Source organism: Vibrio sp. D417a (assembly GCF_030248595.1).
GTDB lineage: Bacteria > Pseudomonadota > Gammaproteobacteria > Enterobacterales > Vibrionaceae > Vibrio > Vibrio alginolyticus.
Genome location: NZ_JAHGAM010000007.1, coordinates 1 through 57,671, shown reverse-complemented (window position 1 = coordinate 57,671; position 57,671 = coordinate 1). Strand labels below are relative to the sequence as shown.

The 57,671-nt window shown below is 44.8% G+C and carries 48 protein-coding genes; 22 read left to right on the top strand and 26 right to left on the bottom strand.

What is annotated here, in order from left to right:
* Nucleotides 1-416: 416 nt before the first annotated feature.
* The 3 genes from KI742_RS08180 to KI742_RS08170 form a co-directional block, all read right to left on the bottom strand.
* The gene (locus KI742_RS08180; protein ID WP_017635848.1) at nt 417-1,781 is read right to left on the bottom strand and encodes a YjiH family protein; all 1,365 of its coding nucleotides are present in this window, start codon (nt 1,779-1,781) and stop codon (nt 417-419) included.
* A 455-nt stretch (nt 1,782-2,236) separates the two neighbouring features.
* Entirely contained in the window at nt 2,237-2,908 is a 672-nt protein-coding gene (locus KI742_RS08175) for a YoaK family protein (RefSeq protein WP_005375484.1), read from the bottom strand.
* A gap of 153 nt (nt 2,909-3,061) precedes the next feature.
* Nucleotides 3,062-3,463, bottom strand: a complete 402-nt coding sequence (locus KI742_RS08170; protein WP_025768472.1) for a GFA family protein — start codon at nt 3,461-3,463, stop codon at nt 3,062-3,064.
* 200 nt (nt 3,464-3,663) lie between these two features.
* On the opposite strand from KI742_RS08170, the gene KI742_RS08165 reads away from it, so the two are divergent.
* Complete coding sequence (locus KI742_RS08165) at nt 3,664-4,293, top strand: hypothetical protein (protein ID WP_054865857.1); 630 nt, start codon at nt 3,664-3,666, stop codon at nt 4,291-4,293.
* Between the two features lie 124 nt (nt 4,294-4,417).
* Nucleotides 4,418-5,701 carry a peptidoglycan DD-metalloendopeptidase family protein gene (locus KI742_RS08160; protein ID WP_025768471.1) on the top strand — a complete coding sequence of 428 codons (1,284 nt, stop codon included), beginning with the start codon at nt 4,418-4,420 and terminating at the stop codon, nt 5,699-5,701.
* Nucleotides 5,702-5,807: 106 nt separating this feature from the next.
* Here the strand turns inward: KI742_RS08160 and KI742_RS08155 are convergent, their stop codons facing one another.
* Nucleotides 5,808-7,628 carry a bifunctional diguanylate cyclase/phosphodiesterase gene (locus tag KI742_RS08155; protein ID WP_005375494.1) on the bottom strand — a complete coding sequence of 607 codons (1,821 nt, stop codon included), beginning with the start codon at nt 7,626-7,628 and terminating at the stop codon, nt 5,808-5,810.
* Nucleotides 7,629-7,811: 183 nt separating this feature from the next.
* Nucleotides 7,812-8,699 carry a LysR family transcriptional regulator gene (locus KI742_RS08150; protein ID WP_025768470.1) on the bottom strand — a complete coding sequence of 296 codons (888 nt, stop codon included), beginning with the start codon at nt 8,697-8,699 and terminating at the stop codon, nt 7,812-7,814.
* A gap of 105 nt (nt 8,700-8,804) precedes the next feature.
* Here KI742_RS08150 and KI742_RS08145 point away from each other — a divergent pair, with 105 nt between their 5' ends.
* The 3 genes from KI742_RS08145 (at nt 8,805) to KI742_RS08135 (ending at nt 10,790) form a co-directional block, all read left to right on the top strand.
* Nucleotides 8,805-9,998 carry a multidrug effflux MFS transporter gene (locus tag KI742_RS08145; RefSeq protein ID WP_285385725.1) on the top strand — a complete coding sequence of 398 codons (1,194 nt, stop codon included), beginning with the start codon at nt 8,805-8,807 and terminating at the stop codon, nt 9,996-9,998.
* Nucleotides 9,999-10,174: 176 nt separating this feature from the next.
* Nucleotides 10,175-10,522, top strand: coding sequence for a hypothetical protein (locus tag KI742_RS08140; protein WP_005375501.1), 348 nt, complete (start codon nt 10,175-10,177; stop codon nt 10,520-10,522).
* A gap of 133 nt (nt 10,523-10,655) precedes the next feature.
* Nucleotides 10,656-10,790, top strand: a complete 135-nt coding sequence (locus KI742_RS08135) for a hypothetical protein (protein WP_017635854.1) — start codon at nt 10,656-10,658, stop codon at nt 10,788-10,790.
* A 126-nt stretch (nt 10,791-10,916) separates the two neighbouring features.
* Here KI742_RS08135 and KI742_RS08130 read toward each other — a convergent pair whose 3' ends face one another.
* From KI742_RS08130 to KI742_RS08120, 3 genes are all read right to left on the bottom strand, one after another.
* Nucleotides 10,917-11,531, bottom strand: a complete 615-nt coding sequence (locus KI742_RS08130) for a glutaredoxin domain-containing protein (RefSeq protein WP_005385185.1) — start codon at nt 11,529-11,531, stop codon at nt 10,917-10,919.
* Between the two features lie 43 nt (nt 11,532-11,574).
* The gene (locus tag KI742_RS08125; protein WP_005375542.1) at nt 11,575-12,432 is read right to left on the bottom strand and encodes a DMT family transporter; all 858 of its coding nucleotides are present in this window, start codon (nt 12,430-12,432) and stop codon (nt 11,575-11,577) included.
* A gap of 464 nt (nt 12,433-12,896) precedes the next feature.
* Nucleotides 12,897-13,868, bottom strand: coding sequence for a porin (locus tag KI742_RS08120; RefSeq protein ID WP_005375535.1), 972 nt, complete (start codon nt 13,866-13,868; stop codon nt 12,897-12,899).
* A gap of 609 nt (nt 13,869-14,477) precedes the next feature.
* On the opposite strand from KI742_RS08120, the gene KI742_RS08115 reads away from it, so the two are divergent.
* Nucleotides 14,478-15,536, top strand: coding sequence for a porin (locus KI742_RS08115; RefSeq protein ID WP_042521502.1), 1,059 nt, complete (start codon nt 14,478-14,480; stop codon nt 15,534-15,536).
* Between the two features lie 220 nt (nt 15,537-15,756).
* On the top strand, nt 15,757-16,371 hold the full coding sequence (locus KI742_RS08110) for a fumarylacetoacetate hydrolase family protein (protein WP_017635857.1): 615 nt from the start codon (nt 15,757-15,759) through the stop codon (nt 16,369-16,371).
* Here KI742_RS08110 and KI742_RS08105 read toward each other — a convergent pair.
* From KI742_RS08105 to KI742_RS08095, 3 genes are all read right to left on the bottom strand, one after another.
* Entirely contained in the window at nt 16,368-16,679 is a 312-nt protein-coding gene (locus KI742_RS08105) for an AzlD domain-containing protein (protein WP_005385193.1), read from the bottom strand. The two genes, KI742_RS08110 and KI742_RS08105, sit on opposite strands and share 4 nt — an antisense overlap.
* The gene (locus KI742_RS08100) at nt 16,679-17,389 is read right to left on the bottom strand and encodes an AzlC family ABC transporter permease (protein ID WP_005375526.1); all 711 of its coding nucleotides are present in this window, start codon (nt 17,387-17,389) and stop codon (nt 16,679-16,681) included. Before KI742_RS08100 ends, KI742_RS08105 begins: the two co-directional genes overlap by 1 nt.
* A 79-nt stretch (nt 17,390-17,468) precedes the next feature.
* Entirely contained in the window at nt 17,469-18,296 is an 828-nt protein-coding gene (locus KI742_RS08095) for an AraC family transcriptional regulator (RefSeq protein WP_054574396.1), read from the bottom strand.
* A 229-nt stretch (nt 18,297-18,525) separates the two neighbouring features.
* On the opposite strand from KI742_RS08095, the gene KI742_RS08090 reads away from it, so the two are divergent.
* Together KI742_RS08090 and KI742_RS08085 are read left to right on the top strand one after the other, a co-directional pair.
* The gene (locus tag KI742_RS08090) at nt 18,526-19,158 is read left to right on the top strand and encodes a LysE family translocator (RefSeq protein WP_285385723.1); all 633 of its coding nucleotides are present in this window, start codon (nt 18,526-18,528) and stop codon (nt 19,156-19,158) included.
* Between the two features lie 79 nt (nt 19,159-19,237).
* Nucleotides 19,238-19,660 (top strand): GNAT family N-acetyltransferase, encoded by a 423-nt coding sequence (locus KI742_RS08085; protein WP_285385721.1) that lies wholly within the window; start codon nt 19,238-19,240, stop codon nt 19,658-19,660.
* A gap of 98 nt (nt 19,661-19,758) precedes the next feature.
* On the opposite strand, the gene KI742_RS08080 is transcribed toward KI742_RS08085, so the two are convergent.
* Nucleotides 19,759-21,453 (bottom strand): phospho-sugar mutase, encoded by a 1,695-nt coding sequence (locus KI742_RS08080; protein WP_017635860.1) that lies wholly within the window; start codon nt 21,451-21,453, stop codon nt 19,759-19,761.
* A 330-nt stretch (nt 21,454-21,783) separates the two neighbouring features.
* On the opposite strand from KI742_RS08080, the gene coxB reads away from it, so the two are divergent.
* From coxB to KI742_RS08060, 4 genes are read left to right on the top strand one after another with little or no spacing between them, the layout of a single operon-like run.
* Nucleotides 21,784-22,947 (top strand): cytochrome c oxidase subunit II, encoded by a 1,164-nt coding sequence (coxB, locus tag KI742_RS08075; protein ID WP_017821602.1) that lies wholly within the window; start codon nt 21,784-21,786, stop codon nt 22,945-22,947.
* The gene (gene ctaD, locus KI742_RS08070) at nt 22,944-24,575 is read left to right on the top strand and encodes a cytochrome c oxidase subunit I (protein ID WP_005375510.1); all 1,632 of its coding nucleotides are present in this window, start codon (nt 22,944-22,946) and stop codon (nt 24,573-24,575) included. Before coxB ends, ctaD begins: the two co-directional genes overlap by 4 nt.
* A 20-nt stretch (nt 24,576-24,595) precedes the next feature.
* Nucleotides 24,596-25,135 carry a cytochrome c oxidase assembly protein gene (locus KI742_RS08065; RefSeq protein WP_005385211.1) on the top strand — a complete coding sequence of 180 codons (540 nt, stop codon included), beginning with the start codon at nt 24,596-24,598 and terminating at the stop codon, nt 25,133-25,135.
* 51 nt (nt 25,136-25,186) lie between these two features.
* Nucleotides 25,187-26,071 carry a cytochrome c oxidase subunit 3 gene (locus KI742_RS08060; protein WP_005385214.1) on the top strand — a complete coding sequence of 295 codons (885 nt, stop codon included), beginning with the start codon at nt 25,187-25,189 and terminating at the stop codon, nt 26,069-26,071.
* 24 nt (nt 26,072-26,095) lie between these two features.
* Here KI742_RS08060 and KI742_RS08055 read toward each other — a convergent pair whose 3' ends face one another.
* Complete coding sequence (locus KI742_RS08055) at nt 26,096-26,332, bottom strand: DUF2909 domain-containing protein (protein ID WP_005375504.1); 237 nt, start codon at nt 26,330-26,332, stop codon at nt 26,096-26,098.
* Here KI742_RS08055 and KI742_RS08050 point away from each other — a divergent pair.
* From KI742_RS08050 to cyoE, 4 genes are read left to right on the top strand one after another with little or no spacing between them, the layout of a single operon-like run.
* On the top strand, nt 26,331-27,122 hold the full coding sequence (locus tag KI742_RS08050; protein ID WP_031777208.1) for an SURF1 family protein: 792 nt from the start codon (nt 26,331-26,333) through the stop codon (nt 27,120-27,122). The genes KI742_RS08055 and KI742_RS08050 overlap by 2 nt on opposite strands.
* Nucleotides 27,112-27,648, top strand: coding sequence for a hypothetical protein (locus tag KI742_RS08045; RefSeq protein ID WP_017635864.1), 537 nt, complete (start codon nt 27,112-27,114; stop codon nt 27,646-27,648). Before KI742_RS08050 ends, KI742_RS08045 begins: the two co-directional genes overlap by 11 nt.
* Before the next feature lie 11 nt (nt 27,649-27,659).
* Complete coding sequence (locus tag KI742_RS08040; protein WP_033906821.1) at nt 27,660-28,679, top strand: heme A synthase; 1,020 nt, start codon at nt 27,660-27,662, stop codon at nt 28,677-28,679.
* Nucleotides 28,672-29,571, top strand: a complete 900-nt coding sequence (cyoE, locus tag KI742_RS08035) for a heme o synthase (protein ID WP_005375639.1) — start codon at nt 28,672-28,674, stop codon at nt 29,569-29,571. Before KI742_RS08040 ends, cyoE begins: the two co-directional genes overlap by 8 nt.
* 82 nt (nt 29,572-29,653) lie before the next feature.
* Here cyoE and KI742_RS08030 read toward each other — a convergent pair whose 3' ends face one another.
* Nucleotides 29,654-30,127, bottom strand: a complete 474-nt coding sequence (locus KI742_RS08030) for an FKBP-type peptidyl-prolyl cis-trans isomerase (protein ID WP_005375638.1) — start codon at nt 30,125-30,127, stop codon at nt 29,654-29,656.
* A 13-nt stretch (nt 30,128-30,140) separates the two neighbouring features.
* Nucleotides 30,141-30,773: a thiol:disulfide interchange protein DsbA/DsbL gene (locus KI742_RS08025; protein WP_005375635.1), complete on the bottom strand. Its 633-nt coding sequence runs from the start codon at nt 30,771-30,773 to the stop codon at nt 30,141-30,143.
* 282 nt (nt 30,774-31,055) lie between these two features.
* Here KI742_RS08025 and KI742_RS08020 point away from each other — a divergent pair, with 282 nt between their 5' ends.
* Nucleotides 31,056-31,682 (top strand): OmpA family protein, encoded by a 627-nt coding sequence (locus tag KI742_RS08020; RefSeq protein ID WP_225477758.1) that lies wholly within the window; start codon nt 31,056-31,058, stop codon nt 31,680-31,682.
* Nucleotides 31,683-31,873: 191 nt separating this feature from the next.
* On the opposite strand, the gene KI742_RS08015 is transcribed toward KI742_RS08020, so the two are convergent.
* The 4 genes from KI742_RS08015 to KI742_RS08000 all read right to left on the bottom strand — a co-directional run bounded on the left by KI742_RS08015 (nt 31,874) and on the right by KI742_RS08000 (nt 33,718).
* Nucleotides 31,874-32,233, bottom strand: a complete 360-nt coding sequence (locus tag KI742_RS08015) for a glutaredoxin (protein WP_005375631.1) — start codon at nt 32,231-32,233, stop codon at nt 31,874-31,876.
* 111 nt (nt 32,234-32,344) lie between these two features.
* Nucleotides 32,345-32,887, bottom strand: coding sequence for a hypothetical protein (locus KI742_RS08010; protein ID WP_225477756.1), 543 nt, complete (start codon nt 32,885-32,887; stop codon nt 32,345-32,347).
* Nucleotides 32,874-33,419 carry a YaeQ family protein gene (locus KI742_RS08005; RefSeq protein ID WP_064376786.1) on the bottom strand — a complete coding sequence of 182 codons (546 nt, stop codon included), beginning with the start codon at nt 33,417-33,419 and terminating at the stop codon, nt 32,874-32,876. Before KI742_RS08005 ends, KI742_RS08010 begins: the two co-directional genes overlap by 14 nt.
* Nucleotides 33,420-33,508: 89 nt before the next feature.
* The gene (locus KI742_RS08000; RefSeq protein ID WP_005375625.1) at nt 33,509-33,718 is read right to left on the bottom strand and encodes a cold-shock protein; all 210 of its coding nucleotides are present in this window, start codon (nt 33,716-33,718) and stop codon (nt 33,509-33,511) included.
* A 365-nt stretch (nt 33,719-34,083) separates the two neighbouring features.
* Here KI742_RS08000 and KI742_RS07995 point away from each other — a divergent pair, with 365 nt between their 5' ends.
* From KI742_RS07995 to KI742_RS07985, 3 genes are all read left to right on the top strand, one after another.
* Nucleotides 34,084-34,371, top strand: coding sequence for an alternative ribosome-rescue factor A (locus KI742_RS07995; RefSeq protein ID WP_017821594.1), 288 nt, complete (start codon nt 34,084-34,086; stop codon nt 34,369-34,371).
* A gap of 221 nt (nt 34,372-34,592) precedes the next feature.
* Complete coding sequence (locus KI742_RS07990; RefSeq protein ID WP_017635871.1) at nt 34,593-36,035, top strand: diguanylate cyclase domain-containing protein; 1,443 nt, start codon at nt 34,593-34,595, stop codon at nt 36,033-36,035.
* A 333-nt stretch (nt 36,036-36,368) separates the two neighbouring features.
* A complete protein-coding gene (locus KI742_RS07985) occupies nt 36,369-37,259 on the top strand; it encodes an RNA polymerase sigma factor RpoD/SigA (RefSeq protein ID WP_025768458.1) in 891 nt (296 codons plus the stop codon).
* Between the two features lie 26 nt (nt 37,260-37,285).
* On the opposite strand, the gene KI742_RS07980 is transcribed toward KI742_RS07985, so the two are convergent.
* The 7 genes from KI742_RS07980 to KI742_RS07950 all read right to left on the bottom strand — a co-directional run bounded on the left by KI742_RS07980 (nt 37,286) and on the right by KI742_RS07950 (nt 46,838).
* The gene (locus KI742_RS07980; protein ID WP_025768457.1) at nt 37,286-37,660 is read right to left on the bottom strand and encodes a hypothetical protein; all 375 of its coding nucleotides are present in this window, start codon (nt 37,658-37,660) and stop codon (nt 37,286-37,288) included.
* A gap of 105 nt (nt 37,661-37,765) precedes the next feature.
* Nucleotides 37,766-39,904 (bottom strand): ATP-binding cassette domain-containing protein, encoded by a 2,139-nt coding sequence (locus KI742_RS07975; protein ID WP_132936359.1) that lies wholly within the window; start codon nt 39,902-39,904, stop codon nt 37,766-37,768.
* Nucleotides 39,901-41,487, bottom strand: a complete 1,587-nt coding sequence (locus KI742_RS07970) for an ATP-binding cassette domain-containing protein (RefSeq protein ID WP_005453704.1) — start codon at nt 41,485-41,487, stop codon at nt 39,901-39,903. The genes KI742_RS07975 and KI742_RS07970 overlap by 4 nt, the downstream gene beginning before the upstream one ends.
* Nucleotides 41,477-42,901, bottom strand: coding sequence for a TolC family protein (locus KI742_RS07965; RefSeq protein ID WP_042521475.1), 1,425 nt, complete (start codon nt 42,899-42,901; stop codon nt 41,477-41,479). Before KI742_RS07965 ends, KI742_RS07970 begins: the two co-directional genes overlap by 11 nt.
* A complete protein-coding gene (locus KI742_RS07960) occupies nt 42,876-45,107 on the bottom strand; it encodes a response regulator (RefSeq protein WP_256902625.1) in 2,232 nt (743 codons plus the stop codon). Before KI742_RS07960 ends, KI742_RS07965 begins: the two co-directional genes overlap by 26 nt.
* Before the next feature lie 3 nt (nt 45,108-45,110).
* Nucleotides 45,111-46,460 (bottom strand): HlyD family type I secretion periplasmic adaptor subunit, encoded by a 1,350-nt coding sequence (locus KI742_RS07955; protein WP_285385713.1) that lies wholly within the window; start codon nt 46,458-46,460, stop codon nt 45,111-45,113.
* A 9-nt stretch (nt 46,461-46,469) separates the two neighbouring features.
* Complete coding sequence (locus KI742_RS07950; protein ID WP_213960804.1) at nt 46,470-46,838, bottom strand: hypothetical protein; 369 nt, start codon at nt 46,836-46,838, stop codon at nt 46,470-46,472.
* 182 nt (nt 46,839-47,020) lie between these two features.
* On the opposite strand from KI742_RS07950, the gene KI742_RS07945 reads away from it, so the two are divergent.
* On the top strand, nt 47,021-57,671 hold a 10,651-nt coding region (locus KI742_RS07945; protein WP_285445296.1), incomplete at its 3' end, for a tandem-95 repeat protein.

Genomic DNA, 57,671 nt, shown 5'->3' with positions numbered 1-57,671 from the left:
CGGTTGGTTCCACTTTGCTTTCGCCTCTTTTAAACCGAGCGAATTGGGCATAAAGAGAAACCTATTGTGTTTGGTTATATTTTTATCGACATCTTTGTCAAAAACATGAACTCATTTGTCGTCTTTTTTAACTAAATTTAAACAAACCGACAATTTACGTTAAAACTTGTGAGTGTGATCATATTTGCGATCTCAATTAATGAAATCGTCATAATGAAAAGAATTGCTTAACAAACAGTGGCATCAACTGGCTTTACAGGTGAGGTGATGAAAATTTTGTTGGTGCTGACAGGTGTTTTGTTGAAGTTTTGTCTTTGTAAATTATGAGCTTTTTACTAAAAGCCTAATGTGGACGGAGTTTTAGGTATAAAAAAGGCCCCGACGATGCGGAGCCTTTGTTAATTGACGTCTCGATTTTAGAAAATAAGATGAGCAACGCCAGCAATCACAGGTAACGTGATTAACGTACGTAAAATGAAAATTACGAAGAGCTCTACAATGTTTACTGGAATTTTGCTGCCTAACAGTAGGGCACCTACTTCCGACATGTAGATAAGCTGAGTTACTGACATTGCTGCAATAACAAAACGTGTCATTTCGTTATCGATTGAGGCCGCTAAAATTGCTGGAATAAACATATCTGCAAAGCCAACAACGATTGTCTGTGATGCTGCAACAGCTTCAGGGACTTGCAGTAGCTCTAGGTATGGGATAAACGGTTGACCCAGAATTGCAAATACAGGCGTGTATTCTGCAATCACCAATGCGACGGTACCAAGACCCATAACTACAGGTAGTACGCCAAATACCATGTCGACTGCGTTGTGTACGCCTTCTTTAAATACAGACTGAACCGATGTGACTTGACCAGCACGCTTAAGAGCTAGATCCATACCCCAAGAGAATGTGGTGTGGCCTTCTGGCACTGCATCTGCGTCTTTATCTGGGTTGCTGCCGTCAATGTAGCGATCTTTCTTCAGACTAAGCGGAGGCAGGCGAGGAATGATAATCGCTGCTACGATACCAGCTAGACAGATAGCGCCGTAGAAAGGTAAAAATAAGTGCTCTAGTTTTACCTGAGCGATAACAACTAAGCTAAACGTGATCGATACTGCTGAGAAAGTGGTCCCGACAACAGCCGCTTCACGCTGAGTATAGAACTTATTTTCGTATTGCTTGCTGGTTAGCAAGATACCAACACTTCCGTCGCCTAACCAAGATGCCATACAGTCAATTGCACTGCGGCCAGGTAGGTTGAATACCGGACGCATTATTTTACTGAGTAACGCACCAAATAGCTCCAGAAGACCGAAGTTCAAAAGAAGCGGAAGCAGTAAACCCGCGAAAATGAAAACGGCAAACAGAGTAGGTAGGAGACCAGTAAGAACAAGCCCGCCAGTGTTCTCTTCCCAAATTGCTTTTGGACCCACTTGGAAAAACGTCATTAACACGGCAGCGCCGCCGATTAAACGAACAACGAGCCAAAGTGGAGATGGGTTGAAGAGACCGTTTAAAAAACCATTACGTAAAATTGCAGCTGGCTTAAAAATTTTGCAAAGAACAGAAGCAACGGCCATGAAAGCGATGATACTGGTGACGATAGCAATCAAGGTATCGCCTAACACCGCTGGGATGACTTTTGCCATCACTGCAACGGGAATGGTTAGGCCGCCATCGTAAGAGATCGGAGCCATAAAGAGTAGAAGACCAATTAGGGAAGGGATGAAAAACATCCAAAAGTTGCCCTTAGGAGCTTCAGTAGCATTAGTGGTGTTATGCATAGTTGTCTCGTGTTACTACTAGTCAATACTTGCCATTTCCATGACATAAATATTCACTAAACATCCGTATTTAATCACAGTTTTGCGGAGGGTACCCGCAAACTGCATCCATTGCAATACTATTCATTAAATACATCTAGTTATTCAGCCGATTTGTCGGGTAATTGGTCAAATAACCTCTAAGTGTATGCGAATATGTTGCTTGTGTTAGAAAATTGTAGCACGAGAGGCGAATTGCGCAGTGAATTATGGGGCGCATTGTGACTGGAATAATAAAATGGTAAACAAATGTGATTTTGATCTAACTAACTTCTTTGCCAGAAATTCAGTTAGCCTTATCTATTTTAAGGTTTTTAGTGGTGTCAAAATACCGTTCAGCGTTTCTTGTACCGTTGCAGTGTGAACCTATTGAGCCAAATCCGATTGAAGCATGTCGCTTCAATCGGATCGAAATTTTATGCTTTTTGTTGACGGCTAAGTATGTATAGGTAACTCCAGTAAATCAGAGCTGTAGAAAAAGCCAATATTGCTGGGAAAACCAGCGTATATAAACCATATACCGTAAATAGAGCCGCTCCCGCGACGCCGCCAAACAAAAAGCCAAAGAAAATGAATAGGAATAATTTTGCTTTACGTCGGTCAAATTGACGACCTCTCAAGCTCTCTCCAATCATAATCCCTAGATCGGTGATGATTCCGGTCATATGTGTGGTTCTGACTACTGCGCCGCTAAACGTGGTGATCATGGCGTTTTGTAATCCACATGCTGCTGATGCTAGATATTGGCCGTACAAATCCCCTTGCACCAAAAAGCCCAAGCTGAGTAAGAGCAAGCTCCCTTCTATGCACAGTGCAACACCATATCTTCGCCCTAGTTTTAACGCACTGCTTTCAATAAAAAAGCCGCTAAAGGCAGCGCCAATCAAAAAGCTAAATACGATGAAGAGCAGGTGAATGGAGCTATCCACACCTGTTAGCAAGCTGTTCCCTAGCTGAGTTACGGTTCCCGAAAGATGAGTTATCGCTTGGTGTTGAAAGCCGAGAAGACCAACGGCGTTGACGCAGCCCGCGAGAAGAGCTAGTAGAAACGCGCCATATTCCACCCAACGAGGAAGTCTGGAAATCACAATAAACCCCCACCAAATATTAGGAGCCGATTATAGCGCTCACACCGAGTTACGAAACCCTTTACAGTAAAACTCGATTGATCATTCTCAAAAAAATCTCACTTATAGGGCGGTTGTCCGAGCCAAAGTAAATACGTGAACGCGGATTGCTCGCTAGCAGATGTGTTCCGTTGTGCATTCGAAACTCACCCACCCGTGTTTCATTTGTTCATAGACTGAAACGGTAGGTTGGTGGAACTCTTTATCGGTAAATAGACCGACGGGAATGATCATGATTTCTGGGTATGCAGCAACGAACAACCTCATTGTCGTGCCGCAGGATGGACAAAAGTCATACTGAACCTCACTGCCATCATCGCCAATTCGGGTATAGCTAGTGACTTCACCGTTTAAAGTGACATGCTCTTTTTCAAAGCGAGCTTGTACCCCAAAAACACTGCCAGTTCGTTTTTGGCATTCGAAGCAATGGCAGACAGACGTGTGGGTGGGCTCTCCCTTACAACGGATCTCAACTAAACCGCAGGCGCACTCGCATGTATGAATGGTTTTTGTCATCGTGATTACCTATTTGTCCCAATACACCAATAGACCTAGAGCACAGAGCTTGTGTCACTAGCTCGTTATGAGCTCTGGACTTGAAACTATTTGGATACAATCAGTTTAGTTTAATTTTGAAACACTTGAAGAGGTGAAATCATTTGGGTATACAATGGTATACTCGCTTTTCGTTTATACCTTGAAACAAGGAAGTCTTCATGACTCACAAAAAAATCCTGCCGATACCACTTATTCTACTTATTCCAATCGTTTTATTAGTTGTGGTTGTGATCGCAGGTGTTTATCGTTTTAGTTTGTCTGATGACGAGATCATGGCTAAGTTTCCTCAAACAGAAGTAGAAACTAACGTTATTGTGCAAGAGACGCTTGGGATCACTGCACGTAACCCTTGGACGATCCAAGTACCCGAGCAGGGTGCGGTCACTTTTCTTGATGAGTGGGATAAAGAAAACGGCTATTTGATCGGTGACTATGATTCAGGTACGACAAAAGGTCAGGTACTTGTTCCAACTGCGTCGATTAGCCAGCGTGAGATTGAAGGTGTTTCATGGGTTGTTGCACCGATGATTGTAACGACACAAGGTAGCGGTTCGTTTAACTATGTTGGCTTGTTCAAGTTTGACCCCGTGCCGAGCCGAGTTGTCCTTTTAGACAGTATTTTTGTTGGTGACCGCGTGAAATTTACTCAGCTCGAATGGAAAAGTGATACAACTATCACGCTTTCATATTTAGCGCACGGTGATGATCAAGCAATGGCAGACACGCCAAATCAATTCAATTCATCCACATTACAGCGTGTAGGGAATAACTTACATATGCAACAGTGATGAATTTTTTTTGAGTTCTGTAAAAATTCAGTATTTTCTGCGCTAGATCTCGAAATTTCCTAGTGATTTCTTATTCGGGAATGCATAAGCTATGAGCCTTGTTTGAAAGGAGATAGTAATTCCCGTGTCTACAAATGAAATTACAAGACGGTTGCCGAATCTGACAAGTCGTAGAGCGCTGCTGTTATACTCCTTGCCAGTTTTAGTTGCGATTGGTGTTTCTCACTCTCTCAAAGAGTCATCTTTAACCAAAACCATCGCATTGAACCTACCTGAATCTCAGGTCGTTGAAAAAATTCTTGATGCGACAACTGCCGAAGTTGTCACTCCCCCGAACTTCGAATATCAAATCCAAGCAGGTGACAACCTAAGCACTATTTTTAGTCAGCTCGGTTTCGGTTACAGCTCGTTAATGAAAGTAATGGAAACGGATTTGAACTACTTGGCACTTGATACACTTAAGCCGGGCAATACGCTCCGTTTCTGGCGTGATGATGCGACAGGCGAGTTAGCGAAAATGGAACTGCAATTTTCTATTGCAGATAAAGTGGTCTACAAGCTGAATAGTGATGGTAGCTATGACTTTACTGATATTTCCATTCCTGGCGTGTGGAGCCAAGAACCTTTAGTTGGCGTTATTCAAGGCAGTTTTTCTTCTTCTGCGAGTCGTTTAGGTTTAACGTCGGCGGAAGTGAGTCAAGTCGTAAGCTTACTCAAAGAACAACTTAACTTTGGACGTGATCTTCGTGCAGGTGATCGATTTGAAGTTGTTCGTCGCTCACAAAGCATCAATGGTGTACCAACAGGTAAGAACGAAATTGAGGCGATTAAGATTTATAATCGCGGCCGCGAGATCACCGCTTACCTTCATACTGATGGTCAATTCTACAATGCCAAAGGTGAAAGCTTACAGCGCGCATTCCAGCGTTACCCTGTAAGTAGCCGTTGGCGTATCAGTTCTGGCTTTAATCCTAATCGTTTACATCCAGTAACGGGGCGTGTTGCGCCGCACAACGGCACTGACTTTGCTGTACCAACCGGTACACCAGTCGTTTCTACTGGTGATGGTACAGTGATCATGACTCGTAAACACCCTTATGCGGGTAACTACGTGGTTGTTGAGCACGGCAGCAAATACAAAACCCGTTACTTACACCTAAGTAAGATTTTGGTGAAGAAAGGGCAAAAGGTTTCTCGAGGCCAGCGTATCGGTCTTTCTGGTAAAACAGGTCGAGTGACTGGGCCACACCTTCACTATGAGTTGATTGAATACGGCCGTCCAGTTAACGCTATGCGAGCAAATATCCCAATGGCGAGTTCTGTTCCTAAGAAAGAGATGGCTACTTTTGTCGCGAACAGAGATGAAATGGATAGACTATTACGCGATAAAGAGAAAGCAGTGCTGTAATAAAGTACTTCGCTTAAAAAACAAAAAGAGACTAAGCATAGCTTGGTCTCTTTTACTTTGTGCATTAACTAGATTTGAATTCTATGACAGCAGTCTGTTCAGTACGTTAGGCACTCCGCACTTCACGTTCATTTATCAGGTGTACGATCTCTTCAACACTGTGTGGACGAGAGTAAAAATAACCTTGGATGTAGTGGCAGCCCATTTCAATTAACTTTTGTAGTGCTCTATCGTCTTCTACGCCTTCGGCAATCAAATCCACATCAAGCAGCTCTGCCAATTGCGCTATCAAAAACACTACTTGTTCAGAGGTTGTATTTGAGAGCATGTTCTGCACAAAGGTAGCATCGATTTTGATGCTATCAATTGGATAATTGTGTATATAGTTCAAGCTTGAGTATCCCGTACCAAAATCATCCAGTGCGACTTTAAAACCCAAGTATCGCAACGAGTTAAGTACCATCTGTTCACGGCCACTTTGTGAGAGTAAGACGGTCTCGGTGAGCTCTATAACAAAGTCTTTTGCTTCGTGCTGATACTTTTCAACCATGTTGGTTAAGTGATTAATATAACGGTTGGAATCAACCAGCTCATACGCTGAGCAATTGATGGAGAGTTTGACTTTATAGCCTAGGTTCGCTTCGAGTTCTTGCTTTGCGATACACGCGAGTTCAATAATCCGTTCACCTAACTCGATAATCAGGCCTGATTGTTCGGCAGCTTCAATGAACTCCGCTGGAGAGATATTTCCATAGATATTGCTATTCCAACGAGTCAAAATTTCAAAGTAATTCCAGCGGTCGCTCGTGATATCGACGATCGGTTGAACCACTACATACAACTCATCGCTGTCTTGTATATCAGTACTTAGCTGGATTCGCATTGCCTCAATAAGCTGCGTCCTACGGTGGTATAAAGCACTAAGGTGTGTGTCGTAATGCTGAATCCGTGTATCGCGGTGTTTTTTACAATCTTTGAGAGCGAGACTGGCATTCAAAATCAGCTCATCGCTGTTCAACATATGTACTGGGGCACGTGCAATACCAATACTAACGGTGAAAGAAATCCGGTTAGATTTGTCGCTGTAGCCGCTTTCAATTTTGTCGAGTACTTCCTGACACACGGCGACAGGATCTTCGTCGTACGTGATGAAGGCGAATTCATCTCCTGCAACACGGAACGCATTGTTTGGCGACGACAAGCTCTGTTGAATGGCGTTAGCTGTGAACTTAATGATTTGGTCGCCGATATAGTTTCCGTTGATATCATTGATCGATTTGAAATTATCGATATCAAGATACGCCAAACTGAATGGGCGAGTCGCCTGCTGCGTTAATGTCTCCAAGGTATCAGCTAAACAGCTACGGTTGAGCAGTCCAGTTAGGTTATCATGCGATACCTCATAGCTAAGCTGATTAAGAAGCTTATCTGAACGTTCACTGACCCACTTTTCACGTAAGCTATGAATAATGACATTGGCATAAAATCGGTGGAAGTCGAGGATATCTTGCGCTTCTTTCGCGTGGATGCTTCGGGTAAAGGTAGACAGTAAAATTCCCAGAACTTCGCCATTTTGTGTCTTCAATGGCAGGCCAATGTAAGCTTGAATGCCATCTTCTTGAAACATCTGATCTTCAGGAAAACGCTTGTATACCTGGTCTTGATAGAAAATATGTTCGCCAATGTCTTTCGCCACTTTTTCACAGGGGGTGCCTGAAAGGTGGTAGCTTAGGTTGTCTGTAATTTTTCCATTGCTGGCGAAGGAAATGGTATGAGCCGAATGCTGAAGATGCGCAACTTCTACAACGCAAGTGCAATGGCTCTGCAAGTGTTGATGAATATCTAGCGTGACTCGGTTTAGCTGAGCCGTGCCGTTTAGCTTCAATATCTCATCAATTTTGTGGAAACTGATTTGTACCTGACCCATTGAGCATTTCACCTAGCGTTGTTATTTACATATCGTGTAAGACACGACGAATTATTATTTGATATGCATCAAATAAACTATCGGTTACTAAGGCAGATTTTTCAAATTTTGTGAACGAACAAATCATTATTTTCATGTTTTTATGCTTGAACCTTTTAAAGCTATAGCGATAAAAACGCTAAGCTAGGCGCGCTTCTCCTCTTCTAATCGTGATTTGAGATAATCGAGGAATAGCTTAGTTCGGGTATGCTGATAATCCAGCTTTGGATAGTAGGCATATACAGTGGCTTTATCCGCTGTGATATCGGGCAGGATAGGGACTAACGCGCCGGATTTGAGATCATCTTTGATCATGACGTTGTTCGTCATCAAAATACCCATGCCTCTTTTGGCACCATGAAACAGCGCTTCTGGGTTGGTCGTGGCAAAGTTACCGGACAAGCTGATACGTTTGCCTCGATTTGTTTTGATTTCTCGTGAGGGTTTTTCTCCCCAAATCAGGACATTATGCTCTGTCAGATCCTCAACGCATTGTGGGGTGCCGTATTTTTTTAGGTAACTAGGCGCAGCGTAAAACTGGGCTTTATGTTCGAAAAGCGCAGTGGCTTTGAAACTCAGAGAGTTCAGTTGCTCTAATTCCCGGCTAATAAACAGGTCTAAGCTTAGCTCTGGCAATTGACCTGGTAGCGTTGTTGTTAATTGAAGTGTGATGTCTGGATATTTATCAAGAAAATCATCAAGATAATGAACTAGAAATTTAGAACCAACGGCCAACGTTGCCCCAATCTTTAATAGCCCCGCTGGTGATTGGTTGACTGAGCGAGTTTCATCTAATACCGATTGCCATGAATCAAGCTGACTTTTTGCTCGTTGATAAAACAGAGCACCAGCTTCAGTTTGGCTAATTGAGCGGGTCGTACGTTTGAGTAGTTGAACGCCAATTTTATCTTCTAGCCATTGAACTCGCTTACTGATAGCTGAGCTGGTGGTATTGAGTTTCCGCGCTGCGGCATTAAAGCTACCTTCTTCGACCACACGAATATAACTCTTCACGCTTTGAATCCAGTCCATTGTATCTCCTTGGGAATTAATTCCTTTCCAACTTAGCTGATTATCATCTTTGAGTATCAAATATACACTGTTTGCCATCAATCTGTCACAAAGTAGGAGGAACGTTTGCGTAAAACACCATTGTTATTAGCGATGATGATCATTGCCACAGGCCAAGTTGGCGTTAGTATTTATCTTCCTTCTTTGCCATTGATTGGTCATGACTTGAATTTGCCGCAACATTCGATTCAGAATCTCGTCACGCTATTTCTCGTTGGCTTCGGTATCTCTCAGCTTTTTTACGGCCCATTGTCTGATGCGATTGGTCGTCGGCCGGTGTTTATTCTGGGGCAAAGTGTATATTTAGTTGGTACGGTTATTTGCATCGCGTTTTCGGACAACATTGTTGCCCTTGAAGCGGGACGGTTACTGCAAGGCCTAGGAGCGGGCAGCGCTTCGGTACTTGGTCGGTTAGTACTGCGTGATAGTTATGACGGTATGCAATTAACCAAAGCGCTATCTTATATTTCAGTCACTGCTTCAGTGATGCCAATTATTGCTCCGCTGTTTGGTGGCTGGATTGCTTTTCACCTGAGTTGGCATGCTGTCTTCGTGTTTGTACTGATTTACTTAATGGCAATTTTTACACTTGGTTTATTGGTGCTGCCAGAAACGCTGCCTTATCCGAAGAGAAAATTTAAAGTAGGCGAAGTAAGCGCGAACTATTTGCGTCTGTTAACGAATACACAAGTGATTGGTAGTGCGAGCTACAACTGGCTTAGTTATTTATCGGCTCTGGTTACTCTCTCCTTGTATCCATTTTTAATGCAACAAGAGTTAGGATTAACGGCGGCAGATTACGGCTCTTTGATGATCATACCATCAGTTGGTTTGCTGACGGGTAGCTTAGTGCTGAACTTGATCAATGCTCGTTACAAAGCTCAGCAAATCTTGCTGATGAGTTTCGCGATTGTTGCTGTTGCTGGCTTCATGTTGTTGGTTACCCCCTTCAGTGTATTTTCATTGCTGACGGCATTCACGTGTTTAAGTTTTGCTCAAGGAATGTCATTCCCGGTATCGATCAGTTTGCTACTTTCACCACATAAGCAACAGGCAGGCGCGGTTTCTGCGCTATCTGGTTCTATTCAAATGTGTTTAGCAGGTTTGTTTGGTGGGTACTTAGTAGACTCATGGGTTACGAATCAGCAGCAGCTTGGGGTGTTTTATTTGTTTATTGCGTTACTTTCTTGCTTTGTTCTTGTACTAAGCCAATTTCGTAAAGTGCCAGAAGGGACGGTTCAAGCAGAAACTTCCATCTGAATATACTTGCAACCAGAAGGTCGGCTTTCTAAAATGCGCAGCTAAATTAAGTCTGGCTTGTTGTGTATACTGAATGACTTGGTTTGAAAGGAAGAGGGCGAACCTTGATACTTCTCTCAAGCTTGGAATACATTTCTGCCCAATGGCTATCCGATCTCTAATCGTTAGGTGAAAGAATGCAACAAAACGAATTTGAAACACTGGTAAAAGAAATTACTCAGCAAGAAAGCATGCCAAAGGCACTTGAAATCTTGAAGGCGTGTGAGGAAGAAGAAGTTGCACAAGCGGCGCAATCCCTAACGGGTCAGTTTGGCCTTGCAGAAGTTGATGGTGAGAAACGTATTTACCATATTACCACTCAAGAAGATGAGTCCGGAGAAGAGCAAGAATACGTAGAGCACGTCATGAATGAAGGCGATCACTTGATCAAGTTTGCTGCGTGGTTCTTTGAAACATTCTTTGAAATCAAACAGAAAGATACGTACGTCGCAGCGGGTAAAACATACCAACAACCTAAGCGATAGACGCTCATTTCAAGAAATCCACGAAAATCAAACTGAAAGTTAATTACAAAATAAATGTGACTGGAGTCTTGTTTTTATCTAATTGTGGTGTAAAATTACAACATAGTTAAGTCAATACATTCAGGAGAAGGTCATGGGTAACGAACTTGGTGGTGCTTATATTGGCCAGATGATTGCAAAAGACGCGATGCACAAAGCGCTTTACGGTAAAGCGAAGAAGAAAAAAGCTTCTGTTTTTGCTCGTGTTATTAAAAAACTGGCGAAATAATTTAAAAAGCCCTGATTGAAAAATCAGGGCTTTTTGCTTTTCTCTGTTTTGTTGTTAGTAAGTAGCCAACATATTGCACAACATGGCAAAACGCTACTCAAAGACTGATGACATTTAAATCTAGAATTACGCGGATTGGCTTGGTATCTCCACAACATTGTTAGGCACTTTATCTAGCCCCTTTGCTGATAACCACTTTTCTAAATCGTCAGCGCCTCCAATATATTTTCCATCTAACCAGATTTGCGGCACTGTTACCGGTGTTTTTTCGCCAATGATGGCTTTTACTTCAGGAATCATGCGGTATAAGGCGGCGCTGTCTTTAACTACATCATGGTACTCATACTGAACGCCAGCCTCGTCAAGTAATTGTTTGGCTTTGACACAGTAAGGGCAAGTTGCTTTACCATAAACAATGTTGCCTTTTAGCTCATCGCGTTTTACCCACTCAGCAATAACAGACTGTACAAGCACACCCCGATTCAATGCTTCTCCTTGGCTGATAACTTTCCCTTCGACAAGAAGAATGGGTGCATGCCAAGCACCAGCTTTTAATGGTTCCCACCAGTGCGATAACCAATCTTTTACTTCAAGTTCAACGGGCACATCGGCTAGTTCGTTTTCAAAAGTATCCTTTAAAATATCTTTGGTTAATGTACATTCACCACAAGGAATATTGACTTTGAATGGGCCCCAACTACCAGCCCAGCGATACAGTGTAATTTTGATTGGTTGACTCATATGGGTTCCTCATTTCCTTTCCTGAAAATATAGAACTTTTAAATTAGATTTTTCTTTCAACTAACTTTGTCTTTTTCGCTTCCCAATGCGTAATAAACGCAATAGATGCAATAATAATCGCAGCACCTAACCATAAACGACCAGGAGGCACCCAACCAAACACCAACCAACCAGCAACAACATTCAAAGGCAGTTTGGCGTGATCAAATGGTTGCACAAATGAGGCGTCTGCTACTGCATATGCTTTAACGATAGCCCATTGAGCGAGTGCTGTAAGTGCACCTGCGGCTAAAAGCACACCCCATATCGTCCACGTATCTGGCATAGTAAACGTCGGTATCGCTAACAAGATATTAAATGGCGTTATCAGCAGTAATAAATAGACAACCATGGTTGAAGGCGGATCGTTTACCGACATTTTTTTAACCATTAATGAATACGCTGCCCAGAAAAATGCGGCGCCAACAGGGAGCAGGGTCGCCCATGTAAATGAGTCTGCCCAAGGCTCAAGAATGATCATGGCACCAACAAACCCCGTCAATGTAGCGAGCCAGCGTGCAGTACCTACTTTCTCTTTGAGTAACAAGCCAGAACCAACTGTGGCAAATAACGGGGAGGTCATGAGAAGTGCAATACCTTGCCAAATTGGAACTGGGTAAGCGAGAGCCCATAACCAAAGTTGAATCCCGATAACAGAGAGAAAAATGCGGAATGCATGCCAGCCAAAGTGTTGGGTTCTTAAAGAACGTCTAATCCCAAGTGTACGTAGGTAGGGCAGAATAACAAATAAGGCGATTGCATATTGGAATAACGCAAATGTGGTGGAGGAGACACCAAAGTTGATGCTAGCAATTTGGGCGAAGCTGTTCACTATGGCGAATGCCAAGCCAGCTGTTAGCATCCAGGACGCACCTTGAACAGGATGATGATTCAATTGAAAAATTCCAGTTTGATAGAGGTGGCGGGATCATACGTCCTATTGTTTTTCGCGCCAATAAAAAAATGCCTCCCAGAGGGAGGCGACATTACCAATTCAAAGGACGTGCCTGTTATAACAGGTACAAAGAACGAGAAGCACAAACGCTGCCATGCATTTGCATAAATAATATTGCAGAACACGTGCCAACTTTTATATGTTTGATTTTAAATGGTTTTTTGGTTTTTCTATTTTGTCGATTAGATGAAATGCACTAACTTAGTGATCAATCGCATTAAAAGAGGGCAGAAGTAGGCGTCGTTACGCTCGTTTTTCATTGCTGAGCGATGCTTGGATAGTGTGAAAACTTATCGAGTTGTGTTGGGTTACATAAAAAATGGCCAGCAAAGGTGCTGGCCAAGTGGACTCGCTCTTAGGACAAGAGTGAATTAGAAATCGTAACGTACGCCTAGGCGCAGTGTATCTTCGCCTTCTGTTACTAGACCTGTTGTTGCATCTTTTGCTTCATCAAGTTGGTTGATGTAGTAAGACAGGTAAGTACGGAAGTTGCTGTTTAGTTTGTAGTAACCAACAAGCTCGATACCTTCAACTGTGTCGTACTTTGAACCGTTGTCTGGATCATTCTCTTGAGCTGTGTATAGAGCTGCAAGTGTCACTTTGCTTGCTACTTTGTAGCTTGCGACTAGCTCGTAAGCCGTAAAGTCTTCAGAGTCAGTCAGGGAACCTTGAGAATAAGTACCTGCTAGGTAAAGGTTGTCCATCGAGTAAGCGATACCACCTAGAATTTGATCTTCAGAGTTATCTTTATCTACATCGCCACCAGAGTATGCAAGACCAAAGTCGAGGCCCATTGGTAGTGAGTACATTCCAGAGATGCCGTATTTATCTTCGTTATCGCTAGAGTTTGCTTGGTAGGTTGCTTGAAGTTGTAGTGCATCAAACGCACCACGGTATGCGAAAACGCTGTCTTGCTTATCAGAAGACGAATCAATAACTTGCTGAACACCAGAGAATTCTGTGATATCCGTCATGTCAGAGATGATGACTGCAGCCATGTCTTGACGACCTACAGAGAAAGCACCGATATCAGAGTCGACGCCTGCATACATGTAGCGGTTTTTGAATTCACTCTTGCCCGTTTTTTGTTCGGCTTCGTAAACACCGAAAGCAGAAAGGCCGTTGCCGATGTCTGTTTTACCTTTTAGGTTAAGACGAGCACGGCTTTTATCTTCCATGGAACCTTCAACTTCAGCACCGTCTGAACCGATGAAGTCACCACGAAACTCAACGCGGCCGCCAACTTTTAATTCAGTACCGTCGTTTTTGTATACAGTTGCTGCGAATGATGGTGCTGATACCAATGCTGTAAGAATTGCAGTAGTTAGTGCTGCCTTTTTCATTTTCTTATTACCCTAGTTGTAATCGATGGGCTTTCTTGCCCGATGTGTTGATGACGCTAAGGTAAAGGCTGAAAATGAAAGATAGATTTCTGTTAAGTTATGATTTGATTGCACTTTTATTGCTGGCGAGAATAAGTGCCCCTTCTCATACCACTTATAAAAAGAAAGGTTTATCTTTTTTGAGGTTTTTTCCTCTCCGTTGAAGACTGTGTTTTTTTCAAAAAGTTCCTGAATTGTTTCTTGACCCTAAATGTAAGTAAACATTTCAATTTGGCAGGGAAGTTTGGCCTAAAAATAGCGAATCATCAGCTATTTGTGAGCTAACTCTCTCTAAAGCATTTCTTATTGTAAGGTTTTTATTTCTCGATTTCTTGAAGGCTAAGTAAACGATTGCTTTTTAGGTTTTGTCTGAGAACTTTTCACTCGGTTGTCAGGAACTAATCAAATAAAGTGTCGGCAGTTGTTACACAAAGGTAAAACTAATCTGGTGGAAACGATGCCTCGGATAGCCTTTGTATTCCTCTCTTTGTTCATCATTTCGTTTTTACGAAAGTGAACCAAAGCCGGGTCTAAAACTGACTAACCAACTAATAAGTAATGGATTTAGAAATGAATAAAAAATTATTAGCAGCGGCAATCGCGGCAGCAACCTTCGGTACTCAAGCAGTTGCAGTGGAACTATATAATAACGATGGCACAACATTTTCGATGGGCGGCCACGTTTCTGTTAATTTAAATGGATCAGAGCAAGGTGACACGGATGTGGGTACTAACTCTCCTCGTATCAATATCTCTGCGACACAGGATTTGGGTAATGGCTTCACCGCAGACGCACGTGGTGAATGGGCGCTAAACTACTTAGACGGTGGTGAAGAGTCGTTTAAAACTCGTCTAGGTTACTTAGGTATAACGCATGAGGTTTATGGTCGTGCAGTAGGTGGTACGCAATGGTCACCTTACTACGATGTCGCAGGTATTGCAGATATGCCAATCGCGTTTGCCAACGACTTCATCTATGACGATCATGGAAACCTTGGCACTGGCCGTGCGGATAAAATGCTTTCTTACCGTAATGCCATCGAGCTGGGTGAAGCGGGTGTGATCAACTTTGGTCTTGGTTGGCAGGGTGCAAACGATGATTACACGCGCAACGATGCTGGAGTTATAACTGGCGGTGCTAAATACGATGACCGTGTGCAAGCTGCGCTTTCTTACTCAATCATGGGCGCTAAAATCGGTTACTCTTACAATGGCGGCGATTTCCAGCACCCTGCATATGCAGGTAAGCACACGGCGGAATCACACGTTGTATCAGCATCTTACGGTGCGTACGGCCAAGGCCTATTCCTTGCTGCGGTTTATGGTTCAAACGAAAACATGAACTTCAGTGCAAAAGGCGACCGTTTAGAAGAAAGTGATGCATACGAAGCGATCATCGCATACGCTCTAGCAAACAGCCTAAACTTGAGTGTTAACTATGAGATGGTGGAAGGTAAAGAGTTTAAGAGCTCTAAAACAGAAACTGCTCGTGAAGAAATGGCACTACAAGCAGAATACAACTTCACGCCTAAATTTGTTGGTTACGCGGGTTACCAGTTTGACCTAAATGACGACAATGGTCGTGAAACTGATGACAAATGGGCGTTAGGTGCTCGTTACTACCTATAATAGGATTTAGCGAGAACTATTATTCAGCTCATTGATCTAAAGCCAGCCTCGTGCTGGCTTTTTTGTCTATTTGTTTTACAAATACTTTGCTGTTTCAATTAGATGATACAAAACTCAAAACGGGGTGAATGTCTTATTTTTTACACTAGAGGTTGCTATTTAGTGTCGTTAAGTCAATAGGTTAGATTATGATGGGATTTTTGTTTTGCAGGGAAGAATGATGAGTGTTATTCAAGTTGAAGAAAAGAAAGTAGAAGTGGGTAAAGTGCTTTGTGTTGGACGAAATTACGTTGAACATATTCATGAGCTTAATAATGCAATGCCTGAGCAAATGGTGGTATTTAATAAACCCGCAACTTCCGTATCAACAACTCTGCGTTCATTCCATCAAGAGCCCCTTCATTATGAGGCTGAAATCTGCTTTTTGATCAAGGATGGACGTTATTCAGCGGTTGGTTTGGGATTGGATCTGACCAAGCGTGGTTTGCAATCCTCGCTTAAAAATCAGGGGTTGCCGTGGGAGCGAGCTAAGGCATTTGATGGCTCTGCTGTGTTTAGTCGGTTTGTCTCTTTGGATAACATTGATATCAATGATCTTAACCTTGAGCTCTTAATCAACTGTGTTCGTGTACAAAAAGGTCACGTTAACCAAATGCTCTATCCGCCGCTAACTATCCTGGATGAATTAACCAGTTACACAACACTTCAAGATGGCGATGTAGTGATGACCGGTACACCAAAGGGCGTTGGTGAGGTACATGAAGGTGACATCTTCCTTGGTCGATTAAAGTGTGGCGATGTCACCTTGTTGGAGATTGAGTGGTTGGCGGATTAAAGCCAAATTCGTAGAACGAGAAATACCACCATACTGATAACCGTCGTTAAAAGAACATTTTTAGTAAAATACGCGATTAAAGCAGCTAGTACGGCAGCCAGTAAAAATGGGTTTTGCACATTGACGCTGAGCTCCCCATCTGGAATGAAAACGATAGGTGCCCAGATCGCAGTCAGTACTGCTGGGCTAGCGTAATTGAGTACTTTTTGAGTGCGCGTCCCTAATCGCAATGGTAGCTTGGGTTCTAAAAACAAGTAGCGGCTGGTGAAAACAAGTACCGTCATCAGTAAAATAGCCAACATGATCATTAGCGTTTCTCCTTTACTTGTTCCACAAAGTAACCAGTAAGCATGGCTAAAATGCTTGAAATCATCAAACTTCCCTCAATTTGATAATAGGTTAGGGCAACTGAGCTCACCAAAGCCACAATAACACTCGCGAGCACCGCTGCATTTTTAATGGTGGGTACTACTATCGCGATAAAAGTTGCGGCCACAGCAAATTCCAAACCCATTTCGTTCAGTTCAGGGATTAGACTTCCCGCAATAATGCCCGTCAATGTCGCGACATTCCAAAACAGGTAAAAACTCAGACCAGCCCCAAGTGCATACCAGCGATTAAATTGTTTATCGGAATGGTGGCCTACAATCGCAAACAGCTCGTCAGTAAGTAAGAAGCCGAGTGATAATCGCCATTTTAGAGGGAGCGGTGCAATTTTACTGCGCATCGATACACTGTAGAGGAAGTGTCGAGAGGTGATAAAAAACGTTGTCAGTAACATGGTCACTAGACCTGCTCCCGTTTTAATCATTCCCATCGCGACGAGCTGTGCAGAACCTGCGAACAAAATGGCGGATAGTGCTTGTCCTTCCAAAGGGTGAAGCCCAGTATCAATTGCGAATGAGCCTGCGAGTAAGCCCCAAGGGAGCACTGCGATACTCAAAGGCATCATCGCAAGTGTACCTTGCCAAAATAGCGTGGCTTTTGATTCTTTTTGTAACGGCAAAGTGTGGTCCATAGTTTCTTCTTATTTATTCCTAAATCAGATTACCAAGATAGCTCGGTAGTCGCATAACGCCTTGTACAATATTGCTGCTTTAGCTGTGACGGACGTATTGGCCGGGAGTGACGCCCATGGCTTTTTTAAAGTGTCGATGCAGATGGCTTTGATCATGGAAGCCACATTCTTGTGCCACGTCTGAAATTTTTTGTCCCATTTTTAATAGCTTCTTCGCCATACGTAAACGTTGCTGAATTTGATAGGCATGAGGCGGAAAGTCAAATTGCTTTTGAAACTCTCTCAGTAGATGAAAAGGGCTTAATCCAGACAGTTTCGCGAGTTCTTCTAGTGAGACGTCCGTTTGTGGAAAGTCTTCCAAAAATTCTCTGACGAGCTGCACTTGTCGCTGAGCTCTGGTTGACTCTTTCAGTGGTGCCCGATGAGTGCTGTGTTTACTGGCTAGCTTGATCAACGTGCCGTAAACCAAAGTTTCTCTCAATAAACGGTTGTCTGATTTTTCTAGTGTTTCAAATACCAGTCGTAACTGACTAGCCAGCTCAGGATCGTAAACCACAGGTTGAGGGAAATAGGGTAGAGCTACATTTGGTGAACCAAGCTCTTGTCCTAAAGTTTGAAACTGCTGAGGTACGGGGTACATTGCTTTGTATTCCCAGCCGCCTTCCGAGGCTGAATGCCCGTTGTGTACTTCATCTGCATTAACAAGGATGATGCTGTCCTGTGGCGCGATATGATTCCCGCCAGTCCTAAAAAATTGTTGTGCCCCTTTTTCGATGACACCAATAGTGTAACCTTCGTGGCTATGGCGTGAAAAATTCTGCTTCTCATACTTTGCATCGAGAAGCTCTAAACCTCCGAGCTCTTGAGCTATCTTGAAGGTAGCGATTTCCTTATTCTTTTCTTTCATCTTTATCCGGTCTGCTCAAGAAAATCATTTTAGAAGTGTAACGGATCCATCGTGCTTATTTTTGTACAAAATTGCTATTCGATTTTGATAAACAGGCGAATTGATTGCTATTTTTCGTCTGGGCAAACTATGATTTTTATTTTTTGATTTATCTTGGCTATTTTGGGCTGGATGATGTTATTTTGTTGGTATAACATTCGCCGCCTTGTTGTAGAAAAGCGGTTCCATCATGATTGATTTATCTGTACTTCCTGTTTATCTCACCGCAGTTGTCGCCTTATTGCTCTTACCAGGGCCTGATATGTTGCTGATAGCGAGCTCAAGTATGAGTTACGGTAAGAAGGTCGGTCTGTTTGCTAGCTTAGGCAATGCGACGTCTGGTGTTATTCTTACTTTGCTTGCTGCGATGGGCGTATCTACCCTGATTGCCATGAGCCCAATAGCCCTTAAAGTCCTTCATCTATTAGGTGGCGCTTACTTGTTAAAAATGGGTTGGGACTGCTTACGAGCTGAGGTATCTTCGGCTCCAGAGCTTGATGGTCAAAACAAAATGGCATCAACTTATTATCAGCGTGCTTTGATGAGTAATTTGCTTAACCCTAAAGCCTTGGTCTTTTTTGTGATGTTTTTGCCGCAGTTTGTCTCAAGCAATATCACTGCATCTTCCGGTGAGCAGATGCTAGCGCTAGGGTTATTGTTGAACGTTCTTGGCTTGTCATTCAATTTATTACTTGTTGGGTTAGCAGGCACATTGGGCAAAGGGCTGCTCGAGAACGAAAAATTCCGCACGTATCAACATAAACTAATGGGGTTAGTGTTTGTTATTCTGGCGTTGTGGATGCTGAGTAGTTTCGCCTTGTAAAGTTATCATATTCCATTAGAAAGCCAGCAATTGCTGGCTTTTTGTTTTAGGATATTGGTGTTTCCTAAGGAGAGGATATATGAAGCTTGAATTTTGTTTAAATCCAGATCAAACAGACCTTGATTTTGTTCGTGAAGGTATTCGATCTTATAACCGAGTGCATTTACCTGAAGGGGAAGTGCATGCTGTAGGCTGTTTCGCAAAAGATGAGAATGGCAAGATCATGGGTGGCTTGACTGGCGAAATGTTTAAAAATACGGTGTTTGTTGAGTTTTTGTGGGTAGACGCTGAAAGTCGAACCTCTGGTCTCGGTAGTCAATTAATGTTGATGCTAGAACAAAAAGTAAAGCCTCATGGGGTTACCCATGTTTATTTGGATACCTACAGCTTTCAAGCTCTTGAGTTCTATCTCAAATTGGGTTTTGAGAAAGTGGGGCAGTACTCAGGCTATCCTGCAGAGGGCATCCACAAGTACTTTCTACAAAAGGAAATTGTAGGCTAGGGAAAGCACGGGTTAGCTTGACTTGTTCTAGTGAAAATCAAAAAAGAGGCGCGAATTTGCGCCTCTTGTTGTATCAAATATCTATGTTTCTCTTTGACTTACAAACTTTGCTGGTGCGCGTCGATAAGTTCGTTCATCTTCGCTTCTGCTGCTTGCTGTGCTTGTTCATAGCTCATATCCGCAGGGAAGAGGTTGATGACTTCGTAGTAACATTTTAGTTTTGGCTCAGTACCAGAAGGACGAACAATCACGCGAGATTGATCTTCTAGGTGATAAATCAATACGTCACTTGCTGGTAAGTCAATGGATTCTTCAGAGCCGTCGTCAAACATGCGAACCGATGTTTTTAGATCTTCGGTTACTGCAACTTTTTTACCAGCAATCTCTGTTGGTGGATTGGCTCGGAGTTTGTCGCCGATTGGTGGAGAGTTCGGGTCGAGAGCGATGCTGCGTTGTGCGTTGAAGTAGAAACCGTGCTCGCGGTACAGCTCTTCCAGTTTATCCCACAGTGTTTTGCCTTGCGCTTTAAGCTTGCCTGTTAGCTGTGAAAACGCGACGATTGCAGATAAACCATCTTTATCCCACACCTTGTTACCCACGGTATAACCGAGCGCTTCCTCATAAGCAAACAAGAATGGGTTGGTTTCTGTCTCTTGTTCCATGGCAACGTTAGTAAGCCATTTAAAGCCAGTTAATGTTTGATAGTATTGTGCGCCATGCGCCTTAGCGATGCTGCTCAGCATTCTTGAGGATACGATGGTGTTGCCAACCAAAGCGTTAGGTTGCTGTTCCAACAAGTAATCGCCAAACAGTGAGCCCACCTGATCACCCGTTAGCATTTGATACTCGCCATCTGGGCGTTTAACTGCCACGGCAAAACGGTCCGCATCTGGGTCGTTCGCGCAAGCGATATCGGCATCTACGGACTTACCTAATGCCATCACCATATCCATTGCACCGGCTTCTTCAGGGTTTGGGAAGTTGACGGTTGGGAAGCTTCCATCAGGTTCGCGTTGTTCCTTAACACTTGCCACTTTTTGGAAGCCTGCGTCGGCAAGTAGCGTTTCCGCCATATTCGCGCCAACGCCATGCATCGCAGTGTAAGCGATAGAAATATCGGTGTTGTTGTCAGGAGTAAGCAGCGCGTTTTCATTCATTGTCTTACGGTAAGTTTGGTAGTAGTCGTCTTCCAACCAAACTAACAAACCGTGCTGTTTTGCATCATCGAGAGACATTAAAGGTAATGGCTTCGTTGTTGCGTCATCAATTTTCGCTGCGATTCCAGAGTCGTGCGGAGGAATAATCTGTGCGCCATTCTCCCAATATACTTTAAAGCCATTGTATTCTGGTGGATTGTGGCTGGCAGTAACAACAACAGCAGCCGCAGCATTCAATGTACGGACACCAAACGCAACAATTGGGGTTGCTGCAACGTCATACGTTAGGTAAACCTTGATACCAAGGGCCGTCAGTACGGATGCGGTATCATGCGCGAATTGTTTTGAATCGGGACGACCGTCGTAGCCAATAACGACACCACGACTCGCGGCATCTTTGACTTTCTCAAGCAAATAGTTCCCTAAACCAGTGGCGGTCTCTTGAATCACCAAGCGGTTCATTCGGTTTGGACCTGCGCCCACTTTGCCACGTAAGCCTGCAGTACCAAAGGCAAGGCGTGAGCCAAAGCGATCAGTAAGTTCTTGTTCATTGTTCGTATCGACGAGGTGTTGTAGCTCTTCACGAGTCTTAGGATCAGGGTCTCGTTCTAGCCATTGCGTAATTAGTGCTGTCATATCAGTCATTCCTTAGTAGGGGGAGCCTACTTTCTTGGACACTTCGTTTGGTAAGTATCTCAATGTTTTCTTTTAAATTAATGTAAATGGTTCTCAATTACATTTCAAAGAGGGCAATCGATAAACCGAATTAATTTTTCTTATCCGAACAAAATTTAATCATATTTAATTTCTTGAAGAACCTTGGAACTATAACTAGCCTTTTAACATAAATATAACAAACCGTGTCGAAATCGTAGTTTTTGTGATTTTTCGTAAAGTTGTTCGATATTTGCATCGGGACGCAAGGAAGCTCGCGTAGGCGTAGCGGCTGAGCAGAGGAGAGATCTTTTGAAAAGATTAACGACTACTCTAGCGTTATCACTGAATGTGATTTTAATCACATTTTCCTCTTTTGGTTGGTCAAAGGAAAATGACTACAACATGACAAAAGGGGTCACAGAGATAAGTGGGCAAGTGTATGAATTACATATGCTGATTTTCTATATCTGCTGTGTAATTGCTTTGATTGTTTTTGGTGTGATGTTCTATTCCATCTTCCGTCATCGTAAGTCAAAAGGAGCAGTTGCCGCACATTTCCATGAAAGTACAAAAGTGGAAATTATTTGGACGGTCATACCCATCATCATTCTTGTCGCTATGGCGATTCCCGCAACGAAAACTTTAGTCGCAATGGAAGACACAAGCCAATCGGATATCACGGTCAAGATCACAGGCTCGCAATGGAAATGGCATTACAGCTATTTTGGCGAAGATGTTGAGTTTTTTAGTTTGCTTGCCACCAGCCAAAAACAAATTGATGGAATCGAAGCTAAAGGCGCACATTACTTACTGGAAGTAGACAACCCTTTGGTGTTGCCTGTGAATCGCAAAGTGCGTTTTTTGATGACTTCTGATGATGTCATTCACTCTTGGTGGGTACCAGACTTTGCCGTCAAGAAAGACACCATTCCAGGTTTTATTAATGAAGCATGGACAAGAATTGATGAGCCAGGCGTATATCGCGGCCAATGTGCGGAGCTATGTGGTCGTGCACACGGATTTATGCCGGTGGTGGTGCATGCGATGGAAGAAGAGAAGTTCGATGAATGGCTAGCGAGTAAGAAGCAAGAACTCGCACTTCAAAAAGCGGCGGCACAAGAAGCGCTCTCTCAAGACTTATCTATGGATGAATTGATGTCGCAAGGCGAATCTATATACACGGCGCGCTGCGCTGTCTGTCATCAGGCAAATGGTGAGGGGATTCCGGGTGCATTTCCCGCGATTAAAGGCAGTCCTATTGCAACCGGAGATGTTACAGAGCACATAGATATTATTGTCAACGGTCGCCCGGGCACCGCAATGCAGGCTTTTTCTAATCAGTTAAGTGACAAAGAAATTGGCGCGGTTATCACATATCAACGAAATGCATGGGGCAACGATACTGGCGATACAGTGCAAGCATCCGATGTGAATGCCTTTAAAGCACAAGGCAGTGCTAAGGAGGAAATATGAGTAAGCCAATAGATAAGGCAGTGAAGTCTGCGCCAGCAGAAGCCAGTGCGAACAGTACCATTGCGATTGATGATGGTCACGAGCATCATGCACCCCAGGGCATCACTCGTTGGTTGTATTCTACAAGCCATAAAGACATAGGCACCCTCTACCTTTGGTTTAGCTTTGCGATGTTTCTAACAGGTGGTGCGATGGCTATGATCATTCGTGCCGAACTGTTCCAGCCAGGGCTACAGCTAGTCGATCCGCAGTTTTTTAATCAAATGACCACGGTACACGGTTTAGTGATGGTATTTGGTGCGGTGATGCCAGCATTTACGGGGCTTGCTAACTGGATGATCCCGATGATGATCGGCGCTCCAGATATGGCGCTGCCGCGCATGAACAACTTGAGCTTTTGGATCTTACCTTTTGCATTTCTCATCTTGTTGAGCTCGTTGTTTTTACCTGGCGGCGGTCCTGATTTTGGTTGGACGTTTTATGCTCCGCTGTCCACGACTTATGGCCCGGATAGCACTGCGCTGTTTGTATTCTCTGTGCATATCATGGGTATCAGCTCCATTATGGGCGCGATCAACGTTATCGTGACGATCGTAAATATGCGAGCTCCGGGAATGACTTGGTTCAAGTTACCAATGTTTGTTTGGACTTGGTTAATTACCGCTTTCTTGCTAATCGCGGTTATGCCGGTATTAGCGGGTGCGGTGACCATGGTTCTTACTGACAAATATTTCGGGACTAGCTTCTTTGACGCAGCTGGTGGTGGTGACCCGGTAATGTTCCAACACATCTTTTGGTTCTTTGGTCACCCAGAAGTGTACATCATGATTTTACCGTCGTTTGGAATCATCTCCGCCATTCTGCCTGCTTTCAGTGGTAAGAAGCTGTTTGGTTATCATTCGATGGTTTACGCGACGTGCAGCATTGCATTGTTATCTTTCCTTGTGTGGGCGCACCACATGTTTACCACGGGGATGCCAGTTTTTGCTGAGCTCTTCTTCATGTATTGCACTATGCTGATTGCGGTACCAACGGGGGTTAAAGTCTTTAACTGGGTTGCCACCATGTGGCGTGGAGCTCTGACCTTTGAAACGCCAATGTTGTTTGCCATTGCCTTTATTGTGCTGTTTACCATTGGTGGCTTCTCGGGACTGATGTTGGCGATTGTGCCGGCGGATTTCCAATATCATGACACTTACTTCGTGGTTGCCCATTTCCATTATGTGTTGGTATCTGGTGCGGTATTCTCGATCATGGCAGCAGCATACTACTGGCTACCTAAGTGGACGGGCAATATGTACGACCACAAGCTGAGTTTATGGCATTTCTGGTGCTCAATTATTTCCGTCAATGTCCTGTTTTTCCCAATGCACTTCCTAGGCTTAGCAGGCATGCCAAGGCGCATACCGGATTACGCCATTCAGTTTGCTGATGTTAATCAAATAGTATCAATTGGTGGGTTTGCATTTGGGTTGTCACAACTGATCTTCTTATGGTTGGTGATCAAGTGTATTCGTGGCGGGGAGAAGGCTTCTGCAAAACCGTGGGAACGTGCGGAAGGCTTAGAGTGGACAGTGCCAAGCCCTGCGCCGCATCATACGTTTACTACACCGCCTAAGATTGACTAGCAAAGAGTGGGGTGAGTGACATGAAACCGAATCCATCAAACAAGAAGCTCACCGTGAAGTTGCTTTTGGCGACCCTGTTAATGTTTGGCTTCGGCTATGCACTGGTCCCACTTTATGACGTGATGTGCGACGCACTGGGAATCAATGGAAAGACAAGTGAAGTAGCCGCCATTCAACCGACAGGTATGCAACCGGACATGAGCAGAACTGTTCGCGTGGAGTTTATGGCGCATGTCAGCCCAGATATGCCTTGGGAGTTTAGACCCAAAGTGATTTCGATGGATGTTCACCCAGGTGAAGTCGTACAAACCGAATACCTTGCATTTAATGAAAGCGGGCAGAAGTTGGTGGGGCAAGCCGTTCCTTCTGTTTCTCCCGGGACTGGAGCTGCTTACTTCAATAAGATTGAGTGTTTTTGTTTTAACCAGCAGCCTCTGGATGGTAAACAGCAAGCTCAAATGCCGTTGATTTTTTATATCGAACCGGACTTGCCGGAGTCTATACACACGTTAACGCTGTCTTACACACTCTATAAACTTCCCCCTCCTACAGGCTCTTAGCCACTCAGGGAGAGAGATACAGACCAAGGTTGGTCAGTAAGGAGAGAAATTATGAGTAACAAGCCAGGAACATATTATGTTCCCGCTCAAAGTAGCTGGCCGATCATCGGTGCATTTGCTCTGTTTTTGGTTGCTGTTGGCGCGGGCATGACCGTCCAGGGGACACAAAGTGACGGTGCAGTGGGAACCATTGGTGGCATTGTGCTAGCGGTGGGCTTCTTGTTCTTGCTTTACATGTTGGCTGGTTGGTTTAGTAATGTGATTACTGAATCACTGAGTGGAAAATACAGCTCGCAAATTACTCGTTCTTTTCGCCAAGGAATGAGCTGGTTTATCTTTTCTGAAGTGATGTTTTTTGGTGCCTTTTTTGGTGCCTTGTTTTACGCCAGAATGATTTCTGTGCCTTGGTTAGGTGGGGCAGATAATAACTTCATGACCAACGAAGTCCTGTGGCCAACCTTCGAAGCGATGTGGCCACTCACACTGACACCGGGGGGAGAAACAACACAAGCTATGCCGTGGCAGGGCATACCCCTTACCAATACTATCTTGCTGCTATTGTCGTCTATTACGCTACATATGGCGCATATAAGCCTTGAACAAGACAAAAGAACGGCACTGATTGTTTGGTTAGAGATAACCATCGTACTTGCTGGCTTTTTCCTATATTACCAAGCGGTTGAGTATGTTCATGCTTATCAAGACATAGGGCTCACGTTGCAGTCCGGTATTTACGGTAACACGTTCTTCATGTTGACGGGGTTCCACGGTTTACACGTTTGTCTTGGGACTATCTTCTTGATCGTGCTGCTGTTCAGAATCGCTAAAGATCACTTTTCGCCAAAGAACCATTTTGCCTTTCAAGCCGGCAGCTGGTATTGGCATTTCGTGGATGTGGTTTGGTTATGTCTGTTTGTGTTTGTTTACGTACTTTAGGCGCAGTGTGAACTCTTGGTTCGACTAATAAGGGCGAGGGTTTGGTGCTAGCCAACCCGAGCTGAGCGCAATAAGCAAAAGGACGACCACCAAAGCGGAGAACATGACTCGACGGCCTAAGTAATGACTCATGGGTTTGTCTCTTTTTTCAGGATTATCTGGGTCTTCACGAACCATTTCGATAAGCGCTTTTGCGAGGTTGAAGATAATGAAAAGCAGCAAAAGGACAAGCGTCAGTTTGAATAGAAATACGGTGGACATGGCACCTCCGGTTTCATCATTGTTGTTATCAAGACAATTATGGCTATCGAAACGGTTTTGGGTTGCAGTTGGTTTAACTGTGGTTGTGTTTTCTCTTTTGGTCAAACTGGGTTTTTGGCAGTTTGAGAGAGGGCAAGAAAAACAAGCATTGGAACAAGCCATTCTCGCGCGTGCGGATAGTGCGTACCAAGCACTAAGCGTCGTTCTTGAAGACAACGACTGGCGAGAGGAAAGTATCCTCGGGAAAAAAGTGGAAGTTAATGTTGTTCCTCAGGCGTTTCCCGTAATTTTGTTAGACAACCAAACGCATCAAGGCAGTGTGGGATATTTAGCATTTCAGATTGTATTGACGAGCGATGAGCCTAGTACCTATGCGTTATTGGAGCTTGGTTTTGTCGAGGGAAGAGCAGATCGCTCAATGTTACCAACGGTCACCAAACTCGATAATTCGATTTTCATCACAGGACGCCTGTACCGAAAATCTACTAATCCACTGAGCTCAGAGTTAATGCCGGAAGTTGGCGATGTTATTCGCGTGCAAAACCTAAACATCGCGCAATTGAATCAGCTACTGAATATTGAACTTATGCCCGCAGTCTTGCAGCCAGACAATTTAACTCGTTGGCCCTATGACTTTCCTTGGAATCCATTACCACTCAATAGTGCCAAACATTTTGGCTATTCGATTCAATGGTTTTCGATGGCAGGTGTTTTCTTAATACTGACTTTAATTGTTTTTGTTCGTTGGCAAAAAAAGTTGCGTCACATGGAGGTGAAGCATGACATCTAAAGTAACCAAAGGACGACTAATGTTGATTGCGCTGGTTTGTACGTTCGCGCTTCCCGCTGTCATTGCAAAAGTCATTCTCACACAAGGGTGGTATCAAAGCGGAGTGACCAATAGAGGCGAGTTAGTCGAACCATACACGACGTTAGAGCAGCTTGGTCAAGAGTCACCTCTCAAAGACCATGGTTGGCAACTCGCTTATGTATTGCCTAACGAATGCACTGAACAGTGTAAACAGCAGCTTTACCTGCTTCAGCAAAGTCATGTTGCTTTAGGTAAGTATCAAGAGCGAGTAGTGCCAGTCGTTTGGCAGACTGAGCATTCAGATCCCATGGAAGTATCGATGTTAGCGATGCAAATGAATGAATTGGTTACCGCAAAAGTGAAACCTGGGCAAATGTTGATCGTTGATCCTCTTGGGCAACTGGTGATGTCTTACTCGCCGAAACCAAATGAGGACTTAGTCCTATTGAATAAAGGTATGTTGGCGGACTTACGCAAGCTCTTAAAACTGTCACGAGTCGGTTAGAGGAAGTGCATATGAAATTAATTCAGTTGGTTAGATTCAGTTTGCTGCTAACTCTCGTGGTGATCATGTTAGGGGCATATACTCGCCTTTCAGATGCAGGGTTAGGTTGCCCGGATTGGCCTGGTTGTTATGGGCACTTTTCTGTGCCGCATCAAGAAGAAGACGTCATACGTGCTAACCTGAACTTCCCCGAGCGGGCAGTAGAGCATGAGAAAGCATGGCTTGAGATGATTCATCGCTATTTTGCGGGAACGTTAGGTTTAGTCATTTTTGCGATGGCAGCGATATCAATAAGGTCTGAGCGTGTAAATTCAACCATTCCGATGTTGCTAAGCGTATTGGTGATTGGGCAGGCACTTTTGGGAATGTGGACAGTTACTCTTAAATTAATGCCCGTCATCGTGATGCTTCACTTGCTCGGTGGTTTTGTTTTATTGGCGTTACAGGCGATTTTTTACTGCCAATTAAAAGCGCAAAACAATCTCTATTTCTCTCCATCTTCTAGCTCTCTGAGAGGCTTTTCATTGTTGGTTTTTCTGGTCGTTTTGGTGCAAGTGCTCCTTGGAGGGTGGACTTCGTCAAATTATGCTGCGCTGATGTGTACCACACTGCCGATTTGTGAGGGAGACTGGATGAGCCATCTCTCATGGAAAGAAGCGTTTTCTTTCTGGCAAACTGGATTCGAGAATTATGAATTTGGTGTTTTGGAGTATCCGGCAAGAATGACTATACACGTCACTCATCGTATAGGCGCTATTGTTACCGCCACCGTGGTATTGGCTTATAGTATTGGGCTTATGAGGCAAGATTCTCATCATTCACAGAGAATCGGAGGGTGGTTGTTATTCACTCTGGTGTGCCAAATTATGCTGGGTGTAAGCAACGTAGTATTTCAACTTCCTATCTATGTCGCGGTGGCGCACAACCTTGGTGCCGCTGTTATGTTGAGTCTCGTTTGTGTTAGCCAGTTTTACTTGTGGCAGGGTAAAACGGCTTGGAATTACACCGCGAAAGGAGTTCGCTATGAGTAAAGAAATCGCGCTGTCGTTAAATGGGCGAAAGCGACTAAGTTCCGTTTATTTGAAGTTAACGAAACCTAAAGTGGTGGCGTTAATGTTGGTGACGGCAGTAGTAGGGATGAGCTTAGCCCCGGTTGATGATTTCCCCTGGTTGCAGGCGGTAGTTGGCCTAACGGGGATTGGTCTGATGGCCGGGTCTGCGGCAGCGTTTAATCATCTAATTGACCGCCGAATTGATGCGAGAATGGCACGCACACACAAACGACCATTGCCATCGGGTGAGACTAAGCCATCATCGGTGATAGCCTTCGCTACAGTTTTAGGTGTCTTAGGGTTTGTACTTCTATATGCGATGGTCAACCCGCTGACGGCATGGTTGACTTTGATGAGTTTGCTCGGCTATGCGATGGTATACACAATGTACCTCAAACGTGCTACGCCCCAAAATATCGTCATTGCAGGGATTGCCGGTGCGATGCCGCCTCTTCTCGGTTGGACTGCTGTAACAGGGCAATTACATGCGAATGCTTGGCTGCTCGTGATGATCATTTTTATCTGGACGCCACCACATTTTTGGGCTCTCGCTATTCATCGTGTCGAGGATTACCGCAAGGTAGATATTCCCATGCTGCCAGTGACACACGGCATTGAGTACACCAAAACTTCTATTCTGTTGTATACGGTGCTATTGACTTTGGTTTGTGTTCTACCGGTTTTGGTTGGCATGGTCGGCGTGGTGTATCTTTTTGCCTCGCTACTACTCAATGTTGGCTTTATGTACCATGCATGGAAGCTAAAATATGCACCAGAGCCAAATACCGCGATGGAGACGTTTAAATTCTCTATCTATCATCTTTTGGCGTTGTTCATTGCATTGCTTTCGGATCACTATATTGGTTTTTAACCTCTCTTAAAACAGAAAACGCCGCGTGGTTCGCGGCGTTTTTGGTTTTGATACTTTGGCTTTAAGACAAAGCTTTCTAGATTTATTGAATTTCTAGCAGTTCAACATCAAAGATCAAAACACTTGCTGGTGGAATTGGGCCAGAGCCACTCTTACCATAGCCAAGCGTGCTTGGTACGAAAAGGCGGATTTTCTCACCTTCTACCATGTATTGTAGACCTTCTTGCCAGCCTTTAATGACTTGGTTAAGACCAAATGAAATCGGCTCACCACGATTAACAGAGCTATCGAATACCGTTCCATCAATCAAGGTGCCGTGGTAGTGTACTTTTACTTTACTTGTTGCAGTTGGGTGAACCTCACCTTCGCCTTTTTCAAGAACCATGTATTGAAGGCCACTTTCTGTTGTGATAACGCCTTCTTTTTTCGCATTTTCTAGTAAGAATGCTTGGCCTTTGGCAAAGTTTTCATCCGCTACTTTATGGTTTGTCCAAGTACGGTAAATGAAAAAGCCCGCCAAAATAAAAATAATAAGAGGAAACAAAAATTTAGACACGTAATCTCCTTGTCTATTTAGGTTGTTTTAGCAAAAAGTTGATGGTTTCTGCCATGGCTTCAACGCTGTCATGACCACCAGTAATCACTTGATATTTTCCGTTTACGATAAAGGCTGGAACGGAGTTAATTTGGCCGCGAGTCGTGATCGCTTCTGCCTTAGTGATGTACTCAAACAGCGTTTTTTGCTGTGCTTCATCTAAATGGTAAGGGCTGATAAGGTTGCGAGACTCAAAGGCTTTCTCTACGGCGATTTGGCGTTCCTCAGCCGTTGCATCGGCACCCATTTGCACAGCAGTAAAAAGATCCGCCATAAACGCTTTATCTGGTGTTGATTCAAGCTGCATTACGGCAGTATAGAAGATGATGGCGCTCACTTGTGCACTTTCATTGAACGTTACATGCATTTTTTCAACGCTTTGATCGGTCAATGATTCAATTTGAGGGACAAACTCTTCCATTGAGCGGCAGTGGCCACAAGTTAAAGAGAATGCTTCAGTCAGGGGAGCTAAATCATATTCTTCAAGGGATACTGGCAAAACTTCGTATTGTTTGCCTTGCTGAGGCTGACTCTTGCCGCTATCGCATGCCGACAAAGCCATTACGGCAACAACAACAGCAAAGCCTTTCGATATGGTTTTTAACATAGTAGTGCTCTAAATGAGAAATTTGCGTTAGTTTATCGGTTAACGATAGTGACTAAAACCATTAAATAACAATAAAGTGAGACCATTGGTAACAGACTTTGCCTGACGTATGGACTGTAAGGGTAGGGTATTTTAGTGTTGCGTTTTATTTGAGAGATGATTTTGCATTGACTCCAGTGGCATGAACGCTGCATAGACAAACCAGTCGGTGGACAAAAGCGCTAAAGATTCGGCGTGTTTTGTCGACACAATGAACAAGAGTTTTTCTACGTTGGTAATGGTATGAAGCATTGGTTTTTAATTGTTTGTGGCATTCTGGCCGGGTGCAGCAGCCTCGATCAAGATATGGTCCCTGGTGGGAACATTTTAGATACAGCTCCTAAATCAAACACTGAGCTGAGACACCCAGAGTGGGGATACCCGAGCGCATCCAATGTGGCTTCTTCCCCTCGTTCATATCAAACGGCGAGGGCGTCAGTAAAAAAGTCGCAAAACGTGACCTCTCTGGAAATGTTCCTGAGCAGGCATAACATTCCTCACGAGACGCTCAGTGGTGGTCACCTGATGATACGTTTGAAAGAGCAAGTGCATTTTCAAACGGGTTCTGCACGGTTATCTGCTCAATCTCAAGACTGGATTCGAAACATTGGTCACTATCTGGCTGGAAGAACTGATGTTGATGTCGTGATTGATGGTCATGCGGATAGCACGGGAGCTGAAAGCTTCAATGACACGCTATCTGAAAAGCGAGCTCGTGAAGTAGAAAAACAACTATTGGCGACGAGTATTCCACGTCAACGAGTGTTTTCTAGAGGCTTCGGAGAGTATGTACCGAAGTGCAGCAATGTGACAGCGAGTGGTAAAGCTTGCAATCGGCGCGTAGAGCTAACATTGATCGTGGATGAATAACGCAGACGTTAGGCGGTAATCTTCGTTGTGTTGTTCTCGCATACCCGTTATTTGCTTAGTGGAGTTTAAGTTCGGAGTTGAGCAAGAAGACTGAATAAGGAAAGCTCGCACGGCAACATTTAGCTAGAAAAAATAGAAAAGAGGCACCGTTAGGTGCCTCTTTTACATCCGCCAATGTTCATAGGGGGAACTTAGGCAAATTCTTTTTCAACGTAAGCGACGATGTCAGATGACTCGTATAACCACTGTGTCTCGCCATCTTTTTCGATACGAAGACAAGGGACTTTAACTCGCCCACCACCTTGCTCTAGTTCAGCTCGATGAGTCGGGTTATTTTTTGCATCACGTAGCTCAATGTTCACCGATTGACGCTTCATTGCACGGCGGACCTTTACGCAAAAAGGGCAGGCTTCAAATTGGTAAAGTGCGTATTGTTTCGCTTTTTCATCAATACGTTGCTGTTCTTCTGCGGTGCGCTTAATACCACGAGGTGAGAACACCGCGTTCAGCAATAAGATAACCTTGCCTAAAATCCAACGGATAAACTTCATAATGATCCCTTGATGTTCATTGGGTAATTGTCCTTTAAGAATGCAATCATGATGCTTGTTGCACTGAACGTGAAGTCTATCAGTTGTTTGAAATGGATAAAACCATGTATTTTATGCGGAAAATAGACGTTTAAACCAACCCCAAAAGCCACTTGCTGAAGCCGGACGGGCTTCTTTACCTTGATAAAAACTTTGCATGAGTTCGGTTCTGAATGCATCAACGTCCATGCGTTTTATGACAAGCTCATGCTGCAATGTATTTTGAGTCTGCTCGGCATGATCGTGCGCCAAGCTGAAATCCATATTTAAATAGCCTTGCGTGTATAACCAAAGGTGGGTGACTAAGATTAGGTCTTCAGCAGATTGGTTAGTAAACTTATCCGCGTGCTCATTACCCAAGGAGTCAGTCAGAACTTGCTGCATAAGCTGGGTAGAGTGAGCATGTTGCTCGTAGTTAGCACTTGCTTCAATATGTGATTTGGTCAAAAGGCCAAGCAGGTGAAGAGTAGGTGCTGTTGAGGGTTTGTTCTCACAAACTTTTGTAAATAGTTGTGACTGTTCTTTTAACCAACGTCGCTTTGCTGCTTTATGTTCTTTAACAAAGGGGATTTCTTCAAATCCCATCTCTTGACTCAGTTCACTAAGAGACGTCATGGTTTTTTAGTTCCTTCACCGTTACTTCGATATGTTGATCATTGATATCAACAAAAATTGAGCTGCCAGTAATCATAACAGAAAGGTTAGTACCTCGGTCAAGATGCTGACAAATCAAGTCGATAGCGTCATAGTCAAAGCTCTCTACGTTGACGGGAAGCATTGAGAACTTTCCTGACATTTTGTCCCACCAGACAGCCGCTTTGGTGTTATAAGTGTAAACTTTTACATGCTTTGCGAGGCGAGAAGCTTTCTTAATTCTGTCTGGTTCTGGTTCGCCAATTTCAATCCAGTGAGTAATGCTTTGATCATCGCCAACATGCCATAAATCAGGCTCTTCAATCGTAGAGAGTCCTTTTGTAAACTCCAGATTGCTTTGAGCATTTAAACAGTAAGCTAGAATGCGAGCCAACATTCGTTGCGGCTTTTCAGAAGGATGAAGGGCGATAGTTAGATTTTTAGAATCGTAATAGTCATTATTCATATCGGAAATGGCGATACGAAATTTGTAAATGGTTGGTTTAAGAGCCATAGATTTATATCGTTTTGTTGGCAAAATAAGTTTTAGGCAAAAAAATAGCCAGCTTTAAAAGCTGGCTATCGTATCAAATTCTTTAAGAATTAAAGTACTTTGATTTGCTCTGCTTGAGGGCCTTTTTGACCTTGAGAGATAACAAATTCTACTTTCTGGCCTTCAACTAGAGTACGGAAGCCGTCACCAGTGATTGCAGAGAAGTGAGCAAATACGTCAGGACCGTTTTCTTGTTGAATGAAACCGAAGCCTTTAGTTTCGTTGAACCACTTAACTGTGCCAGTAGCTGTGTTAGACATGTCTATTTCCTAAATATCTAAATAATGTAATCTTTCGCCTCAACGGCGCTTATAGCGTGGAAAAATAAATTGCTATTGCGTACCACAGGACGACGGGTTACAAGTAATCCAACGAAATGTGAAAACAAAGAACTTTCTTTCTAGCCGTGTTTGAGTCTAGGTTAATTCCACGAAGAGTCAACATATATTAGTGCTTTATGGACAAATATTTGTATTTAGTCACTATTTAACCAGCATGTTTTTGATTAAATTTCAAATAAATGACGGTGATGTGAAGTTTTTTAGCATAAAATTCAACTAAATCTATAAATTTGACTTATTTATATAATTATTGTCCAATCTGGTTCGACCATTAAGGAGGATTTATGGCAAAGCGTAAAATCAGTCCTCAACCGAGTGGCTCACAACATGAGACCGACTTCGGCAGAGGTGAAATCAAAGACAACGCGTTAAAAGCGGTTGTTACCAGTCAGCTGTTCCAAACACGAGTCGTTAAAGCGAAAAAAGGTAAAGGTAGCTTCAGCCGTAAAATGAAGCATAGAGGCAAAGAGCCCTATTCAAAGTTCTCCCCAAGGTGGATTTTGAATAGGGCTTTTTTATTGGTACTAGGTGTTTGCAAAACTGATGATATTCAATTTTTTAGTACCAGATAAGTTTTCCTAATTTATCATGTACTGCTTCAACTGCTTCAACTGCTTCAACTGCTTCAACTGCTTCAGCGAACCAGGCGTTGAAAGTACCAATTAAGTACTAAAACTTACTAAGTTAGATTCATATCAATAAGCGTCACTTCCTGTCTTATGCAACTCTACTATATCTTTAGTCTAATCAAACAGCCGAGATTATGGTTTAAAAAGACTGGTGAGAAGTAGGTATGTCATCGACGAGTTATGGTACTTATGGTTGCAAATGTAAAAAAGCGTGTGCTTCTTTATTACTACTGTGGCTGTCCATTTGTCCGATGGCGCATGCGCACAAATCAGAGTCTCATTCTTTAATTGTTGCTAACTCCAAAGCGTGGAAGCCGTTCTCTTACCTTAGCCCAGATGGTGAACCTAAAGGTATTTTAATCGACTTTTGGAAAGAGTACGCGGCGAACAACCAAATTGACGTTCAGTTTCTCCTTTTGGATTGGGATGCTTCTTTGCAAGCCGTAAAAGAGGGTAAGGCTGACTTTCACGGAGGACTTGTCTACTCGCCCGAAAGAGCGAAGTATATGGACTTTGGCGCCGTCATAATGCCTATCCAAACCAAATTGTACGTAAATAAAGATGTACTTTCGGTTGATATCAGGAGTGTTTTAACTGGCGAAATGACGCTGCCAATTGGCGTTGTTAAAGGAAGTTACGAGTCTGAGTTTGTTCAGACGAATTATCCGAATGCACCTATCGCAGAATACATTAACAATGATTCGATGATACAAGCCGCCGTCGATAAAAAGGTGCTGTACTTTGTTGCAGACCTGCAAGTTGCTAACTTTTATATGGCAACCACGCCGGGAGCGGGTATGTTTGTCCCGACAATTAGCTTATATAGTAAAGATCTTCGGATTGCAGCAGGAATGCACAGTGCAACTTCCATTTTAGAGGTATCAAGAGCGTTTGAAAAAGTCATCGATACGGATCGTGAGCGGATCCTCACCCGTTGGAGTGTGGTGAAAACGGTTTATCCACTTTATCTTTTCCCTATTGCTATTTTCATTATGGCGGTCGCAACGCTTTATCATATTTTTGCCCTCAAACGTATGGTTGCTCTTCGGACAAGGCAATTAACGATTGCCAATCAGCAATTGCTGGAGATGACGTTGACGGATTCTCTCACAAAGCTATACAACCGTAGACACCTTATTGAGCAATTGGCGCTACTGAATCATTTGAAGCGAAACTTAACGGTGATGGTGTTTGATATTGATGATTTTAAATCAATCAATGATCGATATGGCCACCTTGCTGGAGACCGAGCAATAGTTGCCATCGCAGAAGCCGCTAAGTCGATGACTGATGACCGAATGACATTGGCGAGAATTGGAGGAGAAGAGTTCGCACTCGTTACGTCTTCTCTGTCAGAGCGAGAAGCACTCAATTTTGCCAATATGCTCTGTAAAGCAGTTTACGATCAGCCTGTTATACTGGGCGGACAAGCAATTCATTTGAGTATCAGTTTGGGCTGTGCTTACTATCCTGAGTTTACCCACATCGTGAGCTTGCAAGATGCTGACGAGTTGATGTATCAAGGTAAGTCTGAAGGAAAGAATCGTGCAGTTTTCCAAGTTATAACAGACTGTCAGCTTCAACCTGCGCTTCGTCAAGTGAATTAGATCTCGCTAATTCAACTGATACTTCAAACCATCCTCAAGCCTCAAAGTTTTAGTCAGAGTAACGTGGTAAGCGTTAACGATCACGTTGCGTTGTTTTCTTTGAGGCCAATTTGCGTACAAATACTTGCACTTTCATATATATAACCCCCCACCTGCTCACGTTTTTATCATAGAAGCAGTAATTGTTTCAAAGTGATAAGCGATTTCTTGGTAAAGATCAGAACCCCTGTCTACACTCAGTGTAAAGTAATGCATATAAAGCATGATGCATACAGTGTTGTACAAAAACAATTAAAGAAGATAAGAAATAAGTTGGCTTGAGAAGGACGGGGAATGAACAACGAATGCTTTGCTAGGTTCCGAGCTGTCACGGATGAACTGTCAATGAAAGAATCGTTGTCAGTTGGGAAAGACCCTTATGCTCACTATCTCAAAGATATTGTGGGCATTGATTTGTTGTCTCGTGAAGAGGAGTTGCATTACGCCAAACTTAATCGAGCTGGTGATGAAGAAGCGCGCGAAATGTTGATTGAGTCTAATCTTCGACTTGTTGTGAAAATCGCAAAAGGCTACCTCAAACGGCCAGGCAATAACTTTACTCTGCTCGATTTAATAGAAGAAGGTAACATTGGTTTGATAAAAGCGGTCGATAAGTTCGATCCTGAGCCAGGCTACCGTTTTTCTACTTATGCGGTATGGTGGATTCGCGAGAATATAGAAGCGGCATTAATGAACAATGGCCGCACGGTACGTTTACCTGCTCATGTGTGCAAAGAGATAAATAGCCTGGCTTTAAAAAAGCTAGATGCGTCAAAAAGTGAGAGCAAGGAGTTGTCTATTTCTGAACTCTCACGCTGCTCAGGGGTGAAAGCAGAACGTATAGATGAACTTGTTGCTCTAAGTGGTTTTATTGATGTATCGACCACTGCGGACCTACATCGTGTTCCATTTGTTCTTGAACTGTGTGAAAGTGAGTATACGCCAGATCCACAACAAGACTGTGAAAACCAGTGCTTTACTCAAGCTATTGAAAATATTATTAAAACTTTGCCAATTAAGTTGCAGAAAGTCTTGATCCATCGATTCGGATTATTTGACCAGAGAGTGAAAACCTTGTCGGAAATAGGCCTGTTATTAAACGTGTCTAACGAGCGTGTTCGTCAGATGCAGATAGAGGCGGTTGAACGCGTGCAGAAACGTCTCCGATTCGATGGTTGGGTTTAAGATTTTTAGCCCCTTATCCTAGCCGATTAATTTACTGGCTTGCTACTCTGTTCTTCCGTAAGTAACAGCAGCTCAAGCTGTGCTTTAGCTGCTGCCTCCAATCTCCATACACTCAATAATCGGTTAAGTGCTGCGCGATAAGCACGACTTTTGAGTAAAAAAGCGAGCGTACTTGTGTAGTTGTTTACGACTTGCGCTTGTGTCTCGACTAATGCGGTTTTGTTTTCGATGTCGATGTGTTGAAGGTTAAAGTCAGGAAGAAACGCACACTCATACCATACCTCTACAATTTCACGAATTTCGAGTTCTTCTTCAGGCACATCGAAGTCTTGTAACTGGTAGTTTTCTGGTATTGTTGATAAATAAACCACATCCAATTTGTCTGCAACAAATGTATACATCGGATTCCTTAGTGTACGCGCTTACAGAGTAAATAGTCTCATCGTTTACATTTTTGTCAATGACCGTGCTCAAGTATGAATGATGAACCACACCACATTCCGAACTTAACTTAGACTTTTTAAGTACTTATCGGTTAACCCGAAATATTTCAGGTTGCCATCTGGCTCCAAGACTAAGCTCATGTTGGATGTAGAGATCATGCCCGGATCATTCGTTGAGAAAATAACGGTCTTATTGAGTAGTTTGTCGCTGAATAACCGCTTGAAGTAGTGCGAGTTTTCTTGCTCTGCACCATTAAATGGCTCGTCAATGATAATCAAAGATTGTTCGCAGTTACCTAGCCCTAATGCGAGCCGCAGTCTTTGTTGAATACCATTTGGTAAACTTTTACAGATATCAACGCTCAATTGAGTCTCCAGGCCTTGTGGCAACCATGTATCGAGCTCAAAGAAACTCACCATTTCACGCATTTTTTCTGTTGGGATTAACCCATTATGCAAGATGAAGTTAGTCTCCAAGGAGCCTTCAAAAATATGCAGGTTAAACGGGATGTAGTTAATCGAGGTTCGATAGCGGTAACTGTTGAACTGTTTGATGTTATAACCGTCCACCGAAACTGAGCCTTGATAGCGTTCCTCTAGCCCAGCGATAATAGAAATGAGCGTCGTTTTACCGCAACCTGTTGGTCCACAAATCACAACTTTTGCACCCGGTGGAATTTTAAAACCAAGATTAGTTAAGCCTGTTGCCGCACCACTATAACGATGGCTCACACCAGAGCCGACGATACTACCTTGAAAGAGGCGAATAGGGGGGCTTTTCTCTAACGTTAGCTTATCGTCATTCATCGCCATAAGGTTGTTGATTTGCGCAGAAGACGCCTTAATGGATTGGAACTTAGAAATAGAGTTGTAGATACCCATAATAGGCCCCAACGCCTTCCAGACTAAAATTACGGTAGCAAGCATTGCACCTGCATCGGAGGTGCCGTCCATCACGCCGATAACGGCCGCGACGATACTTGCGGTACCAATAACCTGAATCAAACTCCCGCCTGCTGCCTGAACCCTGCTATTAGTCACTGAAACATGTTCTGCATCGTTGGTGCTTTGTAAATGCGATGCGCTAAAGCGGGACTGGATAACACGCAACAATGGCAAGCCTTGGATGGTTTTTATACCACGAAGAATCTCATTCCATTGGTAAGAAACCATGGCGTTGGCGCGAGAGCTCTTGGACGTGGCTTGCGAGTAGATGTAACGAGAATAAACACAGAACACCAACATTAGAATCAACCCCGCCATAACGACTAGCGCCGCGGTACCAGACATAAGAGCAATGGCAATAATGAATACGATAACAAACGGCATGTCGAAGTAGCTTAATGTTGACTCTGCGGTTACCAAACGGCGGAACGTGTCGATGTCTTTCAAACGCGCTAACTGAGAAGAGACACCTGCGGTGGATGTCATCGAATACGGAAGCCACAACAGTTTGGATATCACGTTTTGAGAAATATGCACCGCCAAATCCTTCCCTGATGTGGCGATGATGTTGACCCGCATTTTCTTGAAAAAGTATTCCGAGAACCCAACAATCACAGCAAATAACGTGAGCCAATAAAGCGTGGCTTGCGAGCTAGAGGTTAAGGCGAAGTTGTACACACTCATAATAAAAAAGGGCTGGAGTGCGCCGAGAATACTGACCACGAAGCTGAGGATAATCAGGCTCTTGAGTTCATTGTTGTAGCGATAAAACGCGTATTTAATCCAGTTACTGCGGTCTTGAGATTCAGGTGGTGGCTCTCGGAACAAGCGCGAGTATTCGCTGATCGAGACCAACAAACATGGCTTCTTGCAGAGCGGGTATTCAATGGTGTTGTTATTGGTGTAATCAAACAGGATCAGCTTGCCGTCTTTGGTACCCAAGAAAATCGCAGTGAGGTTTTCTATCTCGATAAAACAAGGATGAGGGTGCCCCTCGATGTGCTCTAACGTTTTTAATTTGGTGACGTCACAACGGTAACCAAGGCGTTCAATCGTAGCGATAAAACTGTCGCTGTCTTTTGGTTTAGGGATAAAAGCGTCGCTGAGGATAGAAGGTGTGCCTTCCCATTCAAGCGCAATGAGGGTGTAAGCTAAACCACGAATCAAAGGTGACTGATTGTATCGCTCGTCATAGCTGCGAGCCTCAAAGTCCAACAAGCGCTGAGGGACATTATTAAAATCAACCAGAATACTCATTGGTCACCTCCGGTAAGTTTGACGCGTTTGAGGCGATGATTGAGTTTGTCCATCTTGTTGCTGACGATGATGAGGATTTTGTCGTTGGCACGATAGGCGGTACTGGTCAAAACCAATCGAGCAAAGTCGTCATCATAAACACAGTCGATGTCGTCGAAGATCAACACTCGTTTGTTTGCAAGCAAGGCACGCACCAACAACAAGGCATAAGCGACTTGGCGCGAGAATGGGTTGCGTAAATGCCCTTTAAGCTCTGTGTAAAAACCTGCGGGAAGGGCATCGATTTGTGCTTTGATGTTCATGGTTTCGCAAAGCGCAAATGCCGTGTTGTTTAAGCTCGGGCGGAAACAAGTCAAGTTGTCGATGATGGTGCCTTCAACGAACGAGCTGGTTTTGTCCACCATGAGCACGCTATTGCGCCAGACGTTGTAATTAACGTCATCCAGTGGTGTCTCGTTGATTTGAATGTCCAGTTTGCTGTCGGTGTTTTGCCGCGTAATGCAATTGGCGAGGTGGGTTTTGCCCGCGCCGCTTTTTCCCGTTAGCAAGTAAGCCTGACCGCGTTCAAACTCGATGCGTTGCTTTTCCGAATACTTCACCGATATACGCTCGACTTCTGTCGTGTCATTTTGTTGTTCTACAGATGCCGCAAGCTCAAGCAACTCGGCGATTCGTTGAATATGAAGCTTGTTCAACTCCCAGCGGCTCACCGTGCGCATCACTTGCTGGTATGGGGCGAAGTAGCGGTTGGTAAGCATGATGATGGCTGCCATGATGCCTTGGCTAGATTGCATGTTGATAACTGCCGTTGCCAAAACTACCACCACACAAGCAATGGAGAGCTGTTGTATGAGCGACAAGATAAGGCTGAAGTTCGATTCAATTTGCTCGTACTTGATGTTCTCGACTTCACGTTCTTCCACCATTTGTGTCATCAAGCTCTCAACGCGATATTCCATATTGCGCGCTTTGATATCGAGTGGGCTAGAGATGATCTCGATGATTTTTGAGGTGGTTAAGCCTTCGATGTCGGATTTGTTTTCTAGGCTGTTGATTTTTTGCTTAGACAGACTAAGCGCGAACACCGCCAAAATGATGGAGGCGAGCAAGATGGTCACTCCTGCCCAGATGTTGATCAGACCGATAATCAAAATGGTCAGTATGCTGACGGCAAGGTTGATTAATGCCCGTACAGATTCTCCGCCAAAGAAGGATTTAATCTCAGGAATGGTGGCAATACGCTCTAGGTATTCACCGGGTTCTAGACGACGAAACTTCGATATCTCAGCCAAACAGATTGATTGAAACACCTTGTTGGTTAAGTTGGTTTCGAATTGCTTCATGATCACCGACGAAATCTTCTCTTCCTGATTCTTTAAGTGATAGTCGAGGAAGATGGTGATCAAGATAATGGCAAACAGAAGAAACAGCGTGTCTTTGGCTTGGTTAGGTAAAACACGGTCAAAGATAATAAGAATCGAAAAGGGCAGCACTAAACCAAACAGTGTTGAGATGACCGTTGAGAAAGTCAGATAACACTTGTCAGCAAAGTTAATCTTTTGGGAAAAGTGCTCAGTTTGCATTGCGACCTCCTTTCTTAATCGATGGTTTAGAGAGAAGGTGTTTTGGAACTAAGTCTTGATTGCTTCTGCCTTCGATATCGCTCATCAACTGCATGATGCTTTCGATGGATTGCACCGACAGCATGCCTTTGATTTGCTCAAGATTGATCGATTCAATGATGTAGTCATAGCGCGCGCTCTCGTAATCACGTAGCGCGCTGAACAGTTTACTTTCCGCTGCCAGTAAGTCGGTAATGGTTCGCGTACCAAGCTGATAGGCGCGTTGAATGCCTTTGTAGGAAGCGTAGTTGGCACGGATGATGTTCTCGTAACTGCTGATGGCGCGGGAGAAGTCATTAATGTTGAGTACTGAGGTGTTAACGCTATTGCGCGTCGCGAACAATGAATCTTGGTACAGCAGCTCGGTTCGCTCGATGGCAGTCGACGATTTTTGATAACCGTAGTAATCCGAACCGCCGGAGAAAATTGGCACATTCAAGTTCAACCCGACGCTGGTCGAGTTACTGTCCCCTGTTGCGGTTGGGTCGGTTCGGTCATAGTTGTTCGCATCGTCGTAACGGTAACTGGCAGAGAGCGATACGGTCGGCACAAAGTTTGAACCGCTTTCTTTCAAGCCTCTTCGGCTGCGCTCGACGGTTTTCTTCGCAACCAATAAGTCGTTATTGAGCTTCAAAGCTTGTTCAAGAATCTCACGTTGTTCGGATTCGCTGATTTCCGCCAAGGGCACGCTTTCGTAGATGTCCTGTGATGGGGTGACTGGGTATTGAACTTGAATCTCTAAACCGTTCAAAATTACGCGCCGGTCTTTCTCTAAGGTTCTTAAGCGATTGGCAATGCCTTCTTTCTGGGCAATTACCTCATACAACTCGCTCGCCGCAGTGTTGCCAAGTTCCACGTTGCGACGCATTTGGCGCTCACGTGTTTCAGACGATTTAAGTTCTACTTGGGTGGCTTTGATTTGCGCGTTGTTTTTGAGGTATTCGAAATATTGCGTCGCGATTTCAGAAATGGTGCTCTGGATTTTGTTCTCGTGTTTGATTTCTTCAATGTTGAAATCAAGCTTCGCGGTGCCGTATTTAAAGATGTCACCAAGGTTAAACACCGATTGGGATAAAGACACACTGTAGCTGTTCGAGTTGTAGCTAGAACGTGTATCCGGTGTTCCCGTTAATATGGTTTCGTTTTCATTCCATGTGGTATCAGCAGCACCGTTTAAAGAGGGTAGAAACTTAGAACGGCTAATGTCGATGTTGTATTCGTTTTCTTCCACGCCTTTGTCACTAGCGCGCAGAGATAAATTGTTTTCCAAGCCGAGTTTGACCGCCTCAAGCAAGGTGGTCGCCATTGCCGAAGGAGCATTGCTCAATGTAAGCGCTGCCAATACGCAGCTAGTTAAGTTTCTGTACCGCCACATACTTGTTGATCACCTTGATGATTTCGTCGTTTTTATAAGGTTTGCTGATCACGTAATCCATTCCAGCTTCGATACAAGCTTGGTGTTCATTACTGCTGGTCAATGCTGTCGCGCCTATGATGGTGCAAGGGTTTTGTCCGCTCTCTTGTTCGTATTGTCGAATGCGTTTGGTTGCTTCAATACCGCCCATGCCAGGCATGATGCAGTCCATAAAAATGATGTCCGAGCGCTGATTCATGAAGTGCTGAACAGCGTCTGCGCCATCGCCAACGGTGTCGGCTTCGTATTCTTGCTTGCTCAAAATACGTTTGAGTAGAATCTGTTGAACACGGTCATCTTCCACAATCAGGAATGAGCTGTTCTCCATCTGATCTTCTGAGGCTTCCGCTTCCATGATTGCTAAAAGATTGGGGATAAACTCATACGGAATCGCAGGGGAGTTCAGAATCTTGTCGACAAAGGTATGGCTCTCTTGCGCTTGCTGAGTGCTAGTGACCGAGAGCAGCAACTTGGTGTTCGGGTGATTGCGCAGTTGCGATTTCACCGTTTTGCTCAGTGAGGGCAGCTTGTTTGGCTCGAACGTGTCGGTCAGCATGATGGCATCGTATTCGCCAAAGGTTTTTGCCGCAGAGAAGAGTTCGTTCGGCGTTCGAATTGGCGTAATCTCTAAGCCCAAGTTGACTAACATTTTGCTCATCACATCAATGCGCAGCTGAGAGTTGGTACACAGTAATAGGCGCTTATTGTCGAAGCGAGTTTTCTCGGTGTGGAAGCTTTTGGCTTTCAAATCGAGCTGAATTTGAAAACGTTCCTGATTGCCCGATTGATACCAATGGCTCTCGTAATAGCCATAATCTTTCAACACGCTTTTCGCCAAATCGTCTTTGGTTGCAGTGTGCTGTTTATGGTCGCTCCAGTGTAGGGTATTGAGCTTGGCAAGCGGCACATCCAGCGTGGTTAAGAAGTTTAGATTGATGGTCAGGCGGGTATTTTCAATGTCTGACGCCGCACCTGATTCAATGGTGACAAACAGTTTCTTGTCGGCTTTGAGTTGGATGGCATTTGATAGCTGAAGGAACAACACCCAGAATAAGCTGGTGGATTGTCCTTCAACACGGTTTGGTAAGTTATCTGAGATAAAGCAGTCTAGCTCACCTTCATTTCGCTGCACTTTTGAACTGATGTGAATCATCAATTCAGACAGTACATTCAGCAGTGAAAACTCTTTCGATTTGCTCTCGGTCCCTTGTGAAATGAGTCGGTTGTAGTTCTCTGCCAATTCAGACAGGGTATTGGCAGCCGAGGTTATATCTTGCGCCATCAACACGCCGCTCTCATCGGTCTCTTGAACGAGATATTGCACGCCGCCGTTAATGGTGTTGGTGATGCCACGAATCTCGTAACCAATCAGAGCATAGAGCTGCTTGTAGAGATCGTTATTGCGTTTTTGTTCTTCGAGTTTGCTGAAAATCAGTTTTAGGTGAGAGTAGATCTGACGCTGCTTCGGATTGATGCTCACTTCATTCAGCAACTCTTCCAACCTTTGTAAATCCAGTTGTTTGAGCTCTTGATAAAGCTCATCGAATTCTTGGTCAATGTCACGCTCATTCGAGCTGGATTTTTTCAGCTTAAGGATTGCCACCAAGTTCGATAGCACTGCGATACCAACCAGTACGACAACGACCACAAACAACCAAATGAAGAACTCGTTTTTCTCCATCATTAGGTCGCTCGCATGGTTGTTAAATATGGTCCGGTAGTTGTCGTCCATTTGTAGGTAGTTATTGGTGAGCGAGAGGTACAGTGCCAACACATCGTCGCGTGTTTTTTGGCTGTCTGAGAAGCGATTGATTGCCAGTTCAAGCTGCGTGTATTCGGTCGCGCCCACCAAGCTAAACTCGGTTTTGTTGAGTGACGCGAGCGACTTAAATTGGTCAATTTCGTCTTTCAGAACCTCAAAATCAAGCTCTGTTGTACTGCAATAACGTGCGCTTAAACAGCGTTGAAGCGTTTGAATATCAAACTCGATAGTTTGGTTGAGCTGTTGAGCTTGAACCAAAAGAGGCGCGTTTTGCACTTTCTCGACTGAATCCACTTTGTCCCAAGAGATATACAAATAAAAGGCGAGGGCAGCCAGCATCAAGCTGAAAGCAATGCTTAGGCGCATAACAGGAACGGAAATATTGTAAGAAGGCTTGCTACTCATCCATCACCTCTCATCGAATGCGTCTTCGATAGCCGACATAACCGGCTTCGCTGCGTATTCGATAACCCGGCGTGAACCTGTTTTCACGTCTGCGGTAAACTCCATATAAGGGGACAGCTTGTATTGTGTACCTCCGCGCTCTAGATAGTTTTGACTGATTTGGATTTCCGCGAGGTAGAATTCAGCGTCTTCTTCTTCATAAGAAGAACGGCTGATCGATGCAATTCGACCTTCCAAAAATCCGTATTTGGCAAAGTTGTAGGTATCCATCTTCACTTTGACCGCTTGTCCGATTTCTACAAAACCCATGTCTTTACGCGGGATCTTCGCCTCTCCATGAAGGGCGTTATTGATCGGTGCAATGTCCGCGATGCTTTCACCTGGCGGTATCACAGCGGAGCGGAAATTGAAGTGCACTTTATCTACTACACCGTCAATAGGGGCGTAAACCACGAGGCGATCCACTTTATCTGAGTGTTGAGGACGTAATATACGTTTCAACTTTAAGTCCTTGTTTGCTTGAATGATTTGTGCTTGATACTCGGCATTACGATTCTCCACCAAGTCTCGGTACTGCTTCTCTAGTTTGTCGAGTTGGAAGCGCTCATTCATGACCGACTCATCAAGGCTTTCAATCTCACGCACCATGTTTGACTCTTGAACCTGCATATTCAGAACATCGACGTAAGACGCCATTTCCTCCTTGTACAATGTGTTTTTAATATTGAGCTGCTTGCGTATTAAGGAGAGCTGGTTCTCGGAGCTTTTACGGCGCTTGAGCATTGAATCAATAAGCGAATTCTTATGTTGGATATCGTGAGTGATCAACTCTTCATTGGAACGGTTTTTAGAAAATTCTTGCTGCCAGGTATTCATGTTGACTTGCACTAATTCTGGGTACTTTTCGATGTAGGCAGAAAAATCGGGTTCCACCATATCGCGCAGGCTTTCGTAACGAATCTTGTCTAGCTCAAGCTGAATGATCTCTGTGTTTACCGTATCAAGTTGAGTGTTTCTATCCAGAGAGCGAAGGCGTGCAATAGGTTGACCTTCATAAACCACTTCGCCTTTGCGCACTAGCATTTCTTCTAGAATACCGCCTTCAAGGTGTTGCACTTTTTCGATGTCAGATTCGAGCAATAGCTCACCGCGCACCGACACCACAATGTCGATACGAGCCTGAGATGCCACGGCGATAGCCACCATGGAAAGCAAAAAGATAACCAGCAAGGTTTTGTGTACGCTGGTCATTGCACTGGCTAGCACGATTGTATCGTCTGTTGTTACCTTCGAAGCTTCGTTGTTCGAAACGAGTGCCTTTTTGAGGTGATGTTCTATTTGCTTATTACTCATGAGCCACCCCTACGATTCACTACCTGTGCGGCTATCGATTGAATTTTCGATTTTTAACAGCTGGCTAATTTGTTTGTTTACGTTGTTAAGCTCGGTTTTAACGTCCTCGATCAATTCATTAGGAGCAGGGAAATGGTGTTTGTTTAAGTGTTCAAGCTTTGCCAATTTTGGTGGTAAGTCGTCATCACATAACAAGACGAGAATGGTCTTTAGCCTTTTTGAATAACATCTGAGTGCTTCAAAACGGTTTTGTTTATGCAGCATCTCAATATCAACCCCTGCATCACTGAAATCTTGGTAAAAATCGCCTAATAGCAATTGCAGCCCCTTATGGCTGTTGTCGACTGAGCGCAACAGACTTGTCATATTTATCATTATCCCACCGCACTAATTGCTTTAATGACAACAAGTAAGGATCTTTATACTGGGTTTTCAAATTTTTTTGTTTTTATGGAACTCGAAAGGTATGAAAAAAGTTGTATAAAAAAGTTGGTTTCTAAAAATGGTGTCCTTTACTGCCTCTAAATACGATCAGTTAGCTAAAAGCAACGGAGGCTGTAATGGCAGGCGACACTAATCAAGAAAAAGACAATGAAAAGCTTAACGATGCGGTAGAGCAAACAGAAACGAAGGATACGGGGACAAAAGAAGAAAAACAGCAGTCGACCGTCTCTTCGACTGTAGCGACTGGTGCTGAAAGTGCAGATGCTGTTGATGAAGCCAATCGTGCGATGGAAGAAAATCCTAGTGGCGCGGGTACGGAAGAAGAAGCAGTGAGCTCGGGTGGCGCAGTTCAAGAAGAGGATACTGAAAGTAGCAGCGACTCTGACGCTGCACAATCCAATGTTGTTGATAGTGTAGCTTCTAGCGGAGAATCAGGTGACGAGGCTCTGGGCAGCGGTGGTTCGGATTCTGGGGCGGGTGCCCAAGCGGTCGGTGGTGGTGATGCCTCTGGCTCTGAAGGTGGTTCGGACGCAGAAGGCAATGAAGCGCAAGGACAAGCGGTACAAACTTCATCTGCGCCAAGTGCTTCTTCAGACTCTGAAGGTTCTCAAGGTGGTGACGAGCTAGATTCAGAAACCACTGAAGAGAGCTTCGCGGTGGATGTACAAGACACCAGCGAAGAAACCACGACGCAAGTAGAAGACGATTTCGACTCCGAAACTACGAGCGAGACGTTCCAAATTAAAGTCGAAGGTGAAAATGACGCGCCAGAAGTAGGGCAAGATCTGGCATACATCATGGATGAAGATGGCACTATTACCTTCACTCAAGAACAACTTCTCGGGTACGCGAGTGATGTTGATGGCGATGATCTTGCCGCATTTAACGTGCAAGTGGGTGCTAATGCATCAGTTGTGGATAATGGTGATGGCACTTATACCGTCACACCTGAAGCTGATTTTAATGGTGAACTCGACTTAACGTTTGATATCAGTGATGGTCAAGAAACCATTTCTAGTTCGATTGATTTAACTGTTCGTCCAATCAATGACGCACCAGTGCCTGAAGATAAAACCTTTGAGGTGGAAGAGGACGGAACTCTGATCTTCACCGATGCTAACCTGCTTGCTGGCGCAACGGATATTGAAGGCGATAACCTAACAGTTGAGGGTGTGAGTTACGATGGTGGCGATGGCATCCTGACCGACAACGGTAACGGGACTTACACTTTTGCGCCAAATGAAAACTTCAATGGCGATGTAAACTTCAGCTTTGATGTGTCCGACGGCACGGATACGGTTTCTGCCAACATTGATGTAAGCGTTACGCCTGTCGATGATGCGCCAGTGTCGGGCAATCTTGCGTACTCGGTGGATGAAGATGGTTCGATTCGTTTGAGCCAAGAGCAGTTGTTGTCGCAAGCTTCTGACGTGGAAGGCGATGCACTAACGGCGTCTAACCTTTCGGTAGATGGCAATGCGACGGTGACTCAAAATGACGATGGCAGCTTCACCATCACGCCGGACGCAGATTTCAATGGTGATATCGACATTAGCTTTGATATCTCAGATGGTACGAACACCGTTCAAGCAACCGCTGATCTAACGGTTAATCCAATCAACGATTTGCCTGTTCCTCAAGACCAGCAGTTCAGCGTGGAAGAAGATGGCACGCTGATCTTTACGGACGCAGACCTGCTTAGTGGTGCAACGGATATTGAAGGCGATAACCTAACGGTTGAAGGTGTGAGCTACGACGGTAGCGATGGCATCCTGACCGACAACGGTAATGGGACTTACACTTTTGCGCCAAATGAAAACTTCAACGGCGATGTGAACTTCAGCTTTGATGTGTCCGACGGCACAGATACGGTTTCTGCCAACATTGATGTCAGTGTTACGCCTGTCGATGACGCACCAGTATCTGGCAATCTTGCTTACTCGGTGGATGAAGATGGCTCGATTCGTTTGAGCCAAGAGCAGTTGTTGTCGCAAGCTTCCGATGTGGAAGGCGATGCACTGACGGCATCTAATCTTTCGGTAGATGGCAACGCGACGGTGACTCAAAACGACGATGGCAGCTTCACCATCACACCGGACGCAGATTTCAACGGTGACATCGACATCAGCTTCGATATTTCAGATGGCACGAATACCGTTCAAGCAACCGCTGATCTAACCGTTAACCCAATCAACGATTTGCCTGTTCCTCAAGACCAACAATTCAGTGTGGAAGAGGACGGCACGCTGCAATTTACTGATGCGGATCTGCTTGCTGGTGCGACCGACATTGAAGGCGATGACCTTTCTGTAACGGGAATCAGCTATGAAGGCACCGACGGCGTTCTAACTGACAATGGCGATGGCACGTATAGCTTTGCGCCAAATGAGAACTTCAATGGCGATGTAAACTTCAGCTTCGACGTATCTGATGGCACAGATACAGTTTCAGCGAATGTAGATGTGAGCGTTACGCCGGTGAATGATCCTCCGGTTGCAGGCTCAACGTCTTACACGGTTCACGAAGACAACTCTATTACCATTTCTGACGCGCAGCTGTTGGCAAACTCTTCGGATTTAGAAGGGGATGTCTCGATAGATAGCGTGAGCTACTCTGGCAGCGATGGTGTGTTGCAAATCAATGGTGACGGTACGTACACCTTCTCTCCAAATGAAAACTTTAATGGTGAAGTGACGCTTGATGTTGTCGTCGCTGATGAAGAAGGCGCAACGGATGCCACCACTGCTGGCATTACGGTGCTGGAAGTGAACGATCCACCAGTCGCAGGACCAACTTCTTACACCATTGATGAAGACTCAGTTCTGACCTTTAGTGAGTCGCAAGTGCTGTTGAATGCCTCTGATGTGGAAGGCGATGTAGAGCTTGTTGGCATTAGTTACGATGGTCCGGATGGCATTTTCACCGTTAACGATGATGGCACGTGCAGCTTCGCGCCAAACGAGAATTTTAACGGACAAGTTCAACTTGATGTGACCATTCGAGATGAAGATGGGGCAGAAGTTGATACCGTCATCAATGTGAATGTATTGCCAATCAATGATGCGCCAGTATCGGGTGATTTGGCTTACAGCGTTGATGAAGACGGTGCGATTACACTCAGCCAAGAACAGCTTCTTTCTCAAGCGTCTGATATTGAGGGAGATGGTCTGACTGCTAGCGATTTGAGTGTAGATGGAAACGCAACCGTCACAGCGAACGACGATGGCAGCTTCACGATTACGCCAGATGCGGACTTTAATGGTGACATTGATATCCAATTCAACATTACGGACGGCACAGACACTATCCAAGCAACGGCGGATCTAACGGTTAATCCGGTTAACGATCTTCCTGTTCCTCAAGACCAGCAGTTTAGTGTTGAAGAAGACGGCACGCTTCAGTTTACTGACGCAGACTTGCTTGCTGGCGCGACCGACATCGATGGCGATAACTTAACGGTTGACGGCATTAGCTACACAGGCAGCGATGGTGTGTTGACTGACCACGGTGATGGTACTTACACCTTTGCACCAAATGAAAACTTCAACGGTGATGTCAGCTTTAGCTTTGGTGTTTCTGACGGCACTGAGACCGTACCTGCCAATGTGGACGTGAGCGTCACTCCAGTGAACGATCCTCCGGTTGCGGGTTCAACGTCTTACACGGTTGATGAAGACAACGCGATTACCATTTCCGACGAGCAGCTTCTGGCTAACTCTTCGGATGTGGAAGGCGCAGTGTCCATCGATAGCGTGACCTATTCAGGCACCGATGGCGTATTCCAAGACAACGGTGACGGCACTTACACCTTCATGCCGAATGAGAACTTCAGCGGTGATATCAGCCTTGATGTGATTGTGGCGGATGAGCAAGGTGCGATTGACGAAACAACTGCAGGCATTACGGTTATTGAAGTGAATGACCCTCCAGTTGCCGGTCCAACGTCTTACACGATTGATGAAGATTCAGTACTGACATTCAGTGAGTCACAAATTCTTGCCAACGCATCTGATATCGAGGGTGATGTAGAGCTTGTTGGCATCAGCTATGAAGGCTCGGATGGTATCTTTACCGTCAATGGCGATGGTACTTGCAGCTTTGCACCAAACGAGAACTTCAATGGCCAAGTTCAGTTGGATGTGACCATTCAAGATGAAAATGAGGCGACCGTTGATACGCACATCAATGTCGACGTATTGCCAATCAACGATCCACCAGTATCGGGTGATTTGGCTTACACCATCAACGAAGACAGCTCAATTACGCTAAGCCAAGAGCAGCTGCTTGCCAAAGCGGGCGATATTGATAGCGAGAACCTTGAAGCCATCAATCTATCGACAGATGACAACGCGACAATTCAATACAACGATGATGGCAGTTACACCATCACACCGGATGAAAACTACAACGGCGACCTAGATCTGACCTTCGATATCATTGATAACGATGGTGGCTCGGTACAAGTTGGTCTGGATATTACGGTTAATCCTGTGAATGACTTGCCACAAGCGCAAGATCAACAGTTCACGGTAGAAGAAGATGGCACCTTGCTGTTCACGGATGCAGACCTATTGGAAGGCGCATCGGATATTGATGGCGATGACCTGTCTATCGAAAACGTTCTCTACACAGGTGCGGATGGTGTACTTACCGACAATGGTGATGGCACTTATAGCTTTGCGCCGAATGAGAACTTCAACGGTGATGTTCAGTTCACATTCGATGTGTCTGACGGCACAGGTTCAACACCTGCATTTATTGATGTCAGCGTGACACCAGTGAACGATCCACCAGTGGCAGGTTCTACGTCTTACACGGTTCAAGAAGACGGTCAAATCACCATTAGTGACGAGCAATTGTTAGCTAACTCTTCTGATGTGGAAGGCGATGTAGCCTTGGCGAATGTTAGCTACTCTGGTAACGACGGTAGCTTCGTGGACAATGGCGACGGCACATATACCTTCACGCCAAATGAGAACTTTGACGGTAACATTTCTCTCGACGTTACGGTTATCGACCAAGATGGTGCAACGGATACAACAACCGCAGGCATCGATGTTATCGCGGTGAACGACGCACCAGAAACGTCAGGTATTCAAGCTGAGGTGGATGAAGATAACGCCATCACCATCACGCAAGAACAGTTGCTTGCGAATGCGACTGACATTGAAGGTGATGACCTTGTTGCCAGCAATCTACAAACCAATGACTCAGATGCGACGATCGTAGCCAACGATGATGGTTCATTCACTATTACGCATACGGAAAACTTCAATGGTGAGTTGGACTTCACTTACAACATCAGCGATGGCGAAGATGATGTTCTGACCACGTTGGATCTGACCGTTAATCCTGTCAACGATGCGCCAGAAGCGGGCGACGAGATCTTTATTCAAGCGGAAGAAGACCAAACAGTGGGTGTTTCTCTGCGTGAAGAGCCTGCGTTACGTCTCGACCAAGCCCCTGAAAACGGCATCATTGAAGCAAATCTAAATGACGAATGGGTACAGCTAGAAGTCGGGCAGGAGGTGCCTGCAGACACGGAAGTGCGCTTCATTCCAAACGATGATGCATTGGCAAACGGTACGCATACGAGTCAAATTGGTACCTTTGATGACAATGCGAGCCTTGATGATTGGGGTACTGCTGTTGACCCTTACACACGTGAGTTTGTTGATGGTGATTTGAAAGTTACCGTTCAAAGTAATGATGACCCACTCGGTGCGTGGAATGGTAAAACACACATCGGTCACGGTATTGGCGATACTGACCGCCAAGGCTTGAGCGGTGATGAAAAACTGACTGTGACCGTTGAAGGCCAAGACATCAACGAAATCAGCTTCCACCTAGATGGTCTAGGCGGCTGGTTTATGGAAGAGTCTCGCCACTTTACCGAAGTCGAAATTCGCGCATTCAACTCTGATGGTGACTTGATCGACTCGATGACTTACCACAAAGAAGATCGTGGTAGCTATGAGACGGATTACACCCTAACGGTGAACGAGCCGGTATCTTACTTTGAGCTAGGTACGATTCAAGGTAACGGTACTTACGTGGTTCAAAACATGACGGTATCGCAAACTTGTCATGATGAAGCGGTGTTCACATCTATTGGCGTGGACGGCACGGAAATCACGGAAACGGTAGAGCTGAATATCCGTGAAGGTGACAGTGAAATCGAACTGACCGCTGATCTACCAAATGTGACCATCGATACCGAAGGTTCTACGCAGTTTGCCTCTGTGGTAATCACAGAAGAGCAGCTTCTTGCACAAGCGAGTGATATCGATAGTGACGTTCTTGATATTCAAAACCTAGAGCTGGTGGGGGATAACGCGGAGCACGCTACGTTAACCGACAACGGCGATGGTACGTGGACAGTCACACCAGATGAGAACTTCTACGGTGAGATTGAGCTTGGCTACCAAGTTACGGATGGTGAACTCACTGACGACAACATCATCAACATCAACTTCGAAGCAGTAAACGATGCGCCAATCGTTTCTGGTCCGATTGTGTTGTCGACTGATGAGGATGTGGGCATTACGTTTAGCGCGGATGATTTGCTTGCCAATGCAAGTGACGTGGAAGGCGATGCGCTGTCTATCTCTGATATCTCTTACAGCGGTGACAACGGTGAGCTTGTCGACAATGGCGACGGCACTTACACCTTTATGCCGAATGAAAACTTCAATGGTGAAGTCGACATCGATTACAAAGTCTTCGATGGCACCGATGAAGTCGATACCCATCTAGATCTGACCGTTATTCCAGTCAACGATGTGCCAGTTCCTGGTGCGCCGCTACATACTCAAATGCTAGAAAACGGCACCATCATCATCGAAGCAAAAGACCTGTTATCAGGTGCGACCGATGTGGATGGCGACATTCTGCATATCGAGAACCTGCTGCTTGTTGACCAGTCACAAGGTACGTTGACAGACAACGGCGACAACACCTTTACCTTCGAGCCAACTTCGAACTTCTACGGCGAAGTGAACCTGACCTTCGACATCAGCGATGGTCAAGCAAGCGCACCAAGCACAGCGAAGATCGATGTTGAGATCGTCAACGAAGGTCCAGAGGTCAGCGGCCCTGTTGATGCGGTCGTCGATGAAGATGGCTCAATTACCATCACTCAAGAAGACTTGTTAGCGAACGCGACGGACGTGGATGGTGACAACCTTGAAGCGGTGAACCTGTCGACCAACGATCCTAATGCAACCATCGTTGAGAACGCTGATGGTAGCTTCACGATTACACCGAGTGAAAACTTCTTTGGTGAAATCGAATTTACTTATGACGTAACTGACGCGATTGAAACCGTCGCTGCAGATCTAAACCTCACCGTTAACCCTGTGAATGACCTGCCAGATGTGCCTGATTTGTCCTTCACTACAGAAGACGGCGAAGCCATCACGATTACTGAAGCAGAGCTGCTGGCTCAATCGACGGACATCGAAGGCGATGACTTATCTGTTGTGAACGTGACGAGCTTAAGCGATATGGTTCAAGTGACAGACAATGGCGATGGCACCTACACGTTAACGCCAGAGCAGGGCTTCTTTGGTAATGTTGACCTCACGTTTGATGTGAGTGATGGCACCGATGTGGTGGCGGCAAACATCGACTTGAAAGTTGAGTTCGTCAACGACGCACCAGAAGCAGCGCCAATCGTGGCAGACGTGGACGAGGATGGCTCTATTCTCGTGACACAAGAAATGCTGCTTGAAAATGCCAGCGATCAAGATGGTGATGACCTATACGCAACGGCACTAGAAACCAATGATCCGAATGCCTCTATCGTGGATAACGGCGACGGCACCTTTACCGTTACGCCTTCACAGAACTTCAACGGAGACATCGAGTTTACTTATGAAGTGAGCGACGGTGAATTGAGTGTTGCCAATGAAATGACATTGACGGTGAACCCAGTCAATGACATTCCAATTGTTGCGCCTGGCATGTACCACATTGAAGAGGATGGCAGCATCCTGTTCACGCAAGAAGATCTTCTAAGTGGCGCGATTGATATTGATGGTGATGACCTCACTGTTACGAGCATTAACTACTCGGGTGATGAAGGTACTGTAACGGATAACGGTGACGGTACATTTAGCTTCGTACCAGAAGAGCACTTCAGTGGTGACTTGCAATTCAGCTTTACGGTTTCTGACGGTACGGATGAAGTTGAGCAAGACATTAATGTCCATATCGAAGCCGTGGCAGATGCGCCAGACCTAGTCATCACTGATGGCGACGGTCGAAACGTGGATGACCAAGCGATCTTGGTTGAGCCAGGCGGTATTGTTGAAGTGAACATCGCCGCAGCATTGGTTGACCAAGACTTGTCAGAAACGCTGACTGTGACCGTTGATGGCGTTCCAGAAGGTTCGGTGATCAGCTACGACAACGAAGGGGTACTTAACGATCAAGACAACGGTATCACCAGTTTTAACGATACTGAAATCACGGTTACCTTTGAAGGTGAAACCGCGGGTTACCAAAACGCAGCTGGCTATTACAAAGTTGATGAAGACGGCAATATCACGGGCGTTGAAGTGGTGTACGAAAACGCCTCTCAAGTTGGCGGAGGCGGTGACCTCATTCCGGGACAAGATCAGTTCAGCTTCCAAATCTCGGAAGGGGAAAGCTTCAACCTATTCTTGATTCCTAACGGTCATAACTTCAATGACTTTGCGTCCATGCAAGATGGTCAGTATGAGTTCCGTGCGGCAGATGGCTCTCCTGCGAACATGGATACGGTCGACCCACAACTCGTGTTTGTGGGTGCTGATGGTTCTGAAACCGTGATTCAAAGCCAATTTGGTGATGCAGTCTTCCATGGCGGCACAAGCTCAGAGCTCAACCAAGATGGCATTGAACATACTCGAACTACTGTGAACGAAGACGGTGAACTGGTTTACGGCTTTGAAGATCTCTACGGTGGCGGCGATGCCGATTATAGTGACTTCAACTTCACCATTGATGTAGGTGAAGTGAACAGCCAGATCTACAGCGGTGAAGTAACAGTAGGACCAGATGGTTCTGTAACGCTTCCAACCACAGCAATTGAACAAGAGCTACAGATTCAACTGCCAGAAGACTTTAACCAACAGCTAGAAATCAATGTAACGGCAACGGCAACAGAGCTATCAAATAATGATTCTGAAACCGTTTCTCAAACCATCTATGTCAATGCAACGGGTGCTCACATTGAACATGCACCTGAAGCATTGCCTGTTTCAGCGATGGTTGAAGAAGATGGCTCAATCCTAATTACGCAAGAAGATTTGCTTGCTAATGCGCGTGACTTGGATGGAGACCAACTGACAGCACTGAACTTGGCAACGGATGATGAAAACATCACCATCACAGACAATGGCGACGGTACTTACACCTTAACGCCAGATGCGGACTTTAATGGTGATATTACCTTTACGTTCGATGTGTCTGACGGCGATGATGTTGTCTCAACCAACCTTGAGTTATTGGTGTCACCAGTTAATGATGCGCCTGAACCACAAGATCAAGCGTTCACTGTTGGTGAAGATGGTGTGTTGACCTTTACTGATGCGGATCTGCTAACAGGCGCTACCGACATTGAAGGGGATGACCTATCTGTTGAGGGCGTCACTTACACAGGCGCAGACGGTGTTCTTACTGACAATGGTGATGGAACCTACAGCTTCGCACCAAACGAGAACTTCAATGGCGACGTGAACTTCACTTTCGATGTTTCCGATGGCACGGATACCGTGACGGCAAATATCGATGTAACAGTCACGCCAGAGAACGATCCACCGGTTGCAGGCAGCACGGCTTACACCGTTCATGAAGACAATTCGATTACCATCAGTGACGAACAGCTATTAGCGAACTCATCGGATATTGAAGGCGATGTGTTGATTGATAGCGTGAGCTACAGCGGTAACGACGGTGTGCTGGAAATCAATGGTGATGGTACTTACACCTTCTCACCAAACGAGAACTTCAGCGGCGAGGTGAGCCTAGATGTTGTCGTTGTCGATGAAGAGGGTGCAACGGACTCTACCACTGCTGGCATTACTGTGATTGAGGTAAATGACCCACCAATCGCAGGTCCTACCGCATACACTATCGATGAAGACCAAGTCCTAACGTTTAGTGAATCGCAAGTGCTACTGAATGCTTCGGATGTTGAAGGGGATGTTGAGCTAGTTGGCATCAGCTACGACGGTCCAGATGGCATCTTCTCAGTAAACGGCGATGGTACTTGTAGCTTTGCACCGAATCAAAACTTCAATGGTCAAGTGCAGTTGGATGTGACCATTCGTGATGAAGACGGCGCAGAGGTCGATACTTACATCACAGTCGATGTCTTACCAATCAATGATGCACCAGTATCGGGTAACTTGGCGTACAGCGTCGACGAAGACAACTCAATCACGTTGAGTCAAGAGCAGCTTCTTGCTCAAGCATCGGATGTAGAAGGGGACGCGCTAACCGCAACTAACCTAGTGGTTGACGGTGATGCAACGGTTACGGCAAACGATGATGGCAGCTTTACCATTACGCCTGATGCGAACTTCAATGGCGACATTGATATCACGTTCGACATCAACGACGGCAGCGACACTATTGTTGCAACGGCGGACCTAACCGTTAACCCAGTTAATGACTTGCCGCAGCCGGAAGATCAAGCGTTCACCATTGGTGAAGATGGTGTGTTGACCTTCACTGATCAAGACCTGTTGGATGGTGCAACGGACATCGATGGCGATGACC

Coding starts and splice junctions, on each gene's coding strand:
- KI742_RS08180 (WP_017635848.1), bottom strand. CDS start 1,781: ATGCATAACACCACTAATGCTACTGAAGCTCCTAAGGGCAACTTTTGG.
- KI742_RS08170 (WP_025768472.1), bottom strand. CDS start 3,463: ATGACAAAAACCATTCATACATGCGAGTGCGCCTGCGGTTTAGTTGAG.
- KI742_RS08165 (WP_054865857.1), top strand. CDS start 3,664: ATGACTCACAAAAAAATCCTGCCGATACCACTTATTCTACTTATTCCA.
- KI742_RS08155 (WP_005375494.1), bottom strand. CDS start 7,628: ATGGGTCAGGTACAAATCAGTTTCCACAAAATTGATGAGATATTGAAG.
- KI742_RS08150 (WP_025768470.1), bottom strand. CDS start 8,699: ATGGACTGGATTCAAAGCGTGAAGAGTTATATTCGTGTGGTCGAAGAA.
- KI742_RS08140 (WP_005375501.1), top strand. CDS start 10,175: ATGCAACAAAACGAATTTGAAACACTGGTAAAAGAAATTACTCAGCAA.
- KI742_RS08135 (WP_017635854.1), top strand. CDS start 10,656: ATGGGTAACGAACTTGGTGGTGCTTATATTGGCCAGATGATTGCAAAA.
- KI742_RS08130 (WP_005385185.1), bottom strand. CDS start 11,531: ATGAGTCAACCAATCAAAATTACACTGTATCGCTGGGCTGGTAGTTGG.
- KI742_RS08125 (WP_005375542.1), bottom strand. CDS start 12,432: ATGCTAACAGCTGGCTTGGCATTCGCCATAGTGAACAGCTTCGCCCAA.
- KI742_RS08120 (WP_005375535.1), bottom strand. CDS start 13,868: ATGAAAAAGGCAGCACTAACTACTGCAATTCTTACAGCATTGGTATCA.
- KI742_RS08115 (WP_042521502.1), top strand. CDS start 14,478: ATGAATAAAAAATTATTAGCAGCGGCAATCGCGGCAGCAACCTTCGGT.
- KI742_RS08110 (WP_017635857.1), top strand. CDS start 15,757: ATGAGTGTTATTCAAGTTGAAGAAAAGAAAGTAGAAGTGGGTAAAGTG.
- KI742_RS08105 (WP_005385193.1), bottom strand. CDS start 16,679: ATGATCATGTTGGCTATTTTACTGATGACGGTACTTGTTTTCACCAGC.
- KI742_RS08100 (WP_005375526.1), bottom strand. CDS start 17,389: ATGGACCACACTTTGCCGTTACAAAAAGAATCAAAAGCCACGCTATTT.
- KI742_RS08095 (WP_054574396.1), bottom strand. CDS start 18,296: ATGAAAGAAAAGAATAAGGAAATCGCTACCTTCAAGATAGCTCAAGAG.
- KI742_RS08090 (WP_285385723.1), top strand. CDS start 18,526: ATGATTGATTTATCTGTACTTCCTGTTTATCTCACCGCAGTTGTCGCC.
- KI742_RS08085 (WP_285385721.1), top strand. CDS start 19,238: ATGAAGCTTGAATTTTGTTTAAATCCAGATCAAACAGACCTTGATTTT.
- KI742_RS08080 (WP_017635860.1), bottom strand. CDS start 21,453: ATGACAGCACTAATTACGCAATGGCTAGAACGAGACCCTGATCCTAAG.
- ctaD (WP_005375510.1), top strand. CDS start 22,944: ATGAGTAAGCCAATAGATAAGGCAGTGAAGTCTGCGCCAGCAGAAGCC.
- KI742_RS08065 (WP_005385211.1), top strand. CDS start 24,596: ATGAAACCGAATCCATCAAACAAGAAGCTCACCGTGAAGTTGCTTTTG.
- KI742_RS08060 (WP_005385214.1), top strand. CDS start 25,187: ATGAGTAACAAGCCAGGAACATATTATGTTCCCGCTCAAAGTAGCTGG.
- KI742_RS08050 (WP_031777208.1), top strand. CDS start 26,331: ATGGCACCTCCGGTTTCATCATTGTTGTTATCAAGACAATTATGGCTA.
- KI742_RS08055 (WP_005375504.1), bottom strand. CDS start 26,332: ATGTCCACCGTATTTCTATTCAAACTGACGCTTGTCCTTTTGCTGCTT.
- KI742_RS08045 (WP_017635864.1), top strand. CDS start 27,112: ATGACATCTAAAGTAACCAAAGGACGACTAATGTTGATTGCGCTGGTT.
- KI742_RS08040 (WP_033906821.1), top strand. CDS start 27,660: ATGAAATTAATTCAGTTGGTTAGATTCAGTTTGCTGCTAACTCTCGTG.
- cyoE (WP_005375639.1), top strand. CDS start 28,672: ATGAGTAAAGAAATCGCGCTGTCGTTAAATGGGCGAAAGCGACTAAGT.
- KI742_RS08025 (WP_005375635.1), bottom strand. CDS start 30,773: ATGTTAAAAACCATATCGAAAGGCTTTGCTGTTGTTGTTGCCGTAATG.
- KI742_RS08020 (WP_225477758.1), top strand. CDS start 31,056: ATGAAGCATTGGTTTTTAATTGTTTGTGGCATTCTGGCCGGGTGCAGC.
- KI742_RS08015 (WP_005375631.1), bottom strand. CDS start 32,233: ATGAAGTTTATCCGTTGGATTTTAGGCAAGGTTATCTTATTGCTGAAC.
- KI742_RS08010 (WP_225477756.1), bottom strand. CDS start 32,887: ATGACGTCTCTTAGTGAACTGAGTCAAGAGATGGGATTTGAAGAAATC.
- KI742_RS08005 (WP_064376786.1), bottom strand. CDS start 33,419: ATGGCTCTTAAACCAACCATTTACAAATTTCGTATCGCCATTTCCGAT.
- KI742_RS08000 (WP_005375625.1), bottom strand. CDS start 33,718: ATGTCTAACACAGCTACTGGCACAGTTAAGTGGTTCAACGAAACTAAA.
- KI742_RS07995 (WP_017821594.1), top strand. CDS start 34,084: ATGGCAAAGCGTAAAATCAGTCCTCAACCGAGTGGCTCACAACATGAG.
- KI742_RS07990 (WP_017635871.1), top strand. CDS start 34,593: ATGTCATCGACGAGTTATGGTACTTATGGTTGCAAATGTAAAAAAGCG.
- KI742_RS07985 (WP_025768458.1), top strand. CDS start 36,369: ATGAACAACGAATGCTTTGCTAGGTTCCGAGCTGTCACGGATGAACTG.
- KI742_RS07980 (WP_025768457.1), bottom strand. CDS start 37,660: ATGTATACATTTGTTGCAGACAAATTGGATGTGGTTTATTTATCAACA.
- KI742_RS07975 (WP_132936359.1), bottom strand. CDS start 39,904: ATGAGTATTCTGGTTGATTTTAATAATGTCCCTCAGCGCTTGTTGGAC.
- KI742_RS07970 (WP_005453704.1), bottom strand. CDS start 41,487: ATGCAAACTGAGCACTTTTCCCAAAAGATTAACTTTGCTGACAAGTGT.
- KI742_RS07965 (WP_042521475.1), bottom strand. CDS start 42,901: ATGTGGCGGTACAGAAACTTAACTAGCTGCGTATTGGCAGCGCTTACA.
- KI742_RS07960 (WP_256902625.1), bottom strand. CDS start 45,107: ATGAGTAGCAAGCCTTCTTACAATATTTCCGTTCCTGTTATGCGCCTA.
- KI742_RS07955 (WP_285385713.1), bottom strand. CDS start 46,460: ATGAGTAATAAGCAAATAGAACATCACCTCAAAAAGGCACTCGTTTCG.